This is a genomic window from Saccharopolyspora sp. NPDC049357 (genome assembly GCF_040677225.1).
In the GTDB taxonomy this organism is placed as follows: Bacteria; Actinomycetota; Actinomycetes; order Mycobacteriales; family Pseudonocardiaceae; genus Saccharopolyspora.
This window is the reverse complement of sequence record NZ_JBFAQJ010000045.1, coordinates 1-52,169: the sequence shown is the minus strand read 5'-3', so window position 1 is coordinate 52,169 and position 52,169 is coordinate 1. Positions and strand designations below refer to the sequence as shown.

General features: G+C 67.7%; 54 protein-coding genes. 48 read left to right on the top strand and 6 right to left on the bottom strand.

All coding sequences use genetic code 11. The features are described 5' to 3' along the window. Nucleotides 1–206 precede the first annotated feature (206 nt). Complete coding sequence (locus AB0J91_RS28040) at nucleotides 207–4,118, top strand: DNA-directed RNA polymerase subunit beta' (protein WP_363786208.1); 3,912 nt, start codon at nucleotides 207–209, stop codon at nucleotides 4,116–4,118. Between the two features lie 100 nt (nucleotides 4,119–4,218). On the opposite strand, the gene AB0J91_RS28035 is transcribed toward AB0J91_RS28040, so the two are convergent. From AB0J91_RS28035 to AB0J91_RS28025, 3 genes are all read right to left on the bottom strand, one after another. Then, nucleotides 4,219–4,341 (bottom strand): hypothetical protein, encoded by a 123-nt coding sequence (locus tag AB0J91_RS28035; protein ID WP_363874652.1) that lies wholly within the window; start codon nucleotides 4,339–4,341, stop codon nucleotides 4,219–4,221. Nucleotides 4,342–4,496: 155 nt separating this feature from the next. Beyond that, nucleotides 4,497–4,943, bottom strand: a complete 447-nt coding sequence (locus tag AB0J91_RS28030; protein ID WP_363786212.1) for a DUF6319 family protein — start codon at nucleotides 4,941–4,943, stop codon at nucleotides 4,497–4,499. A 103-nt stretch (nucleotides 4,944–5,046) separates the two neighbouring features. Further along, nucleotides 5,047–6,411 carry a PLP-dependent aminotransferase family protein gene (locus AB0J91_RS28025; protein WP_363874650.1) on the bottom strand — a complete coding sequence of 455 codons (1,365 nt, stop codon included), beginning with the start codon at nucleotides 6,409–6,411 and terminating at the stop codon, nucleotides 5,047–5,049. A gap of 167 nt (nucleotides 6,412–6,578) precedes the next feature. Between AB0J91_RS28025 and AB0J91_RS28020 the strand changes: the two genes are divergently transcribed. The 39 genes from AB0J91_RS28020 (at nucleotide 6,579) to map (ending at nucleotide 44,583) form a co-directional block, all read left to right on the top strand. After that, the gene (locus AB0J91_RS28020) at nucleotides 6,579–7,112 is read left to right on the top strand and encodes a YbaB/EbfC family nucleoid-associated protein (protein WP_363874648.1); all 534 of its coding nucleotides are present in this window, start codon (nucleotides 6,579–6,581) and stop codon (nucleotides 7,110–7,112) included. Between the two features lie 14 nt (nucleotides 7,113–7,126). Continuing rightward, on the top strand, nucleotides 7,127–7,435 hold the full coding sequence (locus AB0J91_RS28015) for an ESX-1 secretion-associated protein (protein WP_363874645.1): 309 nt from the start codon (nucleotides 7,127–7,129) through the stop codon (nucleotides 7,433–7,435). Further along, the gene (locus AB0J91_RS28010; protein WP_363874643.1) at nucleotides 7,432–12,600 is read left to right on the top strand and encodes a hypothetical protein; all 5,169 of its coding nucleotides are present in this window, start codon (nucleotides 7,432–7,434) and stop codon (nucleotides 12,598–12,600) included. Before AB0J91_RS28015 ends, AB0J91_RS28010 begins: the two co-directional genes overlap by 4 nt. Further along, on the top strand, nucleotides 12,564–13,841 hold the full coding sequence (locus AB0J91_RS28005) for an ADP-ribosylglycohydrolase family protein (RefSeq protein WP_363874640.1): 1,278 nt from the start codon (nucleotides 12,564–12,566) through the stop codon (nucleotides 13,839–13,841). Before AB0J91_RS28010 ends, AB0J91_RS28005 begins: the two co-directional genes overlap by 37 nt. Further along, nucleotides 13,814–16,018: an ADP-ribosylglycohydrolase family protein gene (locus tag AB0J91_RS28000; protein WP_363874637.1), complete on the top strand. Its 2,205-nt coding sequence runs from the start codon at nucleotides 13,814–13,816 to the stop codon at nucleotides 16,016–16,018. The genes AB0J91_RS28005 and AB0J91_RS28000 overlap by 28 nt, the downstream gene beginning before the upstream one ends. A gap of 30 nt (nucleotides 16,019–16,048) precedes the next feature. After that, on the top strand, nucleotides 16,049–18,274 hold the full coding sequence (locus AB0J91_RS27995; RefSeq protein WP_363874655.1) for an ADP-ribosylglycohydrolase family protein: 2,226 nt from the start codon (nucleotides 16,049–16,051) through the stop codon (nucleotides 18,272–18,274). A 17-nt stretch (nucleotides 18,275–18,291) separates the two neighbouring features. After that, the gene (locus AB0J91_RS27990) at nucleotides 18,292–22,221 is read left to right on the top strand and encodes an ADP-ribosylglycohydrolase family protein (RefSeq protein WP_363874634.1); all 3,930 of its coding nucleotides are present in this window, start codon (nucleotides 18,292–18,294) and stop codon (nucleotides 22,219–22,221) included. After that, nucleotides 22,218–23,654: a TNT domain-containing protein gene (locus AB0J91_RS27985; protein WP_363874632.1), complete on the top strand. Its 1,437-nt coding sequence runs from the start codon at nucleotides 22,218–22,220 to the stop codon at nucleotides 23,652–23,654. Before AB0J91_RS27990 ends, AB0J91_RS27985 begins: the two co-directional genes overlap by 4 nt. A 505-nt stretch (nucleotides 23,655–24,159) precedes the next feature. Then, entirely contained in the window at nucleotides 24,160–24,534 is a 375-nt protein-coding gene (rpsL, locus tag AB0J91_RS27980; RefSeq protein WP_009948619.1) for a 30S ribosomal protein S12, read from the top strand. Then, on the top strand, nucleotides 24,534–25,004 hold the full coding sequence (gene rpsG, locus AB0J91_RS27975; protein ID WP_132673935.1) for a 30S ribosomal protein S7: 471 nt from the start codon (nucleotides 24,534–24,536) through the stop codon (nucleotides 25,002–25,004). The genes rpsL and rpsG overlap by 1 nt, the downstream gene beginning before the upstream one ends. A gap of 96 nt (nucleotides 25,005–25,100) precedes the next feature. Next, on the top strand, nucleotides 25,101–27,203 hold the full coding sequence (gene fusA / locus AB0J91_RS27970; protein ID WP_363786233.1) for an elongation factor G: 2,103 nt from the start codon (nucleotides 25,101–25,103) through the stop codon (nucleotides 27,201–27,203). A gap of 200 nt (nucleotides 27,204–27,403) precedes the next feature. Continuing rightward, nucleotides 27,404–28,597 carry an elongation factor Tu gene (tuf, locus tag AB0J91_RS27965; RefSeq protein WP_210968391.1) on the top strand — a complete coding sequence of 398 codons (1,194 nt, stop codon included), beginning with the start codon at nucleotides 27,404–27,406 and terminating at the stop codon, nucleotides 28,595–28,597. Between the two features lie 545 nt (nucleotides 28,598–29,142). Continuing rightward, nucleotides 29,143–29,448 carry a 30S ribosomal protein S10 gene (rpsJ, locus tag AB0J91_RS27960; protein ID WP_009948626.1) on the top strand — a complete coding sequence of 102 codons (306 nt, stop codon included), beginning with the start codon at nucleotides 29,143–29,145 and terminating at the stop codon, nucleotides 29,446–29,448. Between the two features lie 35 nt (nucleotides 29,449–29,483). Next, complete coding sequence (rplC, locus tag AB0J91_RS27955; protein ID WP_210968392.1) at nucleotides 29,484–30,134, top strand: 50S ribosomal protein L3; 651 nt, start codon at nucleotides 29,484–29,486, stop codon at nucleotides 30,132–30,134. Then, entirely contained in the window at nucleotides 30,134–30,817 is a 684-nt protein-coding gene (rplD, locus tag AB0J91_RS27950) for a 50S ribosomal protein L4 (protein WP_132624358.1), read from the top strand. The genes rplC and rplD overlap by 1 nt, the downstream gene beginning before the upstream one ends. Further along, entirely contained in the window at nucleotides 30,814–31,113 is a 300-nt protein-coding gene (rplW, locus tag AB0J91_RS27945) for a 50S ribosomal protein L23 (protein WP_093414194.1), read from the top strand. The genes rplD and rplW overlap by 4 nt, the downstream gene beginning before the upstream one ends. A 31-nt stretch (nucleotides 31,114–31,144) precedes the next feature. After that, nucleotides 31,145–31,978: a 50S ribosomal protein L2 gene (rplB, locus tag AB0J91_RS27940; protein WP_132673939.1), complete on the top strand. Its 834-nt coding sequence runs from the start codon at nucleotides 31,145–31,147 to the stop codon at nucleotides 31,976–31,978. 18 nt (nucleotides 31,979–31,996) lie between these two features. Further along, nucleotides 31,997–32,278: a 30S ribosomal protein S19 gene (rpsS, locus tag AB0J91_RS27935; RefSeq protein WP_093414191.1), complete on the top strand. Its 282-nt coding sequence runs from the start codon at nucleotides 31,997–31,999 to the stop codon at nucleotides 32,276–32,278. A 42-nt stretch (nucleotides 32,279–32,320) separates the two neighbouring features. After that, a complete protein-coding gene (rplV, locus tag AB0J91_RS27930) occupies nucleotides 32,321–32,734 on the top strand; it encodes a 50S ribosomal protein L22 (RefSeq protein WP_132624362.1) in 414 nt (137 codons plus the stop codon). Continuing rightward, nucleotides 32,734–33,582 carry a 30S ribosomal protein S3 gene (rpsC, locus tag AB0J91_RS27925; protein WP_132624364.1) on the top strand — a complete coding sequence of 283 codons (849 nt, stop codon included), beginning with the start codon at nucleotides 32,734–32,736 and terminating at the stop codon, nucleotides 33,580–33,582. The genes rplV and rpsC overlap by 1 nt, the downstream gene beginning before the upstream one ends. A 3-nt stretch (nucleotides 33,583–33,585) precedes the next feature. After that, nucleotides 33,586–34,005 (top strand): 50S ribosomal protein L16, encoded by a 420-nt coding sequence (gene rplP / locus AB0J91_RS27920; RefSeq protein WP_132624366.1) that lies wholly within the window; start codon nucleotides 33,586–33,588, stop codon nucleotides 34,003–34,005. Next, nucleotides 34,005–34,247 (top strand): 50S ribosomal protein L29, encoded by a 243-nt coding sequence (rpmC, locus tag AB0J91_RS27915; RefSeq protein ID WP_363786240.1) that lies wholly within the window; start codon nucleotides 34,005–34,007, stop codon nucleotides 34,245–34,247. The genes rplP and rpmC overlap by 1 nt, the downstream gene beginning before the upstream one ends. Beyond that, complete coding sequence (rpsQ, locus tag AB0J91_RS27910) at nucleotides 34,244–34,519, top strand: 30S ribosomal protein S17 (protein ID WP_132624370.1); 276 nt, start codon at nucleotides 34,244–34,246, stop codon at nucleotides 34,517–34,519. The genes rpmC and rpsQ overlap by 4 nt, the downstream gene beginning before the upstream one ends. Before the next feature lie 196 nt (nucleotides 34,520–34,715). Then, a complete protein-coding gene (rplN, locus tag AB0J91_RS27905) occupies nucleotides 34,716–35,084 on the top strand; it encodes a 50S ribosomal protein L14 (RefSeq protein ID WP_010315405.1) in 369 nt (122 codons plus the stop codon). Nucleotides 35,085–35,086: 2 nt separating this feature from the next. Continuing rightward, nucleotides 35,087–35,401, top strand: a complete 315-nt coding sequence (rplX, locus tag AB0J91_RS27900; RefSeq protein WP_132673941.1) for a 50S ribosomal protein L24 — start codon at nucleotides 35,087–35,089, stop codon at nucleotides 35,399–35,401. A 2-nt stretch (nucleotides 35,402–35,403) separates the two neighbouring features. After that, a complete protein-coding gene (gene rplE / locus AB0J91_RS27895; RefSeq protein WP_132673942.1) occupies nucleotides 35,404–35,967 on the top strand; it encodes a 50S ribosomal protein L5 in 564 nt (187 codons plus the stop codon). Between the two features lie 3 nt (nucleotides 35,968–35,970). Continuing rightward, nucleotides 35,971–36,156, top strand: coding sequence for a type Z 30S ribosomal protein S14 (locus AB0J91_RS27890; protein WP_132624378.1), 186 nt, complete (start codon nucleotides 35,971–35,973; stop codon nucleotides 36,154–36,156). Between the two features lie 245 nt (nucleotides 36,157–36,401). Further along, nucleotides 36,402–36,800, top strand: coding sequence for a 30S ribosomal protein S8 (gene rpsH / locus AB0J91_RS27885; protein ID WP_132682570.1), 399 nt, complete (start codon nucleotides 36,402–36,404; stop codon nucleotides 36,798–36,800). 16 nt (nucleotides 36,801–36,816) lie between these two features. After that, nucleotides 36,817–37,356: a 50S ribosomal protein L6 gene (rplF, locus tag AB0J91_RS27880; protein ID WP_363786246.1), complete on the top strand. Its 540-nt coding sequence runs from the start codon at nucleotides 36,817–36,819 to the stop codon at nucleotides 37,354–37,356. A 2-nt stretch (nucleotides 37,357–37,358) separates the two neighbouring features. Continuing rightward, nucleotides 37,359–37,757 (top strand): 50S ribosomal protein L18, encoded by a 399-nt coding sequence (gene rplR / locus AB0J91_RS27875; protein ID WP_165943816.1) that lies wholly within the window; start codon nucleotides 37,359–37,361, stop codon nucleotides 37,755–37,757. Between the two features lie 35 nt (nucleotides 37,758–37,792). Continuing rightward, entirely contained in the window at nucleotides 37,793–38,407 is a 615-nt protein-coding gene (gene rpsE / locus AB0J91_RS27870; RefSeq protein WP_132673945.1) for a 30S ribosomal protein S5, read from the top strand. Between the two features lie 5 nt (nucleotides 38,408–38,412). Beyond that, nucleotides 38,413–38,595: a 50S ribosomal protein L30 gene (gene rpmD / locus AB0J91_RS27865; protein ID WP_132624388.1), complete on the top strand. Its 183-nt coding sequence runs from the start codon at nucleotides 38,413–38,415 to the stop codon at nucleotides 38,593–38,595. Nucleotide 38,596: 1 nt separating this feature from the next. Beyond that, complete coding sequence (gene rplO / locus AB0J91_RS27860; RefSeq protein WP_132624390.1) at nucleotides 38,597–39,046, top strand: 50S ribosomal protein L15; 450 nt, start codon at nucleotides 38,597–38,599, stop codon at nucleotides 39,044–39,046. A 349-nt stretch (nucleotides 39,047–39,395) separates the two neighbouring features. Further along, nucleotides 39,396–39,887: a hypothetical protein gene (locus AB0J91_RS27855; RefSeq protein WP_363786249.1), complete on the top strand. Its 492-nt coding sequence runs from the start codon at nucleotides 39,396–39,398 to the stop codon at nucleotides 39,885–39,887. A gap of 12 nt (nucleotides 39,888–39,899) precedes the next feature. Continuing rightward, nucleotides 39,900–40,553 carry a hypothetical protein gene (locus AB0J91_RS27850; RefSeq protein ID WP_363874627.1) on the top strand — a complete coding sequence of 218 codons (654 nt, stop codon included), beginning with the start codon at nucleotides 39,900–39,902 and terminating at the stop codon, nucleotides 40,551–40,553. 192 nt (nucleotides 40,554–40,745) lie between these two features. Next, the gene (locus AB0J91_RS27845; protein ID WP_363786253.1) at nucleotides 40,746–41,342 is read left to right on the top strand and encodes a hypothetical protein; all 597 of its coding nucleotides are present in this window, start codon (nucleotides 40,746–40,748) and stop codon (nucleotides 41,340–41,342) included. A 286-nt stretch (nucleotides 41,343–41,628) separates the two neighbouring features. Further along, nucleotides 41,629–42,942, top strand: coding sequence for a preprotein translocase subunit SecY (gene secY / locus AB0J91_RS27840; protein ID WP_210968398.1), 1,314 nt, complete (start codon nucleotides 41,629–41,631; stop codon nucleotides 42,940–42,942). Between the two features lie 194 nt (nucleotides 42,943–43,136). Beyond that, nucleotides 43,137–43,691 carry an adenylate kinase gene (locus tag AB0J91_RS27835; RefSeq protein WP_363786257.1) on the top strand — a complete coding sequence of 185 codons (555 nt, stop codon included), beginning with the start codon at nucleotides 43,137–43,139 and terminating at the stop codon, nucleotides 43,689–43,691. A gap of 97 nt (nucleotides 43,692–43,788) precedes the next feature. Next, entirely contained in the window at nucleotides 43,789–44,583 is a 795-nt protein-coding gene (gene map, locus AB0J91_RS27830; protein ID WP_363874625.1) for a type I methionyl aminopeptidase, read from the top strand. Between the two features lie 4 nt (nucleotides 44,584–44,587). Here map and AB0J91_RS27825 read toward each other — a convergent pair whose 3' ends face one another. Both AB0J91_RS27825 and AB0J91_RS27820 read right to left on the bottom strand, forming a co-directional pair. Then, nucleotides 44,588–45,184: a methyltransferase domain-containing protein gene (locus AB0J91_RS27825; protein ID WP_363786261.1), complete on the bottom strand. Its 597-nt coding sequence runs from the start codon at nucleotides 45,182–45,184 to the stop codon at nucleotides 44,588–44,590. A 115-nt stretch (nucleotides 45,185–45,299) separates the two neighbouring features. Then, nucleotides 45,300–45,938: a methyltransferase domain-containing protein gene (locus AB0J91_RS27820; RefSeq protein ID WP_363874623.1), complete on the bottom strand. Its 639-nt coding sequence runs from the start codon at nucleotides 45,936–45,938 to the stop codon at nucleotides 45,300–45,302. A 370-nt stretch (nucleotides 45,939–46,308) separates the two neighbouring features. Here AB0J91_RS27820 and infA point away from each other — a divergent pair, with 370 nt between their 5' ends. From infA to truA, 8 genes are all read left to right on the top strand, one after another. Beyond that, nucleotides 46,309–46,530: a translation initiation factor IF-1 gene (gene infA, locus AB0J91_RS27815; RefSeq protein ID WP_009948665.1), complete on the top strand. Its 222-nt coding sequence runs from the start codon at nucleotides 46,309–46,311 to the stop codon at nucleotides 46,528–46,530. Nucleotides 46,531–46,583: 53 nt separating this feature from the next. Next, nucleotides 46,584–46,697 (top strand): 50S ribosomal protein L36, encoded by a 114-nt coding sequence (gene rpmJ / locus AB0J91_RS27810; RefSeq protein WP_010315372.1) that lies wholly within the window; start codon nucleotides 46,584–46,586, stop codon nucleotides 46,695–46,697. Nucleotides 46,698–46,862: 165 nt separating this feature from the next. Beyond that, nucleotides 46,863–47,243, top strand: coding sequence for a 30S ribosomal protein S13 (gene rpsM / locus AB0J91_RS27805; RefSeq protein ID WP_093414155.1), 381 nt, complete (start codon nucleotides 46,863–46,865; stop codon nucleotides 47,241–47,243). Nucleotides 47,244–47,268: 25 nt separating this feature from the next. Next, nucleotides 47,269–47,673 (top strand): 30S ribosomal protein S11, encoded by a 405-nt coding sequence (gene rpsK / locus AB0J91_RS27800; RefSeq protein ID WP_093414154.1) that lies wholly within the window; start codon nucleotides 47,269–47,271, stop codon nucleotides 47,671–47,673. Between the two features lie 27 nt (nucleotides 47,674–47,700). After that, on the top strand, nucleotides 47,701–48,306 hold the full coding sequence (gene rpsD / locus AB0J91_RS27795) for a 30S ribosomal protein S4 (protein ID WP_132624414.1): 606 nt from the start codon (nucleotides 47,701–47,703) through the stop codon (nucleotides 48,304–48,306). Between the two features lie 151 nt (nucleotides 48,307–48,457). Continuing rightward, nucleotides 48,458–49,540: a DNA-directed RNA polymerase subunit alpha gene (locus tag AB0J91_RS27790; RefSeq protein WP_132624416.1), complete on the top strand. Its 1,083-nt coding sequence runs from the start codon at nucleotides 48,458–48,460 to the stop codon at nucleotides 49,538–49,540. A gap of 50 nt (nucleotides 49,541–49,590) precedes the next feature. Beyond that, the gene (gene rplQ / locus AB0J91_RS27785; RefSeq protein ID WP_210968401.1) at nucleotides 49,591–50,112 is read left to right on the top strand and encodes a 50S ribosomal protein L17; all 522 of its coding nucleotides are present in this window, start codon (nucleotides 49,591–49,593) and stop codon (nucleotides 50,110–50,112) included. 17 nt (nucleotides 50,113–50,129) lie between these two features. Beyond that, nucleotides 50,130–51,011, top strand: a complete 882-nt coding sequence (truA, locus tag AB0J91_RS27780; protein ID WP_363874620.1) for a tRNA pseudouridine(38-40) synthase TruA — start codon at nucleotides 50,130–50,132, stop codon at nucleotides 51,009–51,011. A gap of 82 nt (nucleotides 51,012–51,093) precedes the next feature. On the opposite strand, the gene AB0J91_RS27775 is transcribed toward truA, so the two are convergent. Further along, on the bottom strand, nucleotides 51,094–51,975 hold the full coding sequence (locus tag AB0J91_RS27775) for a DUF559 domain-containing protein (protein ID WP_363874617.1): 882 nt from the start codon (nucleotides 51,973–51,975) through the stop codon (nucleotides 51,094–51,096). Nucleotides 51,976–52,169 lie beyond the last annotated feature (194 nt).

The following is a 52,169-nucleotide window of genomic DNA, read 5'->3' as shown; positions in this document are numbered from 1 at the left end:
CACAAATAAACCTGCCCTATACCTCTTTTACCCCCATCTTCGAGATTACTTTCTTCCTATACGCGTTGGCCTCCAACAGCCCCCCCGCCCCCCCGGCGGCGGGCCCGCGGGCCTAGTCCCGCGGGCCGGCGACCGACCCAACCTGGCACTTGCTTCAACCGGTGGCACCGCGAGAAGCACCATTCGACCAAGGGAGAAGACCCGACGTGCTTGACGTCAACTTCTTCGATGAACTCCGCATCGGCCTCGCCACGGCCGACGACATCCGCCAGTGGTCGTACGGCGAGGTCAAGAAGCCCGAGACCATCAACTACCGAACCCTGAAGCCGGAGAAGGACGGACTCTTCTGCGAGAAGATCTTCGGTCCGACCCGGGACTGGGAGTGCTACTGCGGTAAGTACAAGCGGGTCCGCTTCAAGGGCATCATCTGCGAGCGCTGCGGCGTCGAGGTCACCCGCGCCAAGGTGCGTCGTGAGCGGATGGGCCACATCGAGCTGGCTGCCGCGGTCACCCACATCTGGTACTTCAAGGGCGTTCCCTCGCGGCTGGGCTACCTGCTGGACCTGGCCCCGAAGGATCTCGAGAAGATCATCTACTTCGCGGCCTACGTGATCACCGGTGTGAACACCGAGCTGCGGCACAACGACCTGTCGACGCTGGAGAGCGAGATCAGCGTCGAGCGCAAGCGGACCGCTGACCAGCGCGACGCCGACCTGGAGGCCCGGGCCCAGAAGCTCGAGACCGACCTGGCCGCGCTCGAGGCGGAGGGCGCCAAGAGCGACCAGCGCCGCAAGGTCAAGGAAGGCGCCGAGCGCGAGATGAAGCAGCTGCGCGACCGCGCGCAGCGCGAGCTCGACAAGCTCGACGAGATCTGGGACACCTTCACCAAGCTGGAGCCCCGTCAGCTCATCGCCGACGAGGTCCTCTACCGCGAGCTCTACGACCGGTACGGCGAGTACTTCACCGGTGGCATGGGCGCGGAGGCGATCCAGACCCTGCTGTCGAACTTCGACATCGGCGCCGAGGCCGAGTCGCTGCGCGAGACCATCCGCAGCGGCAAGGGCCAGAAGAAGCTGCGCGCGCTCAAGCGGCTCAAGGTCGTGGCGGCCTTCCAGGCCACCGGCAACGACCCGAGCGGCATGGTGCTCAACTGCGTGCCGGTCATCCCGCCGGACCTGCGTCCGATGGTGCAGCTCGACGGTGGTCGCTTCGCGACCTCCGACCTCAACGACCTGTACCGCCGCGTGATCAACCGCAACAACCGCCTCAAGCGACTGATCGACCTCGGCGCCCCCGAGATCATCGTCAACAACGAGAAGCGGATGCTGCAGGAGTCCGTGGACGCGCTGTTCGACAACGGCCGTCGCGGACGTCCGGTCACCGGCCCGGGCAACCGGCCGCTGAAGTCGCTGTCCGACCTGCTCAAGGGCAAGCAGGGTCGTTTCCGCCAGAACCTGCTGGGCAAGCGAGTCGACTACTCGGGCCGTTCGGTCATCGTCGTCGGCCCGCAGCTGAAGCTGCACCAGTGCGGTCTGCCGAAGGAAATGGCCGTCGAGCTGTTCAAGCCCTTCGTCATGAAGCGGCTGGTCGACCTCAACCACGCGCAGAACATCAAGTCCGCCAAGCGGATGGTGGAGCGCCAGCGCCCGCAGGTGTGGGACGTGCTGGAAGAGGTCATCGCCGAGCACCCCGTGCTGCTCAACCGCGCTCCCACGCTGCACCGCCTGGGCATCCAGGCGTTCGAGCCGCAGCTGGTGGAGGGCAAGGCCATCCAGCTGCACCCGCTGGTCTGCGAGGCGTTCAACGCGGACTTCGACGGTGACCAGATGGCGGTCCACCTGCCGCTGTCGGCCGAGGCTCAGGCCGAGGCCCGGGTCCTGATGCTGTCCAGCAACAACATCCTGTCGCCGGCCTCCGGTCGGCCGCTGGCGATGCCGCGTCTGGACATGGTCACGGGCCTGTACCACCTGACCCGCCTGGTCGAGGGCGCCAAGGGTGAAGGTCTGGCGTTCTCGTCGGTCGGCGAGGCGATCATGTCCTTCGACCGCGGTGTGCTGGACCTGCAGGCCAAGGTCAAGATCCGCCTGCGGGACCTGGTCCCGAACGCGCAGCAGATGCCGGAGGGCTGGGAGCCGGGTCAGGCGTGGATCGCCGAGACCACGCTGGGCCGCGTCTGGTTCAACGAGCTGCTGCCGGAGGACTACCCGTTCGTCGACGACCTGCTGCCGAAGAAGAAGCAGGCCGCGATCGTCAACGACCTCGCCGAGCGGTACCCGATGGTCACCGTCGCCCAGACGCTGGACAAGCTGAAGGACGCCGGTTTCCACTGGGCCACCCGTTCCGGTGTGACCGTGTCGATCACCGACGTGGTCGTGCCGCCGAACAAGACCGAGATCCTCGACGGCTACGAGGCCAAGGCCGACCAGGTCGAGAAGCGGTACCGCCGTGGTGCGCTGTCCTACCAGGAGCGCAACGCGGAGCTGGTCAAGGTCTGGACCGCGGCCAAGGACGAGGTCGCCGAGGCCATGGAGACCAACTTCCCCGAGGACAACTCGATCAGCACGATCGTGAAGTCCGGGGCGGCCGGTAACATGACCCAGGTCGTTCAGCTGGCCGGTATGCGTGGTCTGGTGTCGAACCCGAAGGGTGAGTACATCCCGCGCCCGATCAAGGCGAACTTCCGCGAAGGCCTGTCCGTGCTGGAGTACTTCATCTCCAACCACGGTGCTCGAAAGGGTCTGGCCGACACGGCGCTGCGTACGGCCGACTCGGGTTACCTGACCCGTCGTCTGGTCGACGTCTCGCAGGACGTCATCGTTCGCGAGACCGACTGCAGCACCGAGCGCGGCGTCAAGATGCCGATCGCGGAGCTGCTGCCGGACGGCAAGCTGCTGCGCGACCAGCACGTCGAGACCAGCGTCTACGCCCGCACGACCGCCGAGGACGTCACCGACGCCGACGGCAACATCGTGCTGGCTCGCGGGTCCGACCTGGGCGACCCGGCGATCGAGAAGCTGCTCGCCGCGAAGATCACGAAGGTCAAGGTCCGCAGCGTCCTGACCTGTGAGTCCGCGGTCGGCGTCTGCTCGGTCTGCTACGGCCGCTCGATGGCCACCGGCAAGCTGGTCGACGTCGGCGAGGCCGTCGGCATCGTCGCCGCCCAGTCCATCGGTGAGCCCGGCACGCAGCTGACGATGCGCACCTTCCACCAGGGCGGTGTCGCCGGTGACGACATCACCACCGGTCTGCCGCGTGTGCAGGAGCTGTTCGAGGCCCGAGTCCCGAAGGGCAAGGCCCCGATCGCCGACACCTCCGGCCGCATCCGGCTGGAGGACAACGACCGCTACTGGAAGATCACGATCATTCCGGACGACGGCGGCGAGGAGATCGTCTACGACAAGCTGTCCAAGCGTCAGCGGCTCGCGGCGATCTCGGTGGACGGCACCGAGCGGCAGGTCTCCGACGGCGACCACGTCGAGGTCGGTCAGCAGCTGCTCGAAGGTGCGGTCGACCCGCACGAGGTGCTGCGCGTGATGGGCCCGCGCGAGGCCCAGCTGCACCTGGTGAACGAGGTGCAGGAGGTGTACCGGTCGCAGGGTGTGGGCATCCACGACAAGCACGTCGAGGTCATCGTCCGCCAGATGCTGCGCCGGGTCATCATCATCGACTCGGGTGCCACCGAGTTCCTGCCCGGTTCGCCGGTCGAGCGCTCGCAGTTCGAGGCGGAGAACCGCCGCGTCGTCGCCGAAGGCGGGGACCCGGCTTCCGGCCGTCCGGTGCTGATGGGCATCACCAAGGCGTCGCTGGCCACCGAGTCGTGGCTGTCGGCGGCTTCCTTCCAGGAGACGACCCGCATCCTCACCAACGCCGCTATCGAGGGCGCGAGTGACAAGCTGGTCGGCCTGAAGGAGAACGTGATCATCGGTAAGTTGATCCCGGCTGGTACGGGCATCAACCGGTACCGCAACATCCAGGTGCAGCCGACCGAGGAGGCACGGGCCGCGGCCTACGCGATCCCGTCCTACGACGACAGCTACTACACCCCGGATGTGTTCGGCGCCGGCACCGGTGCGGCCGTCCCGCTGGACGACTACGACTTCGGCCGCGACTACCGCTGAAGTCCGAAGTAACCAGGCGCCCCCTGCCCGACTCCTCCGGGCAGGGGGCGCTTTCTTCGCTTCAACCGATGTTCGTCGTGGGTGTTGTTGTGCGCTATTACTAGCGCTGGGATTCGTCGGCGGTGGCGTCCGCGGACGAGGGCTGCGCGTCGTAGTGGTCGGCGAGGGCTTCCGCCTCGATCTTGGGCATGGGGAGCGTCTGCTCAGCGGGGGCTGGACTCATGCGACGGAAGTTAGTGCAGATCCATGGTCAGGCGGAACCGCTGTTGATCATTTCGTTGACTTTCGAGCATGAAAAAGCCCCTGCTGGGCAGGGGCTTTTTCATGTCCAGGGGGCCATGCCTGGGAGGGGACCACGGCGCCCCGGGAGTCCTCGGGTCAGCCTTCGAGCTCGGCGAGGGCCTTGCGGACTCGCTCGACCTCGGCTTCGAGCTCGGCGAGCTTGGCCTCGTGCTGCTGGCGGGCTTCGTTGATGACGCCTTCGATTGTCTCGGAGATCTCCGAGTTGAGCTCGGCGGCGGCCTTGGACACGGCGGCTGCTGCGACCGGCAGGGCCTGCACGACGCGCTTGCCCTGGTGCATCAGGTCGGCCTGCCACTCGCCGTCGGCGGTGCCGGTGACGGTGAGCGTGAGCTCGACGGTGCGGGTCTTCTTCGCGGTGCTCTTGCGGGTCTGGCGCTTCTTGGGCGCCTCAGCCTGAGCCTCGGAGGACTCGGTGGCCGCCGGAGCCGGGGTTTCGGACGAGGGGGCCTCGGTCGCGACAGCGGAGGGCGCCGTGCTGTCCGCGCCGGTGGTCTCGGCCGGAGTGGTCTGCTCTTCGGTCAACTCTGTGCTCCTGTGTATCGCGGGAGGGGACACCAGAATAGAACAGGTGTTCCCCATCTGTTGCAGTGGACACGCCGACGACGCGCAGTGTCGCCTGAACGGGTCACCGTTCGAGGACGGTGACCAGGGCTTGCAGTGCGGGACGGAACGCGCGGTCGGAGGGCGCCGCGTACCCGACGATCACGCCGGGCGGGTGCGAGCCGGGGCTGAGCCAGTGCGGCCCCAGCACCTGGAGCTCCACCGACCGCCGCCGCGCCCTGTCGAGGACTTCGAGTTCCGTGGGTCCTTCCGGATCCAGCTGCAAGGTCACGTGCAGTCCCGCCGAGATCCCGGCCGGGTGGGGCCGGTGGTTCGCACGCATCCCGCGCAGCGCTTCACCGAGCTGGGCGCGGCGCTGACGGTAGGCGGCGCGCGATCGGCGGACGTGCTGATCGTAGGCCCCCGACAAGATCAACTCAGCCATGGCCAGCTGTTCGAACAGCGGAGCGTGCAGTCCGCTGTGCCGCTTGAGCTCCCGGACCGGTTCCACCAGCCGCGAGGGCAGCGCCAACCAGGCCAAACGCAGCGCGGGCGCCAGCGTCTTGCTCGCCGTGCCGGCGTAGACGACGTTGTCCGGCGCCATTCCCTGGAGCGAGCCCATCGGCTGCCGGTCGAAGCGGAACTCGCCGTCGTAGTCGTCGTCGATGACGAGCATGTCCTCGTCCTTGGCGCGCCGCGCCAGCTCCGCCCGTCGCGCGGAGCTCATGCTGACGCCGAGCGGGAACTGGTGCGCCGGGGTGACCACCACTGCTCGGCTGCGCAGCAGCGACACGTCGATGCCCTCGTCGTCGACCGGGATGCCGTGCACCGACATCCCGAACCCGGTGGGGATGTCCCACAGGTGCGGCGCCGACGGGTCCTCGAAGTCGACGGAGGACTCGCCTCGATCGGCAAGGGCATTGCTGAGCAGCGACAACGCCTGCGTGTAGCCGTTGCAGACGATGATGTTGGCCGGTGTGGTCGCCACCGCCCGCTCGCGCGCGAGGTAGCCGGCGAGCGCCTCGCGCAGCCGCGGATGCCCCTGCGGATCGCCGTAGTCGAGGTCGTCGGTGGGCACGTCGCGCAGCGCGCGGCGGCTCGCCGCCAGCCAGTCCCGGCGCGGGAAGGAGCTCAGGTTCGGCCGACCCGAGCGGAAGTCCCAGCGCGCGACGTCCGGCTGCGCGGGCTCGGGCGCGTCGGGCTGCGCGGGGGTCGCGAGCAGTTCGGCGACGACGGTGGGGGCGCCCTGCCGGGCGACCAGGAACCCCTCGGCGACGAGCTGGTCGTAGGCGCGGGTGACGGTGCCGCGCGCGATCCCGAGCTCCTGGGCGAGCGAGCGCGTCGAGGGAACCCGGCTTCCGGCCGGCAGCGACCCGTCCCGGACGGCGGACCTGAGGGCCTCGGTCAGCTGCCTGCTGTCCGGGTGAACCAGCCCAGCGAACCATCCCACCGTCACGGTCCAGACCTTAATACCTGGAGCGGTGCCCGGTCCGCGCAGCGGTACCTCCCGGGACACCGTGATTCTCGCCTCGGTGGGAAAAATCCGATCCGGCCTGCCGGCGCACGATCGGTTGATAACGTGCTCAGCCGCTGGACAGTTGATCGACGGGGAGTGTCGTGGCGGAGGATTTCGGCAGGGACATCGGTGCCGCCGAGCGGATGGTTCGCGAGTGGCAGGACCGGGCGGCGGAGAAGGCCGAGAAGTTCAACCGCCTGCAGCAGCAGGTCGAGCGGATCTCGGTGACCGAATCCTCCCGCGATGGCGCGATCCGGGTGACCGTGGCGTCCACCGGGATGCTGCAGGACCTGCAGCTCGCCGACAACGCCAACAACCGGCCGATGCCCAGGCTCGGCGCGGAGATCATGCGGCTCGTGCAGCAGGCGCAGGCCAAGATCCCCGGGCAGATGCAGCAGGCCGTCGAGGGCACCGTCGGGCTCGCCGACTCGGCCGCCCAGCACGTGCTCGACCAGGCCCGCAAGCACTTCCCGGAGCCCCCGCCCGAGGAGGAGCCGCCGCGCGGCGCCCGGCCGAACGAGATCCGCCCGGCCGCCGAGGACGACTACCAGCCGCCGCAACGTCGGCAGTCGCCCGGCCGCCGCAGGCCCGACGACTTCGACGACGACTTCGGCAACGGCTCCTTCCTGCGCTGACCCGGGGACTGCACATGCCTGACGAGATGAACGTCGCGATCGAGAACCTGCGCACCCACGCGTCCAAAGTAGACGGTGTGGTGGACCAGCTGAGCACGGCCGTCGACGCCTCGCAGCAGGTTTCGCTGAACAACGACGCCTACGGCATCCTGTGCCGGCCCTTCGCGTGGATGATCGACCCGGTCGAGCAGAACGGCGTCGATGCGCTGCGGGAGGCCGTGACGTCGATGCGGCAGATCGCCGACGACGTGCGCGCCACCGCCGAGGACTACCAGCAGGTCGACGACTCCAACAGCGCCCTCATCCGAGGGGTCCAGCCGTGACGAACCCGCTCGTCGAGAAGCAGCCGGAGAGCAACGACGGCTTCATCACCCAGGGCAGCGGTGACGCGGGCTGGGCGAGCGGCATCGGCATCGCCGAATCCGTCAACGACGTCTCCAGCCTGAACGAAGGTTCGAGCTGGGTCGAGTCCGGGCTCGCCTACGGCGGGCTCGCGATGGAGGGCATCAGCCTCGCCGTCGACCCCATCGGCACCCTGCTCTCCTACGGGTTGTCCTGGCTGATCGAGCACGTCCAGCCGCTCAAGGAAGCTCTCGACTGGTTCGCAGGAGACCCCGACGGCGTCGCCGCCTACGGCAAGACCTGGGAGAACGTCTCCAAGGCTGTCGAGGAGGCCGCCCAGCAGTACGAGGACGCCGTCAAGGCCGACACCGCGAGCTGGACCGGTGCCGCGGGCGACGCCTACCGCAAGACCGCCGCCGAGAAGGGCGAAGCGCTCGCCGGAGCGGCGAAGCTCGCGGGGACCATCAGCTCGGTCGTGACGATCATGGGCGAGGTCGTCTCGTTCGTCCGCGAGTTCGTCCGGGACCTGGTCGCCGACTGCATCTCGCGGCTGATCACCTACGCGCTGGAAGCCGTGCTGCCGCCGATCGCATCGCTGGCCTGGGTGATTCCGCAGGCGGTCGCGTTCATCTCCAAGACGGTCACCAAGATCGCCGACATCGTCGGCAAGCTGACCAGGACGATCAGCAACGTCTCCCCGAAGCTCGCCAAGCTCGCCGAGGTCTTCGGCGACGTCATGAAAACCCTCGGCGACAAGGGCAAGGCCGGTGCCGGGGCGATCCGGAAGGTCGCCGAGAAGCTCGACGTCGCCGAGCGGATCGCGGAGAAGACGTGGAAGAAGGTCGACGACACCTTCGGCACCGACGTCGTCGGCAAGCACAACGCCAAGTTCGGCGGCGGCCCGGACGCGCCGAGCTCGGGGGCCGGCGAGTCGTCCTCGGGTGATTCGGCTTCCGGTGGTGGGGAGTCAGGTCCTCGGTCGTCGGGCGGTGCTTCGGGGCAGGGGGATTCGCCGTCTTCGGCCCGCTCGGAATCCACCGGGGAGAGCGGCTCTCCGCGTTCCGAGTCCACTTCGGACGATTCGTCCACTGGGAATTCCGCTGGCGGGCGCGGCGACGTGGGCGCGGATTCGCGGTCGAGCGCTGATTCGGGTGGATCGACGCGCACCGATTCCGGTGCCGGGTCGCAGGACGGTTCGAACTCCGGCGGTTCGGCTCGGTCCGACACCCAGTCGCAGGACGCGTCGGGCTCGACGCGATCCGACTCCGGTTCGGGATCGCAGTCGCAGGCGGATTCCAATCCGAGCTCGGGCTCTCAGCCGCACGCGGACTCCGGAGGACCGCAGGCTCGCCCCGATTCGGGGACCCAGTCGCACGCGGACCCGGGTGGAGCGACTCGCGCCGACACGGGGTCGAGCAACACCGGCTCGGGCGGTGCGACGTCCGGTGCGAACACCTCCGATGTCCCGCGAGCCCCCTCCAACACCTCGGCGGCCGCCGTCGACGCCCCGGCCAGGCCGGACGCGGCCGCTCCGCAGTCGGCCCCCGCGGCTCCGCGCCCGGACCAGCCGTCGGGCAACGCCCCTGCCGGCGCAGCGGGCTCTCCGGCGAGCCCGTCGGCTCCCGGCGGCGCAACGCCGTCGCCGCGCGGTGGACGTCAGGGGCAGGGCGGCTGGACTGGCACCTCGGGACATCCGGGCGCCGTCCGCGACCTGCTCACCAACGCGCCTCGGACGCCGCGTTCCCCGAGCCACCCCGCGGGCCCGCGCCCGGACGCCCCGGCCCCCGCGCACGCCCCCAGGGGCGGGATGCCACCTCGCCAGGCCCCGCACGCGCCCGGGCCGATGCGGCCCGTCCGGTCCGGCGCGCCCCACGCTCCGGTCCGTCAGGGAACGCCGGTGCAGCGACCGCAGAGCGCCCCGCCTCGGGCGCCCCACCTGCGCACCGCGGATTCGCCCCGCACGCCGATCCCGGCCCAGCGCGCTCCGGAAACGCCGAACAGCCTTGCTGAACAGCCAAAACTCGATGAGCCGAAGGTTTCGACGGCGGAGTCGATGGCGGCCGAGACCCCGCCGAAGGACCAGTGGCAGGCCGGTCATCACATGGTCGACCACACCCCTCGCCTCAACATCTCGCCCGAGCTCCGGGAGAAGCTCGGGCCGTTCCGACGCGACATCGAAGCCACCGGCGCGGGCCTGTCGTTCACCAAGCCCCCGGTGACGAACTACTTCGGCCGAGCCGAATGGGCGCACAAGCGGCCGAGGTGCTCGGTCGACCCGAACCGCTTCACGGTCGAGATGCACGGCGGCCCGAACGGCGTGAAGTTCAAGCACATCGATCTCGACGCCAAGGAACTCGCCGAGATCATCAGGGGCTCCTCGGGCTACAAGGAAGGCACGCCGATCCGCCTGGTCTCCTGCGAGACCGGCGCCGACGCGCCCGACGGCTCCAAGAACTTCGCCCAGCAGCTCTCCGAAGAACTGGGCGTGGAGGTGCTGGCCCCGAACACCAACGCGTGGGTCGACAACCACGGCAACATCTACGCCAGCGAATCCAGCGCCAAGTTCGACAAGGACGAGTCAGGCACCCCGAAACCCCGCCTCGACTCCCCCGGCGAGTGGACCGCCTTCCGCCCCGACGGCACCAAAGCCGTCCACAGCAGCCCCTACCCCCCAGGCCACCAACCGGAATGGGTCCGTCACGGCGTCCAAGCCGAGAGCGCCCAGATCCGAGGCATCTTCGGCCGACGCAAGGACGAAGACTTCTCCGTCGACCCGGTCACCGGCCACAACTACAGCAACGCACCCCCACAGGGGCACTACGGCCCGCCGCAGGGCCACGGCTACCACCCGCAGCAGCAGGGCTTCCAGCAAGCACCCAACCAGGGGTTCGCTCAGCAACCCCAGCATCAGGGCTACCCGCAGCAGGGCTACCAGCCGCAGGCGTACCCGCATCAGGGCTACCCGCAGCCCGGACCGGCACAGCCACACTCGCAACCGAGCGCGCCCCCGCACTACTCGAACCAGCCGTACCAGGGCTACCAGCAGCCGAATTCGCCGCAGGGGTATCCGCAGCACAGCGCTCCGCAAAATCACCCGCAGCAGCAGACGAGCGGTGGCTACCCGCAACAGCCGCAGCACGTCTCGCAGCAGGGCGGGTACTCGCCATACCCGCAACACCAGGCTGCGAACCCGCAACCTCCGCAACAAGGCGCCTACCCGCCCCCGCAGCATCCTCAGGGCGGGTACGCACCTCCGCAGCAGCCCGCGCACGCGCAGCCTCGGCAGAGCCCACCGCAGCAGCAGGGTTTCCCGCCACAAGGAGGGCGACCAAACGCCTTCCCGCCCAGCAATCCGGCACAGCCGTGGCACGGGGCGCAGAACACCCCCGCCTCTGCTCAGGGCGGGCACGGGCCGGGGGCACAACCCCAACAGCCGTACGGGCATGCGCCGAACGCCGCTGCGCCGAATTCGAACCCGGCCACGCCGGGCTCGCCCGGTCAACCGCAACAACCGCGGAACAACGCGACTCCGCAGCGCCCGTCGGCACCGCAGCAACCTGCCGCGCCAAAGGGTTCCGGGCCGCACCGCGTGCAACCGGACACCGGACGCCCCGTGTCCGAGTCGCCACGGAGTGCTCTGCCGCAACAAGGCCCGGTCGCTCAGCCGGGGCCTCGTCAACCGCAGGGACCACAGCCGCAGGCCGACCCGCGGGCGTCCCAGCCGAGCGTTCCTGCACAACCTCCGATGGGGCCGCCCCGAACACAGGACGCCCCAGCTCCGCAACCAGCACCCCGGCCGGAGGTCACACCCCCTCACGCTCAGACGCCAGCGGCCGCGCAGGAACCAAAGTCCGTTCAGCCAGCGAGCCCCGGTGTTTCGCACCAGGAACCATCGACGCCCACGGCCGAGACCGCGGGTGTGCCACGGAGCTTGGACGACTTCGATCCGGTAAGCCCTCAGACGACCCCACCCGCACGCGAAACGCCCTCGTCGGACGGTGGCCACCGGCAAGCGGTTTTCGACGACTTCGCTCCCTCAGGCCCGGACCCGACCCCCACGCTGGACAAGCCGTCGGACACCTCATGGCGGTCGGACTTCGACCCAGAGCCCCCGAAGGAGAACTCGCCAGAGCCGACGGACTCGAGCAAGGGCACGGACTCGCCGGCTTCAAACGATTTCGATCAGTCGCAGTCCCCGACACTCAGCGTTCGCGAGTCCTGGGAAAGTCTGGGCGTCACCCCGACGCACACGGAGCGCTATCACTCAGGTGATGACGCCGCACCCGACAGTCCTCCCAAGAGCCTCGCCGACTTCGACGAGCCGGGTGACGTGAATGAGTCTGTGAACTCGTCCAGGATCCAGGGCGCAATGGATGGTGGTTCCCTCGAACCGCTGAACGGTCCCGAGACCAATACGCCGGACTTGGGCACGCACGTTCCGGATCTGCCCGCACAGTACCCGCACGACTCCCCGTTAGCGCACGAGGCGATTCCAGAGCGACCTGATCGACTCGAAGTCGTCGGCGAGCAGAGTCCTTCGTTCCGGGCTACGGATGCAGATCGGCAGGTATACCAAGAACGCATCGAGCAGAGCCGGTTGCGCGGCAGGACGTTCGCGGACGCTGTCGCCGAATTGCGCGTCAAGTTCCCGGAGATGGCCCACCTGCCCGACGTCGAAGCTGTGGGGCTTCGCCGTTATGTGGGTGAGGACGCGGTCACGCTGAACCGAGCCCTGCGCACCCAGGAGGATTTGCCCTATCTAGCGGAAGAGATCAAGGTGCTGCGCAGCGCGCTCAACCAGATGCCGGACTACTCTGGGCCGACCGCGTACCGCAACATCGGCGTTGACCCCGATGAGTTGGACGCTCTGCTGGAGCGGTACAAGCCGGGGGCGAATGTTGTTGAGAACGGCTTCACCAGTGCCAGCAAGGACGCTCCGCTCGATCAATTCGGCAAGGCCGACGGCAAGCAGAGAGTTCAGTTCATCATCGACAACCCGCGCTCGGCCAAGGACCTGGAGTTCATGAACCCCGTCGAGCGGGAAATCGTCTGGCCGGACGGCAACCGCTTCGAGGTTTCGAAGCAGTACTTCGATCCTGATTCAGGCGAGTGGAAGATTCACCTGATCGACCATGGGCGGGAGTGAGTGTGGAAGAGCATCAGCGGACAAGCGCAGCGCTGACCGCGAAGTTCGCCGAACTGCTCACTCTTGATGAGCGAGCCGTGGTGGAAACGCGTGGTCGGTCGAAAGCGACGACGGACGATGAGTGGCGCAACGGTGAGCGTGTCACGCGCTACTGGGACGCGCAGCGCGTGCGGAGGGTCTTCGGGCGCAGCAGCGACGAGTTCTGCAAGGCGGTGCGCTACGACAAGACCATCAAGGACGCGTCCGCGTTCTACGGCATCGGCATGCACTTTCCGGCCGCTGCTTTGGAGTCCGTGCTGGCGGACATGGTGGTGCACGGTCGGCTGAGTTCGTCGGCTCAGATGACGCTGTTCACGCTGGACGCGGTGGTTCGTACGGAGACCGCGCGGCGTCAGACCAAGAGGCTGACACCACGCATGATCGGACTGCTGGGGCTGCTGCGGTGGCTGCACACGCAGGGTGCTCCGTGGGAGCGGGTCGTCACCGCGGAGCTTCGCGAGGAACTTCCCAAACCGACCGGGTGGCTGATCCAGGTTCCAGAGCTGTTCGATCGTCGCGACCCCGACCCGGTGTGCGTCGAGGCGCTGTCCGCGTTCGGGGAGCGGAACGCGTCGGGATGGTTCTCCAAGCGGATCAACAGCGCGAGGACGCCGTCCGTTCTACCCAGGGCGATCGCTCTTGCTGCGTGGTCGGACATACCGGAACGCGTCTTCGAGCAGGCCGTTGCGAACGCGCTGCTCACGCACGGGCACCCCGACGGATTTCTTAGTGCTGGCGCGTACGCGGTCCTGGTCAACACCTTGTTGGTCGGAGGCACGTTGGCAGATGGCATCGACGTGGTCGTCGACGAACTGGGCACGTGGCCGGATGAGAACGTCCAACGCGTGCTTCGTTCCTGTGAGCTGAGCGGACCGCCGCCCTCGCGGAACGAGCTCTCGGCCTTGGTCGAGGACGGTGCCGCCCCGAACGCCCTCGCCGTCGCCTTGACGGCCGCGGCGCGCGATGGTGACTTCGAGTCCGCGGTGCGGCGTGCGGCTGAGGTCATGCCGGAGGCGGCGCCGCTGGTCGGCGGATTCCACGGGGCTCGAAACGGTCGGCAGGAATTGCCGAGGGAGTGGCTCGACCGGTTGGAACTCCGTGATGTGGTCGACCGATTGGCCTTCGATGTCGCGGCTGTTCAGGTTGGGTTGCCTGAACGGTTCTGGACTCCTGAGTGGGCGGGACCCTACCCGGGGTTCTGAGTGGGGATGGGGACATGAACGAGAACCTTGCCGACCAGGGTGAGTTGACCCCGAACGAGTTGAGGACTCTTCAGGCGTGGCGAGAAATCAAGACTCGGCCGAGCTTGCTACCGATGTCGTGGTTCGAGGAGGTCGACACCCAGGTCGGCCTGGTGTACGGGGGAGACCGGAACAACCCGTTGGCCTGGCCGCGGCAGCAGTACCAGGTCTTGGGGCGAGTCCTGGGCATGCTCGTGGGCAGTGCTCTGGGGGACGTGCTCGGCGCCACGGCTGAAGCCGAAGGCATCACGAACGGCGGTGCACTGCTGGCCGCGATGCGGGAGCAGCCGTGGCGGGCACCCAACTCTGCGACTTCGGTGGCCGGCGTCCGGATCGCCATCGCCGCCTGCTCGGATCATCGGGCGGGTGCGGACCTCGACGCTGCTCTGATGGAGCGCGCCAACGAAGCGGAGTTCGGCGGGACGCTCGGTAGCTTTGCCGTGTCTGTTCCGGCAGCGCTGGTGAGCATCACCGCGTCGGACGAGGAGACCTTCCGGCGAGCGGTCGGACTGGCCGGGCTGCTCAGTGATGAGCCGGACGAACGGGCCAGTGCCGGTGTGTTCGCCGTGGCGCTCGTCCACGCGCTCAACGGGCACAAGCTCGGCTTGGAGCAACTCTCGGGACTGCTGATCGAGCAGACAGACAGCCCTGAGCTGCGTCGCCGGCTTCAGCGGCTCGCGACGGCGGGCGAAGACTTCAACGCGTCGGCGGTGCTCGCCGACCTCGGCAGTGGGCCCTCCGGCCCGGAATTGGTCACTCGCGCTCTCTGGCTCGGAGCACACAACACCGGTGGCTGGGCCGAGATGCTCCACGCCGTTGCGGGAGGGGACCGCTCCCGCAACGCGCAGGTGTCCGGCCTGCTCAGCGGCGCTCGGCGTGGTGCGGAGGCCTTCCCGTTGCTGTGGCGTCGAAAGCTCGAACCTGCTCGTCAGCTCGAATCCATCGCGGAGGCGTTCATGTCCGAGTTCGGTCCCGACGATGTGAGGCTGACCAAGGGAACGGAAGCACGTGCCGAGCCCACCCCGGTGCAGCCCGAGGGACAGGAACGGCCGGATGCCCACGAGCGGTTCCTCGGTTCCATGCTCGCTGGTGCGATGGGGGACGCGCTGGGGTATGCGATCGAGTTCGACGACATCGACATGATCCGGCGGCATCACGGGGCTGATGGGGTGACCGGGCCGGTGTCGCGGGACGGGGTCGCTCAGATCTCCGATGACACCCAGATGATGCTGTTCACGTTGGAGGGTCTGGTTCGCGCGCATGTCGCGCGGCGGGTGGAGCCGCGGGACAACGATCCGGTTCCCGAGGTGCAGCACGCGTATCAGCGCTGGTACCACACGCAGGGGCCGGAGTGGCGTACCGCGGGTGGGCCTTACGCGCAGCACCTGCAGCGGCCTGACGGCTGGTTGATCACCAACTGGGAGCTGTTCGCCTCGCGGGCTCCGGGGAGCACGTGCATGTCGGCTCTGGCGAACTTCGCGCAGACCGGGGTCTTCGCTACGCCGCAGCATCGGATCAACGATTCCAAGGGCTGTGGCGGTGTGATGCGGGCTGCGCCGGTCGCGGCGTGGTCGAACGATCCGAGCGAGGTCTTCCTCGTTGCGGTGCGGACTGCTGCGCTGACGCACAGTCATCCGAGCGGGTTCCTGTCGGCAGGAGTGTTGGCGGTGATCGTGCATCAATTGCTGCGCGAGGTTCCGCTGCACGATGCCGTGCGGATGGCGCGGGATCTGCTGACGCGGTGGCCGGAACACGAGGAGCAGCTGCAGGTCCTCGACCGTGCGGTGGCGTTGGCTGACCGTGGCCGTGTGTCGCCGGAGGAGTTGAAGGCAGAGCTCGGCGAGGGCTGGGTGGGCGAAGAAGCGCTCGCCATCGGCCTTTACGCCGTGCTGGCCACGGACAACCTGCGTGATGCGCTGTTGCTCTCGGTGAACCACTCCGGTGATTCGGACTCGACGGGGATCGTGTGCGGCAACATCGGCGGCGCGCTGTACGGAACTCGCGCCATTCCGGCGGAGTGGCTGCAGACCTTGGAGCTGCGCCAGATCATCGAGACCCTCACCAACGACGCCCTGGCGGAGTTCAGCCCCGGCCCTCCGACCGACCCGTCGTGGACCCAGCGCTACCCCGCCTGGTGACTCTCTTTCGAGCAGGCTCCTGAGGTGCGGATGGTAGTGATGGGTAGTACTGGGGATGAGACTGCGCGCAGGCCTATCAGGTGGACTCTGCTGGGAGGCGAGGGGCTCGTTGCGGAGCGTGCGCAGCGGTTCCTCGGTGCGGTTGTCGGGGCGTTGATCGGTGACTCGCTGGGCCACCGGGTGGCTTCTTTGGGCTGGCCGGAGATCCGGGAGCGGTTCGGCGAGTCCGGTGCGACCTCGCTGGAGGCGCGCACCGAGGATGAGCGGATGTCGGACGGTCTGGTGATGCTGGCGTTGTCGCTGGACGGCCGGATCAGGCTCGATCGTGCGCTGGTTCGCGGTGCGGATCCCGTGGCTGAGCTGCGCGCTACCTATGAACTGTGGACGTCGGGTTCTGCGGAGGCATCGCAACGGGCAGGCTGGTTGGGAAAGCATCTTCCGCAACGGATTCGCGGTTCTGGTGCGGTTGACGCCGTCGCGGCAGGTCTGTCCGGGCGACCGCTGAACCTGCCGGAATTCCTGTACGCGGCCATTCCCGCCAGTTCGTGGTCGCAGAGCCGTCGAGAGGTCATCGCGCACGCAGAGCAGGTGCGCGGCGTGCTCGGGAAATCCGGTGAGTCCGTAGCCGCGGTGCAAGCTCTGGCGGTGATCCTGCAGCAGGCCGTGATGACCAGGAACTACGTCCGCGGTTTCGGTCAGGTCATCGAGGTCGACGCCGATGAGTTCGGTTCCGGGCGCGAGGAGCTGCTGCACCTCATGCGGGCCGCTGATGCCTTGGCCCGCCCGGGCATCACGCCTGAGCAGGTCGAGACCCTCGGTGAGGGTTCTACACCTGCTTCTGCGCTGGCGATCGCCGCGTGCGCGGTGCAATCCGCGGCGACGGACTTCGATGAAGCGATGCGAATCGCGGTCAACCACTCCGGCAACAGCGTGGTGACCGGAGCGCTGGCTGGGGCGATCATGGGTGCCGGCTTCGAAGGTCTCGACGTGATCCCCTCGCACTGGGCTGAAGGACTGTCGACGTCGGCCAAGCTGGTCTACCGGCTCGCCCAGGACGTTCCTGCGCAGCTTGGTGACGTTCCCCGCGAGGACGAGGAATGGAATCAGCGGTACCCGTTCCTGAGCGAAACCCGATCGGACACAGCAATGTCATCTGCTGCTTCACCCATCCATGCGCACGAGCGGTTCTTGGGGTCGATGCTCGGTGGGGCGATGGGAGATGGGCTCGGGTATGCGATCGAGTTCAAGGACATCGAGGTGCTTCGGCGGGATTACGGGCCTGCCGGGGTTACCGGGCCTGTGCTTCGGCAGGGGGTTGCCCGGGTTTCTGATGACACGCAGATGATGCTGTTCACGCTCGAAGGGCTGATTCGGGCGCATGTGGCTCGGCGGATGAAGCCGACCGACAACGATCCGGTTCCTGAGGTGCAGCACGCGTATCAGCGCTGGTACCACACGCAGGGGCGGGACTGGTTGACCGCAGGTGGTCCCTATGCGCAGCACCTGCGCCGGCCCGACGGCTGGTTGATCACCAACCCGGGGTTGTTCGATACCCGGGCTCCGGGGAACACCTGCATGACGGCTTTGTCGAACTTCGCGCAGACGGGGGTTTCGGCTACTCCGCAGCATCGGATCAACGATTCCAAGGGTTGCGGCGGTGTCATGCGGGCTGCGCCGGTGGCCGTGTGGTCGAACGATCCTGCGGAGGTGTTCTACGCGGCTGTCGGGACTGCTGCGTTGACGCACGGCCATCCCAGCGGGTTCTTGTCGGCCGGGGTGTTGGCGGTGATCGTGCACCAGCTGATCCGCGCGGTTCCGCTGCGCGAGTCGGTGCGGTTGGCGCGGGAGTTGCTGACGCGGTGGCGGGAGCACGAGGAACAGCTTCAGATCCTCGACAGGGCGGTCGCGCTGGCCGAGCGCGGAGTCGTTTCGCCCGAGGAGATCGCGCAGGGGCTGGGTGGTGGCTGGGTCGGCGAGGAGGCTCTCGCGATCGGGCTCTACGCCGTTCTGGCCACCGACAACCTGCGCGATGCACTGCTTCTTTCGGTGAACCACTCGGGGGACTCGGACTCCACCGGGATGGTGTGCGGCAACATTGGCGGGGCGCTCCACGGGGCCCGGGCCGTTCCAGCGGACTGGTTGGGGACCCTCGAACTGCGCGGACTGGTCGAAACCGTGGCCAAGGATGCGCTGGCGGAGTTCAGCCCGGGACCGCCGACGGACCCGGGGTGGGCGCAGCGCTACCCCGCCTGGTGAGCAACGAGGAGAAGGCGATGACCGACCCGCAACGACAGCTGAGCTGGGCCGATCGTTTCCGAGGTGCGCTGCTCGGCGGTGCCGTGGGCGATGCCCTCGGTGCCGGGGTCCGGCACACCTCGACCGCCGAGATACAGCAGTGGTTCGGCCCGCGCGGCGTCGTCGACTACCTCCCCGTCTACGGGAGGCGCGGCGCCGTCACCGACCTGACGCAGCTCACCGTGTTCACCCTCGAAGGCCTGCTGCGCGCCAAGGCCGAGGGCTGCACCGGCTTACCGACCGAGTTCGTCTTCGCCAACCACCTGCGCTGGCTGCACACCCAGGGCGTGCCGTGGGAGTTCGCGATGTCGGCGTTCGCGGCGACCGAACCCGCGCCCACCAGCTGGCTGCTGGAACGCCGCGAGCTGTACTCGACCCGCAACCCGGCCGGCAACGCCCTCGGACTGCTCGGACGCATGGCGGCGCGGTCGCCGCTGGGACCCGACGGTCGCCTGCACCCGCCGGTCGACGCCGACGGTTCCGCCGACTACCCGGTGCTGGCAGCCCCGGCGATGGTGTGGTCCAACGTGCCCGAAGGCGTGTACGCGGCGGGCGCGGGCATCGCGAACCTCTACACCTCCGGCGCCAACTCCGTCGCCGCAGCCGGTGTGCACGCCGACGTGCTGGCGCAGCTCATCCGCGGCATCCCGCTGTGGGACGCCGTCACCAGCTCCGACCAGCGCAGGCTCAACGCCGCCTACCGGGTGGCCGGGGTGCCCGCCGACGTGCGGCGAACCGTGCACGCGGCCATGTTCACCGGTCAGCGCGGCGGCACCCCCGGCCCGCTGGACATCGACATCGAGTTCGACGTCGCCGACAAACCCGGTGAGCTCGGCATCGCGCTCGCCGCGGTCGGCAGCACCCGCACCTTCGCCGACGCCGTGCAGGTCGCGGTGAACAACTCCGCCGACAGCGCCGTCACGGGTGCCCTCGCCGGTCAGCTCGCGGGTGCGCTGCACGGCCCCGCCGCGATTCCCGCGCAGTGGCTGGACGAACTCGAACTCCGCCAGGTCATCGAGACCTTGTGCGGTGATGCGACCGAGGCGTTCGCGCCGCCGCCACCGCCGCAGTGGGCGCAGCGCTACACGCGCGGAGCCCAGCAGACCGGACCTCGCCAGATCCCCGCCGGACCAGCGAAGACCGTCGAGGGCTCCGCCGAGCAGACGATGGTGATGCCGGCGATCACGGCCGACACCCCGCCGCCCGCCGCCCAGCCCGCCTCGCCGCGGCCGACCGCGCCGGAGCCGCCGGTCGCTCAACGGCCCGTCGCCCCGCAGCCCCCAGTCGCGCCGCAGCCCCCAGTCACGCCGCAGCCTCCGGAGCCGCCGGTCGCGCAGGCCCCCGCGCCGGAACCCGTCGTCAAGCCGGAACCGCCTGCGCGTGAGGAGATTCCGCGATTCGAGGTGCGGAACACCGGCCAGATCGGCGCTCCGACGTTCCCGGCCTCCGCGCCCGCTGCCGAACCCGAGCGGGAAACCGAGACCACCGCGGTCTTCGCGGCCATCGGCTCCGAGCCCGAACCGGAACCCGATCGGACCCCCGTCGACCTCGAACCGCGTCCCCGCGCGCCCATCGACCTCCACCCGGGCGAAGCCGACGAGCCCGAACCGGAGATCGCCGAACCCGCGCCGATCCCCGAAACACCCGTGGTCGACCTCGAACCCGAGCCGGAACCCGAGTCGGAGACCGAAACGACGCAGGTCGTCGAGGCCGTGTCCGACTCCGGTGAGCCCGCGGGCTCCACCGTCGTGGACGTGAGCGGCATCGGTTCGCCCTTCGACCTGATCGCCGTCCCCACGCGCGACGACAACGAGCCCGAGCCGGACGCCCGCTTCACCCGCGACTCCGATCCCGAACTCCGCTTCGCCGACGCCGAGCCGGAGCCGACGCCGATCGACCTGAGACCGGACTCCGACGTGGTTCCCAACGTCGTTCCGGCTCTCGCGAAGCTCTCATCGATCGAGCCGGAACCCGAACCGGTCGACGAGGAAGTCGAAGTGGTCGCGGAGGAGGCGGAGGAAGTCACCGCCGAGCCGGAGGACTCCGAAGCCGAGGTCACCGAGGCGGAAGTCGCCGAGACCGAAGACACCGAGCCGGAGCACACCGAAGCCGAGTTCGCCGCACCGGAAGACAACGAGCCGGAAGACGTTCAGGCTGAAGACACCGAGCCGGAAGACACCAGCGCCGAAGTCGTCGAAGAGGTTGAGGACGAGGCGACGGAAGAACCGCAGGAAGTCGAACCGGGCGAAACCGAGCCGGGCGACGTCGAGCGGGACGAACTCGGGCGAGGCGACGCCGAGCAGGGCGAGCCCGAGCTGCACGAACCCGCGCGGGATGAAACCGAGTCGGACGAGACCGAGCCTGACGAGCCAGAGCCTGACGAGGTCGCCTTCACCGAGGAGCCGGAGGAAGCCGAGTCGGCCACCTTCGCCGAGGAGCCGGCGGAGGACGTCGCTCCCGACCTCGACGAACCAGAAGACGACGTCACCACCGAGGACGCCGCGCCGGACACCGAGGACGGCGCCGCGGCTGAACCCGAGGACACCGCGGTCGACGTCGGCGAGGACATCCCCGCCGAGCCGGAACCGCAGGTGGTCGAGGCCCTTCCGATCTCGGTCGGCCGCCGAGTGCACGGCAAGAGCGAGGGGCCGGGCGACGCCGCGCCGTCGCTGACCGAGCGGGTCCTGGGCTGCTTCCTCGGAGGCGCACTCGGCGACGCGCTGGGCGCGGACCTGGAGTTCATCACCGCCGCGCAGATCACCGAGCGCTTCGGCGCGACCGGTCCCAGCGGCCTGCGCGAGGCGTACGGCGTGCACGGGGCGATCACCGATGACACGCAGATGACGCTGTTCACCGCGGAGGGCCTGATCCGGGGAAGCGTCGCCGCGCGCACCCTCGGTGCCGTGGACCCGCTGCCCGAGGTGCAGCTGGCCTACCAGCGCTGGCTGCACACCCAGGGGATCGAGTGGGACGCGGCGGCCGGCGAGTTCTTCGCCGACCACCCCGTGCCGGACGGCTGGTTGATCGAGGTCGCGGGCCTGTTCCACACCCGCGCCCCGGGCAAGACCATCTTCCGGGCGCTGACCGCCTTCGGCGACGGGCACCGGGCCGGTTCGCTGACCGAGAAGATCAACGACTCCAAGGGCTGCGGCGGGGCGATGCGCGCGGCACCGGTCGCGCTGACCTCCACCGATCCGGCCGAGGTGTTCGAGCTCGCGGCGCGCACCGCCGCGCTCACCCACAGCCACCCGGCCGGCTACCACTCCGCGGGCGCGCTGGCGGTGATCGTGCAGCAGGCGCTGCTGGGCCGCAGCCTCGACGACGGCGTGTGGCTGGCCCTGCAGGTGCTGGAGACCTGGGACGACCACGAGGAGACCACCGCGGCGATCAAGGCCGCCGTGGACCTGGCGGCCGAGGGCGTGCCGACGCCGGAGCGCGTCGCCGAGGTCCTCGGTGGTGGCTGGGTCGGCGAGCAGGCCGTGGCGATCGCGGTGTGCGCGGCGCTGGTGGCCGGTGAGGACGTGGAACTGGCGCTGAAGATCGCCGTGCATCACGACGGCGACAGCGACTCCACCGGCGCGATCTGCGGCAACATCGTCGGCGCGCTGCAGGGTGTGAGCGCGCTGCCGCTGGACTGGCTGGCCGAGCTGGAGCTGCGCGACGTCATCGAGCAGATGGCGCTGGACTGCGTCGCCGAGTTCGGCCGCGGAGGCTTCCAGCCGGGCCGCGCCGCCATCGACCCGCCGTCCGACCAGGACTGGAACGAGCGCTACCCGGTTCGGCCGCAGTGGTCGTCCGAACCGGCGACCGTCGGTGCCGACGCCGGGGGGTTCCCGTCGCCGAAGCCGGCACCTCGCCGCCGCCTCGACGGGGTGGCGAGCACCGAAACCGTTGAGGGGGACAGTTGATCAACGTCAGGCAGGGTGACCCGTTCCCGGTGCACCCGCCGTTCCCGGCGCCGGCCGCGTTCGGCGCGTTCCCGGACCGCACCGCGCAGCTGGCGGAGCTGCTGCAGGTGCTGCGAGCGGCGGTGGGCTCCGGCGAGGTCCGCTGCACCGCGCTGGGGACCCGCTTCGAGACCGACGGGAGCGATGAAGTCTTCGAACTGCTGCGCCGGATCCGCGACGTCGGCTACCGCCCGGACACCGGGGCCTGGACGTCCGCGGTGTTCTCCGGAGGTGAGCTGCACACCTCCCACGCCGAGCCGCAGTGGCGGAACGCGCCCGAGGACGGCCGCGCGCACCTCGACGAACTGCGGTTCTACCCGCGCCGCGACCCCGAGCAGTGGCTGCTCGCCCCGGCCTGGGACTACTTCGTCGACGCCGTCACCTACCCGGACGGGGCGACCGGCCCGCTGCGGATGCTGCCCGTGTTCGACGGCCGCGACGCCCAGGGCAGGCCGCAGGTGTTCCGGCCGGCGGTGCCGTGGATCGAGAAGCGCGAGGTGTTCAGCTACCTCAACGGTGGCGAGATCGTGCTGTCGGCGATGTCCACCGACGCCGACGAGCTCGACCCGGCGCGCGGCTCCGAGGTGCCCAAGCAGTTCCACACCGACGGCGTGTGGGTGTGGCCGCAGGCGATGGCCTACTACCTCGAAGAGCACGACGTCGCGCCGCCGCCGGAGTTCCTCGACCAGATCCGCCGCGCCCGCTACCAGGCGCCGACGACGGTCGCCGACGTCAAGTCGGCCGAGGCCAAGTCGCTGATCCTGGCCACCGACCCCGCCTCGATGCTGGCCCACCGGCCGGAGGACGCGTTCGCGGCTGTCGGCGCGCACCTGGCGGCGCAGGGCGTGAGCAGCCGGTTCTACAGCTTCGACGAGCCGGTCGGTGGCGGCTGGAGCATGCGGCCCGAGCCGGACGGCTGGTGGGCGGTGGAGGCCCACGACGACCGGCCGAACCCCAAGCACCGCTTCCCGGACCCGTGGACGGCGGGTTTCTTCCTGATCGGCGCGATGACCGTCGAGCGCGACCGCTACCTCCGGGAGCCGGACGAGCCGCTGCTGGACTTCGAGTGCCCGTGGCCGGAGATGGCCGACGAGCCGCCGCTGTCTTCCTACGACCAGAAGTTCGTGGTCCAGCTGCAGCCCGGTGACGAGCTCGACCGCTTCGGCGAACCGGTCGGCAACACCGCGTTCGTCGCGGGCACCACGATCCCGCAGCGCAGCATGCCGCCGAGTGGACAGCCGGGGCAGTACCGCCGCTACCGGGTGGTGAAGGCGTTCGACGCCATCACGGGCGTCGCCAGGCCCGAGCACGGCCAGGTCGGTGGCGGGACCGCCTACGTCCTGCCCAACTCCCTGAAAGTCCTGACCGAAGAGGGCTGGCTGACCGAAGCCTGAGCCGTCGCCGAGAACGGGGTGTCCGCGCGGACACCCCGTTCTCGGATGGCGGGAGGGGCTTGTCACACGGGGTAGAATCCTGTGAGAAGTCGATGAGAGCTCGCACCTCATCTGTGGCGCGGAGCCCGCGCCGGGTGATCGAGCAGGTCAAGGGGACCCCCGTTTTGACCCTCTGAGAACGGGGCGGGTATCTTTGTTTATCGGACCCGACGCCAATCGGGTCGATCCGCATGCCCGTGCATGACGTGGCCGCCCGAGTGGAGGGCCGCGGCAGCGCCGAGGATGTGTGGAACTCTTCCGAAAACCCTCTGGGGTCTACCTCGGTTTCGGCCGGAACAGGCGCTGTGAGGGCCGAGGAGCGGGCGACACGCCCGACCTCGTGTGCGGGGGAGTCCCGAAACACAGTGCCTGACAGGTGCTCGACGCCCAGGGCACGCCGAAGCTCGAACGAGCGGCTGCTTGGTCGAGTACCTAAAAGACGCGAACGCTGACAGAAAGCCGGTCCATGCCCACCATCCAGCAGCTGGTCCGTAAGGGCCGCCAGGACAAGGTCGCCAAGACCAAGACCGCGGCGCTCAAGGGGAGCCCGCAGCGGCGTGGCGTGTGCACCCGCGTGTACACGACCACCCCGAAGAAGCCCAACTCGGCCCTGCGCAAGGTCGCTCGTGTCAAGCTGACCAGCGGCATCGAGGTCACGGCCTACATCCCGGGTGAGGGCCACAACCTGCAGGAGCACTCGATCGTGCTCGTTCGTGGCGGCCGTGTGAAGGACCTGCCCGGCGTGCGCTACAAGATCATCCGTGGTTCCGCTGACACCCAGGGTGTGAAGAACCGCAAGCAGGCTCGCAGCCGCTACGGCGCGAAGAAGGAGAAGAGCTGATGCCCCGCAAGGGTCCGGCCCCGAAGCGGCCGCTGCACGCTGATCCCGTGTACGGCTCGCCGCTGGTCACGCAGCTGGTGAACAAGATCCTCGTGGACGGCAAGCGTTCGCTGGCCGAGAAGATCGTCTACGCGGCCCTGGAAGGCTGCCGGGAGAAGACCGGCACCGACCCGGTCGTCACGCTGAAGCGTGCCCTGGACAACGTCAAGCCGACCCTGGAGGTCCGCAGCCGCCGTGTCGGTGGCGCGACCTACCAGGTGCCGATCGAGGTGCGGGCCGGCCGGTCCACCACTCTCGCGCTGCGCTGGCTGACCACCTACTCGCGGCAGCGTCGTGAGAAGACCATGGTCGAGCGCCTCATGAACGAGCTGCTGGACGCGAGCAACGGCCTCGGCGCGAGCGTCAAGAAGCGCGAAGACACGCACAAGATGGCGGAGTCCAACAAGGCCTTCGCGCACTACCGCTGGTGAAATCTGGTGGGTCTTGCCCGCCAGCCGAACCGATTCGACAGCTTTGCACCTGTCACCGCGACTTGCACCTGCTGTTAGGGAACGGGGAAGAATCTCGTGGCACGCGACGTGCTGACTGACCTGACCAAGGTCCGCAACATCGGCATCATGGCCCACATCGATGCGGGCAAGACCACCACGACCGAGCGGATCCTGTACTACACCGGGATCACGTACAAGATCGGCGAGGTGCACGACGGCGCCGCGACGATGGACTGGATGGAGGAGGAGCAGAAGCGGGGTATCACCATCACCTCGGCTGCTACCACCACCTTCTGGGGCGACACCCAGATCAACATCATCGACACCCCCGGCCACGTCGACTTCACCGTCGAGGTGGAGCGGTCGCTGCGCGTCCTCGACGGCGCGGTCGCGGTGTTCGACGGCAAGGAAGGTGTCGAGCCCCAGTCCGAGCAGGTCTGGCGCCAGGCGGACAAGTACGACGTCCCGCGCATCTGCTTCGTCAACAAGATGGACAAGCTGGGTGCGGACTTCTACTACACCGTCGGCACCATCGAGGACCGGCTGCACGCCAAGCCGCTGGTCCTGCAGCTGCCGATCGGTGCGGAGTCCGACTTCCAGGGCGTCATCGACCTGGTCCAGATGAAGGCTCTGACCTGGCGTGGTGAGGTGTCCAAGGGCACCGACTACGCGGTCGAGGAGATCCCGGCGGAGCTGGCCGACAAGGCCGCCGAGTACCGGGAGAAGCTGGTCGAGGCCGTCGCCGAGACCGATGAGGACCTCATGGAGGCCTACTTCGGTGGCGAGGAGCTGACCCTGGAGCAGATCAAGGAAGGCATCCGCAAGATCACCGTCGAGCGCAGCGCGTTCCCGGTTCTGTGCGGTACCGCGTTCAAGAACAAGGGCGTTCAGCCCATGCTCGACGCGGTCGTCGACTACCTGCCCTCGCCGCTGGACGTCCCCGCCGTGCAGGGAACCCTGCCGGACGGTGAGACCCCGGCGGAGCGCAAGCCGCGCACCGACGAGCCGTTCGCCGCGCTGGTCTCCAAGATCGCGGTGCACCCGTTCTTCGGCAAGCTGACCTACATCCGGGTCTACTCCGGCAAGGTCGCCTCCGGTGCCCAGGTCATCAACTCGACCAAGGGCCGCAAGGAGCGCATCGGGAAGATGTTCCAGATGCACTCCAACAAGGAGAACCCGGTCGAGGAGATCCAGGCCGGTCACATCTACGCGGTGATCGGTCTCAAGGAGACCACCACCGGTGACACCTTGTGCGACTCCGCGAACCCCATCGTCCTCGAGTCGATGACGTTCCCGGCGCCGGTCATCGAGGTGGCCATCGAGCCCAAGACGAAGGCTGACCAGGAGAAGCTCTCCACGGCGATCCAGAAGCTCGCCGAGGAGGACCCGACGTTCCAGGTGAAGCTGGACGACGAGACCGGTCAGACGATCATCAAGGGCATGGGTGAGCTGCACCTCGAGGTGCTGGTCAACCGCATGAAGACCGACTTCAAGGTCGAGGCGAACATCGGTAAGCCGCAGGTGGCCTACCGCGAGACGATTCGCAAGTCGATCGAGAAGTACGAGTACACGCACAAGAAGCAGACCGGTGGTTCCGGTCAGTTCGCGCGCGTGATCATCAAGCTCGACCCGATCGAGCAGACGTCCGACAGCGCGACCTACGAGTTCGACAACAAGGTCACCGGTGGTCGGATCCCGCGGGAGTACATCCCGTCGGTTGACCAGGGTGCGCAGGACGCCATGCAGTACGGCGTGCTGGCCGGCTACCCGCTGGTCGGCGTGAAGGTGACCTTGCTCGATGGTCAGTACCACGAGGTCGACTCGTCGGAAATGGCCTTCAAGGTCGCCGGTTCGATGGCGCTCAAGGAGGCATCCGCCAAGGCTTCTCCGGCGCTGCTCGAACCGATGATGGCGGTCGAGGTGACCACGCCCGAGGACTACATGGGCGAGGTCATCGGAGACCTGAACTCCCGCCGTGGCCACATCCAGGCCATGGAGGAGCGCAGCGGTACCCGCGTCGTCAAGGCTCTCGTGCCGCTGTCCGAGATGTTCGGGTACGTCGGCGACCTGCGGTCCAAGACCCAGGGTCGTGCCAACTACTCGATGGTGTTCGACTCCTACGCCGAGGTTCCGGCCGGTGTGGCTAAGGAGATCATCGCCAAGGCAACGGGCGAGTGACCCGCTGGTCGGCCTCGGGTGACCGGGGCCGGCCAAGAGGCGACGCCTCGCGAAGGCGACCGGGGAGCAATCCCCTCCAGACGGCGGCGAGCGGCCCGCGACCACTTCGGAAGCGATCCGCTCGTCACCTACCCGACAGGACTCCGCCTGGCACAACAAGTCGTACGGCGGAAAGTTAACAAGTCCAGGAGGACAATCCAGTGGCGAAGGCGAAGTTCGAGAGGGACAAGCCGCACGTCAACATCGGGACCATCGGTCACGTTGACCACGGCAAGACCACGCTCACCGCAGCCATCACCAAGGTTCTGCACGACAAGTACCCGGAGCTGAACCCCTTCACGCCGTTCGACGAGATCGACAAGGCGCCGGAGGAAAAAGAGCGCGGCATCACGATTCAGATCGCGCACGTGGAGTACCAGACGGAGAAGCGTCACTACGCTCACGTCGACGCTCCGGGTCACGCTGACTACGTGAAGAACATGATCACCGGTGCCGCCCAGATGGACGGCGCGATCCTGGTGGTCGCCGCGACCGACGGCCCGATGCCGCAGACCCGCGAGCACGTGCTGCTGGCTCGCCAGGTCGGCGTGCCCTACATCCTGGTCGCGCTGAACAAGTCCGACATGGTCGACGACGAGGAGATCCTCGAGCTCGTCGAGATGGAGGTCCGCGAGCTGCTGTCGTCCCAGGAGTTCCCGGGCGACGACGTGCCGGTGGTCCGCGTTTCCGCGCTGAAGGCGCTGGAGGGCGACGCCGAGTGGGCCGACAAGATCGTCGAGCTGATGACCGCCGTCGACGAGAACGTTCCGGACCCGGTGCGTGACACCGACAAGGCGTTCCTGATGCCGGTCGAGGACGTCTTCTCGATCACCGGCCGCGGCACCGTCATCACCGGCCGCATCGAGCGCGGCATCATCAAGGTGAACGAGGAGGTGGAACTGGTCGGCATCAAGGAGAAGCCGCTCAAGACCACCGTCACCGGTGTCGAGATGTTCCGCAAGCTCCTCGACGAGGGCCAGGCGGGCGACAACGTCGGTCTGCTGATTCGCGGTATCAAGCGCGAAGAGGTCGAGCGCGGCATGGTCGTCGTGAAGCCGGGCACCACCACCCCGCACACCGAGTTCGAGGCGCAGGTCTACATCCTGTCCAAGGACGAGGGTGGCCGTCACACGCCGTTCTTCAACAACTACCGTCCGCAGTTCTACTTCCGGACTACGGACGTCACCGGCGTTGTGACCCTGCCCGAGGGCACCGAGATGGTCATGCCGGGCGACAACACCGAGATGTCGGTCCAGCTGATCCAGCCCATCGCGATGGACGAGGGTCTGCGCTTCGCGATCCGCGAGGGTGGCCGCACCGTCGGCGCCGGTCGCGTCACCAAGATCACCAAGTGACGTGACGAGGGCCCGCTTTCCTCACGGGGAGCGGGTCCTCTCTTGTTTTGCGGTGACTTCGGTCCCGTAAAACGACCCCCGATTTTGGGTGGTGCAGGCGATGTGCCATCCTGTATGGGTTGCTCGTTCAGGGCGGCCGGAATTTCAGACTCGCGGATCGACGTGATCGGTCCTGGCAGTCGCGATGAAGCTCCGGCCGCCTTGGTGCGAGGGCCTCGCGCCCTTGTTCGGTGTTCGGCTCCGTTCTCTTTCGGAATCCGATCCCCCGGCCGCTTTTGGTCGGCCGAGCAGGGCACAAGAAGGTGTACGGGCTTTCGGGCCCACCCCATCGGCGACGTTCGTGGGGACCGGTATGCGACAGCTGGGCGACACGCCCGACCGCGTGTACCGGGCACCTACACACTTGAACAGGGGCGGACTGAGAGCTGTGACGGCTCCCGGTATCGGGGACGACACCACGCTGAGGGCCGTGAGGGGCACCGATGGGTGCGCCCTGCACCCATGTACCTGACCGCGGCACGAGACTAGAGGAACGGCAAGCCACCATGGCGGGACAGAAGATCCGCATCCGGCTCAAGGCCTACGACCACGAGGCGATCGACGCGTCCGCACGCAAGATCGTCGAGACCGTGACGCGCACCGGCGCTCGGGTCGTGGGGCCAGTGCCGCTGCCCACTGAGAAGAACGTCTACTGCGTCATCCGCTCCCCGCACAAGTACAAGGACTCGCGGGAGCACTTCGAGATGCGTACGCACAAGCGGCTCATCGACATCCTCGAACCGACGCCGAAGACGGTCGACGCGTTGATGCGCATCGACCTGCCGGCCAGCGTCGACGTGAACATCCAGTAAGGCACGGCGACGAGGTAGCGGAGAGAACGAGACCAATGTCTGACAGGCAGATCAAGGGGATTCTGGGCACGAAGCTCGGCATGACCCAGGTCTTCGACGACCAGAACCGGGTCATCCCGGTGACCGTCGTGCAGGCCGGGCCGAACGTGATCACCCAGATCCGGACCCCCGAGAAGGACGGCTACTCGGCCGTGCAGCTGGCGTTCGGCGCCATCGACCCCCGCCGGGTGAACAAGCCGCGTGGCGGCCACTTCACCAAGGCCGGTGTCACCCCGCGCCGCCACGTCGTGGAGCTGCGCACCGCGGATGCCGGCGAGTACGAGCTCGGCCAGGAGATCAGCGCGGACCTCTTCGAGGCAGGCGCGGTGGTCGACGTGGTCGGCACCAGCAAGGGCAAGGGCTTCGCGGGCACCATCAAGCGGCACGGTTTCCACCGTCAGCCGATGAGCCACGGTGCTCAGGCGGTGCACCGCAAGCCGGGTTCCATCGGCGGCTGCGCGACCCCCGGTCGCGTCTTCAAGGGCATGCGCATGGCGGGGCGGATGGGTACCAACCGCGTCACCACGCAGAACCTGAAGGTGCACAAGGTCGAGGGCGACAACGGCCTGCTGCTGATCAAGGGCGCCGTGCCCGGCCCCAAGGGCGGCCTGGTGCTGGTTAAGAGCCCCGCGAAGGGTGGTGCGTGATGAGCTTGACGCTCGACGTCCGTACCCCGGACGGCAAGACCGACGGCACCGTCGAGCTGCCGGCCGAGATTTTCGACGCGCAGGCCAACGTGGCGCTGATGCACCAGGTCGTCGTGGCCCAGCTGGCCGCGGCTCGCCAGGGCACGCACGCCACGAAGACCCGCGGTCAGGTCTCCGGCGGCGGCAAGAAGCCGTACCGGCAGAAGGGCACCGGTAACGCCCGTCAGGGCTCCATCCGCGCCCCTCAGTTCGCCGGCGGTGGCACCGTCCACGGCCCGCAGCCGCGGGACTACACCCAGCGGACCCCGAAGAAGATGGTGAAGGCCGCCCTGCGCGGTGCCCTCTCCGACCGGGTTCGCGCCGGCCAGCTGCACGTGGTCACCGGCGTTGTCGGCGGCGAGCAGCCGTCCACCAAGTCGGCCAAGACCGCGCTGCGGAACTGGACCGAAGCCAAGAAGGTTCTGGTCGTGCTCGACCGCCACGAAGAGCAGAACTCGTGGCTGAGCCTGCGGAACCTGCAGAACGTGCACCTGATCGACCCGGGTCAGCTGAACACCTACGACGTGCTCAACAGCGACGACGTTGTGTTCACCAAGGCCGCCTACGACCGTTTCGTCGCAGGTCCGGCCAAGGGCCGGTCGGTCAAGGCCGCCGCTTCTTCCGCTGAGGAGGCAGAGCAGTGAGCGCCGACCCCCGGGACATCATCCTCAAGCCGGTGATCTCCGAGAAGAGCTACGGACTGCTGGAGCAGTCGCAGTACACCTTCTTGGTGGACCCGCGCTCGAACAAGACCGAAATCAAGATCGCCATTGAGCAGATCTTCGACGTCAAGGTCGCCAGCGTCAACACGATCAACCGCAACGGCAAGCGCAAGCGCACCCGCACCGGGTTCGGCAAGCGCAAGGACACCAAGCGGGCCATCGTGACCCTGACGCCGGAGAGTAAGGCGATCGAGATCTTCGGCGGTCCGGCCGCCTGACGGTGCTGATTAGGACGAGGTTGCTTTAGAAATGGGCATTCGCAAGTACAAGCCGACGACGCCTGGCCGTCGTGGCTCGAGCGTGTCCGACTTCGCCGAGATCACCCGGACGGAGCCGGAGAAGTCGTTGATCGTCCCGCTGAATCGCAAGGCGGGTCGCAACGCTCAGGGCAAGATCACCACGCGGCACAAGGGTGGCGGTCACAAGCGGGCCTACCGCCTGATCGACTTCCGCCGCAACGACAAGGACGGTGTGCCGGCCAAGGTCGCGCACATCGAGTACGACCCGAACCGCAGCGCTCGGATCGCGCTCCTGCACTACGCCGACGGCGAGAAGCGGTACATCATCGCGCCGAACGGTGTGAAGCAGGGCGACCCGATCGAGAGCGGTGCTCGGGCCGACATCAAGCCGGGTAACAACCTGCCGCTGCGCAACATCCCCACCGGTACCGTGATCCACGCGATCGAGCTCCGCCCCGGTCAGGGCGCGAAGATCGCTCGCTCGGCCGGTGCCCGGGTGCAGCTGGTGGCCAAGGACGGCCCGTACGCCCAGCTGCGGATGCCTTCGGGCGAGATCCGCAACGTGGACGCGCGCTGCCGTGCCACCGTCGGCGAGGTCGGCAACTCGGAGCACGCCAACATCAACTGGGGCAAGGCCGGCCGCATGCGGTGGAAGGGCAAGCGCCCGACCGTCCGCGGTGTCGTCATGAACCCGGTGGACCACCCGCACGGTGGTGGTGAGGGCAAGACCTCCGGTGGTCGCCACCCGGTCAACCCGAACGGTAAGCCGGAGGGACGTACCCGTCTCCGCAAGCCGAGTGACAAGCTCATCGTCCGCCGCCGGCGTACCGGCAAGAAGCGCTGAGCAGGGAGGTAAGCAAACATGCCACGCAGCCTGAAGAAGGGCCCGTTCGTGGACGACCACCTGCTCAAGAAGGTGGACGCGCTTAACGAGTCGGGCAAGAAGACCGTGATCAAGACCTGGTCCCGTCGGTCGACGATCATCCCGGACATGCTGGGCCACACCTTCGCGGTGCACGACGGTCGCAAGCACGTCCCGGTGTTCGTCACCGAGGCGATGGTGGGGCACAAGCTGGGCGAATTCGCCCCGACCCGCACCTTCAAGGGCCACGTCAAGGACGACCGGAAGTCGCGCCGCCGCTGAGCGGGTCTGTGACACGAACGAGTAAGAGCAAGGGGTAGCAGGATGACAGCCCGTTCCGACTCCACTGCCGCGGAAGCCCCGCGGGCAGTGGCGCGGGCCCGGTTCGTCCGCGTGTCGCCGATGAAGGCGCGGCGCGTGGTCGAGCTCATCAAGGGCCGGAGCGCCAGCGATGCCCTGGCTGTGCTTCAGTTCGCGCCGCAGACCGCCAGCGGTCCGGTGTCGAAGGTGCTCGCCAGTGCGATCGCCAACGCGGAGAACAACCTTTCCCTCGATCCCGAGACGCTGGTCGTGAACCACGCGTACGTGGATGAGGGTCCGACGTTGAAGCGGTTCCGGCCGCGCGCGCAGGGTCGTGCGTACCGGATCCGGAAGCGGACCAGCCACATCACGGTCGAGGTCGAATCTCGGCCCGCGGTGACCAAGTCCCGAAAGAGCCAGAAGGGGAGTGCCCGGTAGTGGGTCAGAAGATCAACCCGCACGGCTTCCGACTCGGCATCACCACGGACTGGAAGTCTCGCTGGTACGCCGACAAGCAGTACTCGGAGTACGTCGCGGAAGACGTCAAGATCCGCCGGCAGCTGTCTCGCGGGATGGAGCGCGCTGGGATCTCGAAGGTGGAGATCGAGCGCACCCGTGAGCGCGTCCGCGTGGACATTCACACCGCCCGGCCGGGCATCGTCATCGGCCGCCGCGGTGCCGAGGCGGACCGCATCCGCGGTGCGCTGGAGAAGCTGACCGGCAAGCAGGTTCAGCTCAACATCCTCGAGGTCAAGAACCCCGAGGCGGACGCCCAGCTGGTCGCACAGGGTGTGGCCGAGCAGCTGTCCAACCGCGTGTCCTTCCGGCGCGCGATGCGCAAGGCCATTCAGTCGGCCATGCGCTCGTCGCAGGTCAAGGGCATCCGGGTGCAGTGCGGCGGACGTCTGGGTGGCGCGGAGATGTCGCGCTCGGAGTTCTACCGCGAGGGTCGCGTCCCGCTGCACACGCTGCGCGCGGACATCGACTACGGCTTCTTCGAGGCCCGCACCACCTTCGGGCGCATCGGCGTCAAGGTGTGGATCTACAAGGGCGAGCTGGTCGGTGGCCTGAAGCAGAAGCAGCAGGAGTCCGAGGTCCGTCCGCCGCGCGGCGGCGGCAACGACCGCAACGAGCGTGGTGGCCGCGGTGACCGCGGTGGCCGTCGTCGTGGCGGTGCGGACCGCGGTGAGCGCGGTGCAGCTGACAAGTCCGCCAAGGCCGAGACCAAGGCCGCGGAGGGCGAGCAGCCGCAGGCTGCGCCGGCTGAAGAGAAGACGGAGGGCTGAGACGTGCTCGTCCCACGCAGGGTGAAGTGGCGCAAGAGCCACGCGCCGAAGCGTAAGGGCTTCGCCAAGGGTGGCACCCGGATCAGTTTCGGCGAGTACGGCATTCAGGCGATCGAGCACGGCTACGTGACCAACCGGCAGATCGAGTCGGCGCGTATCGCGATCACCCGGCACGTCAAGCGTGGCGGCAAGGTGTGGATCAACATCTTCCCGGACCGCCCGCTGACCAAGAAGCCGGCCGAAACCCGTCAGGGTTCCGGTAAGGGTTCGCCGGAGTCCTGGGTCGCCAACGTCAAGCCCGGACGCATCATGTTCGAGCTGACCTTCCCGAACGAGAAGACGGCGGTCGAGGCGTTGACTCGTGCGGCGCACAAGCTCCCGATGAAGTGCAAGATCGTGTCCCGCGAGGGTGGTGACTTCTGATGGCAGCGGGTGTCACCGCATCCGAGCTCCGCGAGCTGGACAACGAGGAGCTCGTGCAGCGGCTGAAGGAATCGAAGGAAGAGCTGTTCAACCTCCGGTTCCAGATGGCCACTGGTCAGCTGCAGAACAACCGGCGGCTGCGCGTCGTCCGACAGGACATCGCCCGGATCTACACCATCATGCGCGAGCGCGAACTGGGCCTGACGGTTAACACCGAAGGCGCTGAGGAGGGCGCGGCATGAGTGAGAAAGGACAGGGCGTGGAGCGCAACAGCCGCAAGGTGCGCGAGGGCTACGTCGTCTCGGACAAGATGGACAAGACGATCGTGGTCTCCCTGGAAGACCGCAAGAAGCACGCCCTCTACGGCAAGGTCATGCGGCAGACCACCAAGGTCAAGGCGCACGACGAGGCCAACTCGGCCGGCGTCGGTGACCGGGTGCTGCTGATGGAGACCCGGCCGCTGTCGGCCAGCAAGCGCTGGCGACTGGTCGAGGTCGTCGAGAAGGCCAAGTAATCAACACAGTTCTGGGTCGTCCTGCGTCCCGCGCAGGTGGTCTCTCAGAACGACACGGCGAACCGGCCGGTCGCCGGCAAGATCAGCGGCCGGCCGTTTCGCTTGTGGTAGTTGACCGCGCGTGTCAGGTCGGCAATTTGGCACGCCAGAGTGTGTCCGGGCACAAGGTTCGGGCACTTAGGGTCAGGAGTCATACGTGATCCAGCAGGAGTCGCGACTTCGCGTCGCCGACAACACCGGGGCCAAGGAGATCCTTACGATCCGTGTCCTCGGTGGGTCGGGCCGGCGCTACGCGGGCCTCGGGGACATCATCGTGGCGACCGTCAAGGAAGCCATCCCCGGTGCCGGAGTCAAGAAGGGCGATGTGGTCAAGGCCGTCATCGTCCGCCAGAAGAAGGAAAAGCGTCGCGCGGATGGTTCCTACATCCGGTTCGACGAGAACGCCGCCGTCCTGGTGAAGCCGGGTGGCGAGCCGCGAGGCACCCGCATCTTCGGGCCGGTGGCCCGAGAACTGCGCGACAAGAAGTTCATGAAGATCATCTCGCTCGCGCCGGAGGTGTTGTGATCATGAAGATCAAGAAGGGCGACACGGTCGTCGTCATCTCCGGTAAGGACAAGGGCGCCAAGGGCAAGGTCATCCAGGCCATGCCGGCGGAGCAGCGGGTCCTGGTCGAGGGTGTCAACCGGATCAAGAAGCACACCAAGGTCTCCCGGACCGAGCGTGGCGCGCAGTCCGGCGGCATCGTCACCCAGGAAGCCCCGATCCACGTGAGCAACGTGATGGTCGTGGACTCGGACGGCAAGCCGACCCGCGTCGGTCACCGCATCGACGAGGACGGCAAGAAGGTTCGCGTCTCGCGCCGCAACGGTAAGGACATCTGATCATGACTACTGCTGAGAAGATCGTCCCCCGGCTCAAGACCCGGTACCGCGAGGAGATCCGCCAGGCCCTGAACGAGGAGTTCAACTACTCCAACGTGATGCAGGTGCCGGGCGCGGTCAAGGTCGTGGTCAACATGGGTGTTGGCGACGCCGCGCGGGACAGCAAGCTGATCGAGGGCGCGGTTCGCGACCTCACCTCCATCACCGGCCAGAAGCCCGAGATCCGTCGGGCCCGCAAGTCCATCGCGCAGTTCAAGCTGCGCGAGGGCCAGCCGATCGGCGCGCGGGTGACCCTGCGCGGCGACCGCATGTGGGAGTTCCTGGACCGCCTGGTCACCATCGCGCTGCCGCGAATCCGTGACTTCCGCGGTCTCTCGCCGAAGCAGTTCGACGGCAGGGGCAACTACACGTTCGGCCTCAACGAGCAGTCGATGTTCCACGAGATCAACCCGGACAACATCGACCGCCCGCGGGGTATGGACATCACCGTCGTTACCACTGCCACCAACGATGACGAGGGCCGGGCGCTGCTGAAGCACCTGGGCTTCCCGTTCAAGGAGAACTGAGCGATGGCGAAGAAGGCGCTGGTTATCAAGGCGGCCCAGAAGCCGAAGTTCAAGGTTCGCGGCTACACCCGCTGCCAGAAGTGCGGGCGTCCGCGCTCGGTGTTCCGCAAGTTCGGCCTCTGCCGCGTTTGCTTCCGCGAGATGGCGCACGCGGGCGAGCTGCCCGGCGTGAGCAAGTCTTCCTGGTGAGCACTCGCCTGCTTCGGGGTCCCGGTTGCCCGGTCTGATCCGGCGACCCTTACCCTGAAGCAGGCGCTACCAGGGCTGATGCCCACGCTCCGCACGCGAGCCGTGCTTGCGCACGACTGAACAGGGCCCCGTCACCGTGGCGGGAGACCCCGAACTTCGTCCAGGCCAGAGTCCAGACGCCCACCCTCTCCGGGTGGGTCGTGGTCCGGGCTCATCGGAACCAGACGAGAAAGGTTGAGCAGGTCATGACGATGACCGATCCGATCGCAGACATGCTGACGCGTCTGCGCAACGGAAACTCGGCATACCACGACGAGGTCGTGATGCCGCACTCCAAGCTGAAGGCGAACATCGCCGAGATCCTCAAGCGGGAGGGCTACGTCGCCGGCTCCCGCGTCGAGGACGGGGAGACTCACCAGAACCTCGTCGTCGAGCTGAAGTACGGCCCGAACCGCGAGCGGAGCATCGCGGGCCTGCGCCGGGTCTCCAAGCCCGGTCTGCGGGTCTACGCCAAGTCCACGAACCTGCCCAAGGTTCTCGGTGGTCTGGGCGTCGCCATCATCTCGACCTCCGGCGGTCTCGTGACCGACCGGCAGGCCATGAAGAAGGGCGTGGGCGGGGAAGTCCTCGCCTACGTCTGGTAAGGGAGGAGGAGCGGCTATGTCGCGCATCGGAAAGCTGCCGATCACCGTCCCCTCCGGCGTCGAGGTGAACATCGACGGCCAGGCGGTGACCGTGAAGGGCCCCAAGGGCGAGCTTGCTCACCAGGTCCGCGAGCCGATCGTCGTCGAGAAGGACGAGGACGGCGCGGTGCTGGTCAAGCGCCCCGACGACGAGCGGGAGAGCCGGTCGCTGCACGGGCTGACCCGGACTCTCGTCAACAACATGGTGATCGGCGTCAGCCAGGGATACCAGAAGGATCTGGAGATCCAGGGCGTCGGTTACCGAGTGCTGCAGAAGGGATCGAACCTCGAGTTCTCCCTCGGCTACAGCCACCCCATCGTGATCGAGCCGCCGGACGGCATTCAGTTCGCGGTCGACGGCCCGACCAAGCTTTCGGTCAAGGGCATCGACAAGCAGCTGGTCGGCGAGATCGCGGCTCGTATCCGCAAGCTGCGCAAGCCCGACCCGTACAAGGGCAAGGGTGTCCGGTACGCGGGTGAGACCATCCGCCGCAAGGTCGGAAAGACGGGTAAGTGACCATGAGCGAGACAGCTACCAAGCGCAAGCCGGTTGGCAAGGACATCTCGACCAAGCGTCGGCTCGCCCGCGCCAAGCGTCACACGCGCCTCCGGAAGAAGATCCTGGGCACCGCCGAGCGCCCGCGTCTGGTCGTCACTCGGTCGCTGCGCAACATCACCGCGCAGGTCATCGACGACACCAAGGGCCACACCGTTGCGTCGGCCACGAGCCTGGAGTCCGAGCTCCGCGGCTTCGAGGGTGACAAGAAGGCCGTGGCCACCAAGGTCGGCGAGCTCGTCGCCGCCCGTGCCAAGGACGCCGGTGTCGAGAAGGTCGTGTTCGACCGCGGCGGCAACGCCTACCACGGTCGCGTGGCCGCTCTGGCCGACGCCGCCCGTGACGGCGGACTGGAGTTCTGACAAGTGCGTAAGAACGAGACTGGAAGGGACGCCTGATGCCTGGACGCACTCGGCGTGAAGGCGGCGGGGAGTCCGGCGGCAAGGACCGCCGGGACCGCCGCGACGGCGGCCGTGGCGGGGCGGCCCAAGAGAAGACCCCGCAGTTCGAACGTGTCGTGACCATCAACCGCGTCGCGAAGGTCGTCAAGGGTGGTCGGCGCTTCAGCTTCACCGCGCTGGTCGTCGTCGGCGACGGCGACGGCATGGTCGGTGTCGGCTACGGCAAGGCCAAGGAAGTTCCCGCGGCCATCGCCAAGGGCGTCGAGGAGGCGAAGAAGAACTTCTTCCGCGTCCCGCGCCTGGGCGGCACCATCACGCACCCGGTGCAGGGCGAGGACGCCGCCGGCGTCGTGCTGCTGCGTCCGGCCAGCGCCGGTACCGGTGTCATCGCCGGTGGTCCGGTGCGCGCGGTGCTGGAGTGCGCCGGTGTCCACGACGTGCTGAGCAAGTCGCTGGGCTCGGACAACCCGATCAACATCGTGCACGCCACGGTGGACGCCCTCAAGCAGCTGCAGCGTCCGGAGGAGGTCGCGGCTCGCCGTGGCCTGCCGCTGGAAGATGTCGCTCCGGCGTTCATCATGCGTGCGCGTGCCGCCGGGACGGGGGTCTGATCGTCATGGCACAGCTCAAGATCACTCAGGTGCGCGGGCTGGTCGGCTCGAAGCAGAACCAGCGCGACACCATGCGCAGCCTCGGCTTGCGCAAGATCCGTCAGTCCGTGGTTCGCCCGGACGACTCGAACGTGCGCGGCATGGTCAACGCCGTCCGTCACCTGGTGACGGTCGAGGAGGTCGACTGACATGGTCATCAAACTGCACGACCTGCGTCCGGCCCCTGGCGCCAAGCGCGACAAGATCCGCGTCGGCCGCGGTGAGGGCTCCAAGGGCAAGACCGCCGGCCGCGGTACCAAGGGCACCAAGGCCCGCAAGACCGTCTCCCCTCGTTTCGAGGGTGGGCAGATGCCGATCCACATGCGGCTCCCGAAGCTCAAGGGCTTCAAGAACCGCTTCCGCACCGAGTACCAGGGTGTGAACCTCGGCAAGCTGGCCCAGGCGTTCCCCGAGGGTGGCACCGTCGGTTTCGACGAGCTCGTCGCCAAGGGCCTGGTCAAGAAGAACGAGCTGGTGAAGATCCTCGGCGACGGGGACCTGGAGGGCGTCAAGCTGGACGTCACCGCTCACGCCTTCACCGGCAGCGCTCAGGAGAAGATCACCGCCGCCGGCGGTTCGGTCACCAAGCTCGAGCGCTGATCGAGTTCAGCAGAAGACCCGCCATCCAACCGGGATGGCGGGTCTTCTGTTTTTCCCATTCGGGACCCATCTTTTTCCTGGTTCCCACAACTTCCCAGTCGCGATACGGTGCGCACTCGGGAAATCACCCTTGGCAGTTCACTTAGCCGGTTCGCGAGTTCTCCGGCCGCGATATGCGCGAACGCCAGGACCCCTCTTCAGTCCAAGGCGATCCACCGAAGAGTTTCAAGCGAAGGTGGGCCCGTCCGGCTACTTTTCGTCGGTGTTGGCCCCGTCACACGACTCCTTAGCTTTGTCGACGCCGTTTCACCCGGACGGCGCTGGTAAATCGAGGGAGGAGCGACGGCATATGCGACCACGACAGGTGGGACGGCGTGCCGTCCTGGTGATCGTCGCGGTGTTGGCCGCGGTTGTCCCGGGAGCAGCGGTGGCCCAACCCGGCGGGCAGGTGGCCCCGAAACCGGATTCGCACTGCAGCTATCACTTCAGCACCGGGGAGACCCTGTGCTTCAACACGCTGGCCGAGGCCACCGCGCAGTCGAGGGACGCGCGTGGCGACGTCATCCAGGCGACGTTGTTCGCCGACCCCAACTACGGCGGGGCCAGCTTCACCGTCTACGGCTCCGAGATGTGCGAGAAGGACGGTGTCGTCAACTTCCAGATCAACCTGCCCGATGACTGGAAGAACATCGTCTCCTCGGTTCAGCCGTGGGGCGGCTGCTGGATCTGGCTGTACCCGGAGCCCGACCTGGGCGGCGAGCGCGACGGGCCGTTCAAGGAGAACACGCCCGACGTCGGTTCGATGCTGAACGACCGCACCCAGTCCGTCGGTCTGAGCTGAGGGGAATTCGCCATGCGAGCAGGAACGATTCGCACCCTGGTGGCGTCGGCGAGCGCGTTCGGCGCGCTGGTCGTGCCCGTCACCGCCAACGCGACCGCTGAGAGCGCCGGTGTCATCAACGCCCGGGGCGTCAACGCCGCCGAGGACCCGACGGTCCGCGAGCTGCTGGAGAAGTGCGACAACGGCACCGACAGCTGCGTGTTCCACCCGGCCGGCGAGCCGGAGTACTTCACCGCGGACACCAAGCAGGTCGGCGACCCGGTCTACAACTGCACCCCGGACGACCAGCGCCACAGCGTCGCCTGGTCGGACACCACGTCGCAGAGCAACAGCGTCGGCTTGTCGATGACCACCGAGGCGGGCTTCGGCAAGGTCTTCGCCGTCACCTACGAGCAGACCTTCCAGCACACCTGGGAGGAGTCGCACACCGAGTCGCAGACGACGTTCGTCGACACCGGCTCGCACCAGGTGGGCTGGGTCGAGCGGGCCGCCCAGATGCAGAAGGTGCGCGGCACGTACGAGCTGCACTTCGAGGACAAGTTCCACGACCACTACATCTGGTACGTCAACGACTTCGAGGCGACCGGCCCCGCCCAGGACTCATCGACCGCGGTCAGCCAGCACTCCCGCGACATGACCCAGGAAGAAGTCGACGCCTGCCCGTAATCACCCACAGCCCTTGACCCCGATTACCCCGGTAATCAGGACCCCGATTACCGCCGTATTCCGGGACCCGATTACGGCGGTAATCCGGGTCCGGAGAGCGGCGGTGGTCCGGTGGCCGAAAGCGTGGTGGTCCGGTTCTCGGATGCGGGTGTTGTCCGGTTGGTCTTCAAGTTGATCGAGAGGAACTCGATGATGAAGCGCATCGCGGTGAGCTGCGTGTCGGCGATCGGGGCGGCTCTGCTGCTGGCCCCGCCTGCCACCGCGGCCGAAGAGCCCACGGTTCGCGAGCTGCTGGAGAAGTGCGACAACGGCACCGACAGCTGCGTGTTTCACCCCGAGGGCGAGGTGGAGTACTACCAGAACAGTTCAGAGGCGGTCGGCTCTCCGGTGTTCAACTGCACCGACAAGGAGCAGATGATGAACGTCGCCTGGTCCGACAGCACCGCGGAGAGCAACAGCGTGGGTCTGTCGATGAGCACCAGCTTCGGCGAGGTGTTCAAGGTGACCTTCAAGGCGACCTACGGTCACGAGTGGCGGTCCGAGCACACCGAGTCGCAGACCACCTTCATCACCGTGCGTCCCGGTGAGGTCGGGCAGGTGTACCACGGACCGAAGATGCAGAAGGCCAAGGGAACCTACGAGCTGCACTTCGAGGACAAGTTCTACGATCACTACATCTGGTACGTCAACGACTTCGAGGCCAGCGGCCCGGCCGACGACCAGGGCGGGACGGTCACCCAGTCCACCCGCGCGATGACCGAGGAAGAAAAGCAGGCCAACTGCGGTTGATCCCGATGTGATCGTCGATCTTCGACAACACCGCAGGTCAAGCTGGGAATAACGGCAACCGCGCCTGGGAGGGCGCGGTTGCCGCTGCTTGGTGGCGATGTTGCGAAACGTTGATCGTCGTGAGGGTTCGGTCGCTGTCCGTATCCACCTCGCGGCCTGCTAAAGTCGCGCGGTAGTGCCGTGGGTGACCACGGCCTTGTCCATGGAGTTTCCCGCCGTGCCGGCTGGCGAAGCCGGCCGCTTGTTTTCCGGCCGGTTCCGACCGGTTCGCGTACAGGAGGTTCGCGTGCTCGGCGCCTTCCGCTCGGCTCTGGCAACGCCGGACCTGCGCCGCAAGATCCTGTTCACGCTGGGAATGGTGGTGCTGTACCGCCTCGGTGCGACGATTCCGTCGCCCGGTGTGTCGTACCCCAACATCCAGCAGTGCATCGAGCAGATTCAGGGCAGCGGCGCTCAGAGTGTCTACTCTCTTCTCACCCTCTTCAGCGGCGGTGCGCTGCTGCAGCTGTCGGTGCTGTCGCTGGGCATCATGCCCTACATCACGGCGAGCATCATCATCCAGCTGCTGCAGGTGGTCATCCCTCGCTTCGAGCAGCTGAAGAAGGAAGGCCAGTCCGGCCAGGCCAAGCTCACCCAGTACACCCGGTACCTCACGATCGCCCTGGCGGTCCTGCAGGGCACCGGCATCGTCGCGCTCGCGGTGCGCGGGCAGCTGTTCCAGGGCTGCTCGGTCTCGCCGATCCCGGACGACTCGGTCCTGAACCTGATCACCATCGTGGTCGTCATGACCGCCGGTGCGGCCGTCCTGATGTGGATGGGCGAGCTGATCACCGAGCGCGGCATCGGCAACGGCATGTCGCTGCTGATCTTCGTCTCGATCGCCTCGCGGATCCCCGCCGAGGGCGGCAACATCCTGAACTCGCACGGCGGCCTGGTCTTCGCCATGGTCTGCCTGTTCGCGGTCGCGATCATCGCTACCGTGGTGTTCATCGAGCAGGCGCAGCGCCGGATCCCGGTGCAGTACGCCAAGCGCATGATCGGCCGCAGGATGTACGGCGGCACGTCCACGTACCTGCCGCTGAAGGTGAACCAGGCGGGTGTCATCCCGGTCATCTTCGGTTCGTCGCTGCTGTACCTGCCGCAGCTGATCGGTCAGCTGGCGGGCAACCAGGACAGCTGGTGGGCGCGCTTCCTGCAGACCTACATCGTCGATCCGGCCAGCTGGGTGCACATCCTGCTGTACATGCTGCTGATCATCTTCTTCGCCTACTTCTACGTGTCGATCACGTTCAACCCGGAAGAGCGGGCGGACGACATGAAGAAGTTCGGCGGGTTCATCCCCGGTATCCGCCCCGGTCGCCCGACCGCGGAGTACCTGAGCTTCGTGCTCTCCCGCATCACCCTGCCCGGCTCGCTGTACCTGGGCATCGTGGCCATCCTGCCGATGTTCTTCCTGGGCTTGACCGGTGGTCAGGGCCAGAACCAGAACTTCCCGTTCGGCGGCACAGCGGTGCTGATCATGGTGAACGTGGGTCTGGACACCGTGAAGCAGATCGAGAGCCAGCTCACGCAGCGGAAGTACGAGGGTTTCCTCAGGTAAGGTGGAGCGCCCGGGCGTGTGCTGCACACGCCCGGACCAGCGTGCTTGCCCATGCGCGGACTTTCGCATGGGCATGTTCGCTCGCCCCTCGTCCATGCGTAGGGTGGTTGGGATCGCAGCGCCGTCGGTACGGGGCGGTGCCGCGCAGCTCGTCAGCAGTTGGCGCGCGACGGTGAGGATTCGGAGGCAGACCCTTGGTGCGATTGGTTCTCGTCGGCCCGCCTGGTGCCGGTAAGGGTACCCAGGCGGCTGTGCTCAGCGAGAAGCTCGGTGTGCCGCACATCTCCACCGGAGATCTGTTCCGCGCGAACATCGGCAACTCCACGCCGCTCGGCCAGAAGGCCAAGAGCTACATGGACGCCGGTGAACTGGTGCCGGACGAGGTCACCAACGAGATGGTGCGCGACCGCCTCGGTGACGAGGACGCAGCCCAGGGCTTCCTGCTCGACGGCTACCCGCGCAACACCGCTCAGGCCGAGGTGCTCGGTGGCATCCTCGGCGAGAAGGGCCTCGCCCTGACCGCGGTCGTGCAGTTCGACGTCCCGGAGGAGGAGCTGGTCAAGCGCATGCTGGCGCGCGGCCGCTCGGACGACACCGAGGACGTCATCCGCCGCCGTCTCGCGGTGTACCACGAGGAGACCGAACCGATCCTGGGCTACTACCAGGACAAGGTCATCAAGATCGACGCCATGGGCTCGATCGAGGAGATCACCGGCCGCGCGCTGGAAGCGCTGCGCAGCCACCAGTGAACGTTCGCGCGGCCGGTCACCGATGGTGGCCGGCCGTCGCATTTCCCTCGCCGGGCGCGAACCGGCGTCGTCCAGCAATACTTCGAAGGTGAGTGCCTTGTTGCGTCGGGGTAAGGGCATCGAGCTCAAGTCGCGCGGTGAGATCGAGGCGATGCGAGCCGCCGGACTGGTCGTCGCGCGTGCGCTGGCGGCCGTCCGGGAGAAGGCCGTGCCGGGTGCGAGCACGGGTGAGCTGGACGCCATCGCCGAGCAGGTCATCCGCGACGCCGGTGCGGTGCCCTCGTTCAAGGGCTACCACGGCTTCCCCGGTTCGATCTGCGCTTCGCTGAACGAGAAGGTCGTGCACGGCATCCCGTCGGTGCGCGAGGTCGTCTCCGAGGGAGATCTGCTGTCGGTCGACTGCGGCGCGATCCTCGACGGCTGGCACGGTGATTCCGCCGTCACGCTGGCCATCGGCGAGATCAGCGACGCCGACCGCGCGCTGTCGGCCGCGACCGAGGCGTCCATGTGGGCGGGCATCGAGAAGGTGCGCGCAGGCAACCGCCTCACCGACATCTCGCACGCCGTGGAGACCGCCGCTCTGTCGGCGGCTGCGACCGACGGCCGCGACTACGGCATCATCGCCGAGTACGGCGGCCACGGCATCGGCACCCAGATGCACATGGAGCCGTTCCTGCCGAACCTCGGCAAGCCGGGCCGCGGCCCGAAGCTGCGGGTGGGCATGGCGCTGGCGGTCGAGCCGATGCTGACCGGCGGCACCGCCGAGACCGAGGAGCTCGACGACGCCTGGACCGTCGTCACCGCCGACGGCTCCCGTGCCGCCCACTGGGAGCACACGGTCGCCATCACCGAAGACGGTCCCTGGGTCCTCACGGCCCCGGAAGAGGCCTGAGTCCTCAGCCCTTGGGTCGGCGGCAGGCGTAGACGCGCGCCGGCGGCACGTTGCGCCAGACGGCGCTGCGGGGGAACACCTCGTCGAAGGTCTCGTCGAGCGCTCCGATGAACTCCTTGGTCTGCGCGCGCCACAGCGTCGTCAGGTAGGTGACGGTGGTGAACACCCCGCCCGGGGTCATCACCGCGGCGGCCTCGTGCAGCAGCTCGCGCTGCTTGTCGCCGGGCAGCAGCGTCCACGGGATCGAGCTGATCACCGCATCGACCCTGTCCACGCCCGCGTCGGCGAGGAGTTTGCGCAGGTCGGAAGCATCCCCGTGGATCACCTCCAACCACGGCTTGGTGCGGTTGAGGTAGCGGACCAGCTCCGGATCGATCTCCACCGCCAGATGTCGCGACCCGGGTGCGACGCGCTCCCGGATGGGATCGCTGAGCGCACCGGTGCCGGGGCCGAGCTCCAGCACCGTGCTGGGGCCGTGGCTGGGCACGACGTCGGCGACCGCGCGGGCCACGTGCTCCGAGGTCGGCAGCACCGCGCCGACCTTCGACGGGTTCTGGACGGCGCGGCCCACGAACATCAGGTACTCGCGTGACTTGCTCACGGCTCTCCTGCCCTCCCCGGGTTTGATGCCGCCCGACCGTAACCGGTCCGCAATCAGACATCCACGTCGACCGAAACTCGGCCTTTTGCCTGGAAGTACCCGGTTGTCGGAATGCTCAGACCAGGGGACGGCGACAGATGTAGTGCAGGATGGGTGGGAAGTTGCGCCACGTGGTGTGGGTGAGGACCTCGTCGAAGGTCTCGTGCAGCCGCTCGCGGAACCGGCGCGCGTTGCGGGTGCGCTCGGCGGGGAGGTAGGTCAGGGCCGTGAACGCGCCGTTGGGCGTGAGTGCCTTGGCCGCCTGGCCGAGGATGTGGCCCTGGGCGCCGTCGTCCAGCAGCGACCACGGGATGCTGCTGACGACCGCGTCGACCCTGTCGATCCGGTGTTCGGCCAGCACCGACACCAGGTCGCCGGCGTCGCCGTGCACGACCTCCAGCCACGGCTTGTGCTCGCGCAGGTGCGCGACCATGTCGGCGCCGAGCTCGATGCCCAGGTGGCGGGCACCCTCGGGCAGGCGGGCGTGGATGCCGTCGGACAGCGATCCGGTCCCGGGGCCCAGCTCGACCACGACCGGGCTGCCGGTGCTGGGCACGACCTGCGCGACGGTGGCCGCCACGGCGGCCGAGGTGGGTGTGGCGGCGCCCACCATGTGCGGGTTCCGGACCGCGGTGCTGAGGAAGGTCCGGTATTCGGCGAGCTTGCCGGTCAACGCCTGCACCGGACTGCCGGTGGGCTGCTGCTGCGCTGTCACGCTGCTCCTCGGGTGTTTCCGGGGTGGGCGCGCCTCGACACCGGTGTCGAGGTTTCGAGTGTGTGGTCGAAAGTAGTGAGGGCCCGAAGATCGGCGCAAGTCGCCGGTGGCGGCGGATGCGGTGTGAGCAGCCCCGATGTGTGGTGCTCATCGGGCTGCGCGTACGATGGACTATCGGCGCACGAGTGGCGCCGGTTCGTTGTGCCCGGAGTGTCCGTCCGCGCGACTCTGCTCAAGAGTATCCGGATCGGGTGGTCATCGGTATTTCGAATCGGATCCCGCGTGTGTCGGTCATGCGTGCCGGGGCCTCCGGTTCGTGTGGCAGGGGCTTTCGCCCCGCAAACCGTCACCGTCACGAAACGCGGAGGACATGGGCAAGAAGGACGGGGCCATTGAGGTCGAGGGTCGGGTGATCGAGCCGCTTCCCAACGCGATGTTCCGTGTCGAGTTGGAAAACGGCCACAAGGTCCTCGCACACATCAGTGGCAAGATGCGCCAGCACTACATTCGAATCCTCCCCGAGGACCGGGTTGTGGTGGAGCTCTCGCCGTACGACCTCTCCCGTGGGCGCATCGTCTACCGCTACAAGTGACCTCCACGGTGTCCGGGGAGACCTGGACACGCGTCCAACAGGAGAGCACGACCGTGAAGGTCCAGCCGAGTGTGAAGCGCATCTGCGACAAGTGCCAGGTCATCCGTCGTCACGGACGAGTCCTGGTGATCTGCGACAACGCCCGACACAAGCAGCGTCAGGGCTGACCGCAGACCGCTGAGGTCGCAGCAAGCGGAAACAGAGAAGAACTCCCACGACCTGTCGGCTCGCGAGTTGAGCCGACTGACCTCCGGACCAGGCCGGGGCTCCGCACATCCGTGCGGGGGCGGCGTGGGAGCAGACCTGGACCGATCTAAGGAGAAGGAGCCGACATGGCACGGCTCGTTGGCGTCGACCTCCCGCGCGAAAAGCGCATGGAGATCGCGCTTACCTACATCTTCGGGATCGGCAAGACCCGGGCCAAGGAGATTCTCTCCGGCACCGGTGTCTCCGCCGACGCGAAGCCGCGTGACCTCGACGACGAGCAGCTGACCAAGCTGCGCGACTTCATCGAGGAGAACTACCGGGTCGAGGGTGACCTCCGCCGCGAGGTCCAGGCCGACATCCGCCGGAAGATCGAGATCGGCTGCTACGAGGGTGTGCGCCACCGTCGTCACCTGCCCCTCAACGGGCAGCGGACGAAGACCAACGCGCGTACCCGCAAGGGGCCGAAGAAGACGGTCGCCGGCAAGAAGAAGGCCGGGAAGAAGTAAGCCTCGCTAGGAGAAAGCTAAAGCTATGCCACCCAAGGCTCGCGCTGGCGCCGTCAAGAAGGTGCGGCGCAAGGAAAAGAAGAACGTTGCCCACGGGCAGGCTCACATCAAGAGCACGTTCAACAACACGATCGTTTCGATCACCGACCCCACCGGTGCGGTGATCAGCTGGGCATCGGCCGGCCACGTCGGGTTCAAGGGCTCTCGCAAGTCCACCCCGTTCGCCGCGCAGATGGCCGCCGAGAACGCGGCCCGCAAGGCCGCCGAGCACGGCATGAAGAAGGTCGACGTCTTCGTCAAGGGTCCGGGTTCGGGCCGGGAGACGGCGATCCGCTCGCTGCAGGCCGCAGGCCTCGAGGTGGGCACCATCCAGGACGTGACCCCGCAGCCGCACAACGGCTGCCGCCCGCCGAAGCGTCGTCGGGTCTGAGCCGCGGGAAAGGAGTAAGGATCACCAATGGCTCGTTACACCGGTCCCGCGACCCGCAAGTCCCGTCGTCTCAAGGTTGACCTTGTCGGCGGAGACCAGGCATTCGAGCGTCGCCCGTACCCGCCGGGGCAGCACGGTCGCGCGCGCATCAAGGAAACCGAGTACCTGCTGCAGCTCCAGGAGAAGCAGAAGGCCCGGTTCACCTACGGCGTGCTCGAGCGTCAGTTCCGCGCGTACTACGAGGAAGCCAACCGCCGCCCGGGCAAGACGGGTGAGAACCTCCTGCAGCTGCTGGAGAGCCGGCTGGACAACGTCGTGTACCGCGCTGGTCTGGCTCGCACCCGCCGCATGGCGCGTCAGCTCGTCAGCCACGGTCACTTCCTGGTCAACGGCAAGAAGGTGAACGTCCCCAGCTTCCAGGTCTCGAAGTGGGACATCATCGACGTCAAGCCGAAGGCCCTGGGCACCACGCCGTTCCTGATCGCCAAGGAAACCCTCGGCGAGCGCCCGGTTCCGGCCTGGCTCCAGGTCGTGCCCTCGAACCTGCGCATCCTGGTGCACCAGCGCCCGGAGCGCGCGCAGATCGACACCCCGGTCACCGAGCAGCTCATCGTCGAGCTCTACTCGAAGTGACGCGTCCCGCCGGCGGCCTTCCACGAGGCGGCCGCCGGCGGTCCGCAACCAGCGGTGGCGGTGCAGGAATCCGTCGCCGGCCCGCGATCCGTCGCGGGCATGCCGTTCCATCGGCGTCAAATAGCGGGCGCCGTGAGGAAAGGAATACGAAGTGCTCATCTCCCAGCGACCCACACTGTCCGAAGAGGCCGTGTCGGAGACCCGTTCCCGGTTCGTCATCGAGCCGCTGGAGCCGGGCTTCGGTTACACCCTGGGCAACTCGCTGCGTCGTACGCTGCTCTCCTCCATCCCGGGGGCGGCGGTCACCAGCCTGCGCATCGACGGTGTGCTGCACGAGTTCACCACGATTCCGGGTGTGAAGGAGGACGTCACCGACGTCATCCTGAACATCAAGGAGCTCGTCGTCTCCTCCGAGGAGGACGAGCCGGTCACCATGTACCTGCGCAAGCAGGGACCGGGTGAGGTCACCGCCGCGGACATCGTCCCGCCGGCCGGTGTCACCGTGCACAACCCCGAGCTGCACATCGCCACGCTGAACGCGAAGGGCAAGCTGGAGATCGAGCTCGTCGTCGAGCGCGGTCGTGGCTACGTCCCCGCGATGCAGAACAAGCAGACCGGTGCTGAGATCGGCCGGATCCCGGTCGACTCGATCTACTCGCCGGTTCTGAAGGTGACCTACAAGGTCGAGGCCACTCGTGTCGAGCAGCGCACCGACTTCGACAAGCTGATCCTCGACGTCGAGAGCAAGCCGTCCATCACGCCCCGCGATGCGGTGGCGTCGGCCGGACGCACTCTCGTCGAGCTGTTCGGGCTCGCCCGCGAGCTCAACGTCGATGCCGAGGGCATCGAGATCGGCCCGTCGCCGGCGGAGGCCGACACCATCGCGGCCTACGCGATGCCGATCGAGGACCTGGACCTGACGGTTCGCTCTTACAACTGCCTCAAGCGGGAGGGCATCCACACCGTCGGCGAGCTGGTTTCTCGCAGCGAGGCCGACCTGCTGGACATTCGCAACTTCGGTGCGAAGTCCATCGATGAGGTCAAGATGAAGCTGGCCGGTCTGGGCTTGGCCCTCAAGGACAGCCCGCCCGGGTTCGACCCGTCCGCCGCTGCGGCCGAGTACCCCGCGGAGAGCTGGACCGCCGAGGACGAGGTCATCGTCGGCTCGGCGGGTCCCGTCGAGGACAACGGCTACGACGACGGTCAGGACTACGCGGAGACAGAGCAGCTGTAGCTGTGTTGCGCGTCCGGGGTTCACCGGCGCGCCCTCGAGAGGAGCAACCGATGCCCACCCCGACCAAGGGTCCGCGTCTCGGCGGGTCCCCGTCGCACGAGCGGCTCATCCTGGCCAACCTGGCCACCTCGCTGTTCGAGCACGGTCGGATCACCACCACCGAGGCGAAGGCGAAGCGGCTGCGGCCGATCGCCGAGCGGCTCATCACCAAGGCCAAGAAGGGCGACCTGCACAACCGTCGCGAGGTCATGAAGACCATCCGCGACAAGGACGTCGTGCACAAGCTCTTCGCCGAGATCGGCCCGTTCTTCGCCGACCGCAACGGCGGTTACACCCGCATCATCAAGACGATGCCGCGCAAGGGTGACAACGCGAAGATGGCCGTGATCGCGCTGGTGGCGGAGAAGACCGCCACCGCCGAAGCCGAGGCCGCCCGCGGCACCAAGTTCGCCGCTGACGAGCCGAAGGCCGAGGAGCCGAAGGCCGAAGAGACCGTCGAGACCACCGAGTCCGCTGAGGCTCAGGTCGAGACCACTGAGGACACCGCCGCCGAGAAGAAGGACGAGTCCTGATTCTGGCCGGTGATGCTGTGAACGAGCCCGCTGTTCCCGCTGGGGATGGCGGGCTCGTTCGCGTGCGCCTCGACCTGTCCTACGACGGGACGGACTTCAAGGGCTGGGCCAAGCAGCCGGGCCTGCGCACCGTGCAGGGGCTGGTGGAGGACGCGCTCGCCAAGCAGCCCCCCGGCCGCGAGGTGCCCAAGTCCGTCGTGGTCGCCGGCCGCACGGACACCGGTGTGCACGCGACCGGTCAGGTGCTGCACTTCGACGTCGTCCCGCTGGATCCCGAGGCGCCCGGTCGCCTGGCGGTCGATTCGAGCGGGATCCCGGACCTGACGCGCATGGTCCACCGGTGGAACCGGATTCTGCCGCCGGACGTGCGGGTTCTCGGCGCCCAGGTGGTTCCTCCGGAGTTCGACGCCCGCTTCTCGGCGCTGCGCCGCCACTACCGCTACCAGGTCTCAGACGCCCCGTGGGGCGCCGATCCGCTGCGGCGCAAGGACACGCTGGCCTGGAACCGCCCGCTGGACGTGGACGCGCTGAACGAGGCGTCCCGGGAACTCCTGGGCCTCAACGATTTCGCGGCGTACTGCAAGCCCCGGGAAGGGGCGACGACGATCCGCGAGCTCCAGCGCTTCACCTGGAACCGCGTGGAGGACAACCTCATCGTCGCCGACGTCTCGGCCGACGCCTTCTGCCACTCCATGGTCCGCAGCCTCGTCGGCACCCTCCTGATGACCGGCGATGGCCGACGCGCGGAGTCCCACCCGGCGGACCTCCTGGCGGCGCAGACCCGCACCACGGCGGTGGCCCCGCCGCACGGCCTCACCCTCCGCGCGATCGACTACCCCCCGAACGAGGACCTGGCGGCCAGGAAGAACCAGACCCGGGCCACCCGCACCCTCTCCTGACGCGGCGACCCGTTCGAATTTCGCGCGAAGTTCGAGTGTCGCGCGTGGCGTTCGAATTTCGCGCGAAATTTGAATCGCCGCCTCACGGTCCCAGGCCGAGGGCGCTCTTGACCGCGGTGACCACCGCACGCGCGTCCCCGTAGAGGTCGTCTCGGGTGACGACGATGACGGTCCAGCCGCAGTCGCGGAGTCGTTGCCGCCGCGCTTCGTCCTTCGCCCGCTGCTCGGGCTTGGCGTGCCAGTTCCCGTCGTACTCGACAGCGACCTTCTCCTCCTCGAAGGCGAGGTCGAGGCGTGCGACGAAGCTGCCCAACAGGTCGAACACCTCCACCTGCGGCACTGGTCTCAGCCCTGCCTGGACCAGCTCAACCCGGAGCATTGATTCGGGGATCGACTCGGCGCGCGAGTCCACCAGCGCCAACGCGCGAAGGGCTTTGCGGTAGCCGTAGTAGTGCCGCTTGGCGAGGAAGTTGTGCAATGACGTCTCGTCGATGAGGCCGGCGCGCAGCATGGCGTCGCAGTTGGCGACGGCGAAGCGGACCGTGTTCCTGGCGAGCACGTCGAAGGCGGCCCGGGTCATCCGGGCGAGGTTGATGCCCTGCCAGGGAACGTATTCGTCCTCGTTGCTCTTGCGCGCCCACGCGCGGATCCCGAATCGGCGGTTCATGTACTTGTGGTCGCTGACCAGTACTTCGACGTCGTCCTTCGGACCTGCGAGGTCCGCGCCGAGCAGGGTTGCCGCGGACCGCCCGGTGATCACCGCGTCAGGCGGCAGCGTCATCGCTGCGGCGAGGCATCGGAGTGCGTGGGTGATGGGGGCGTCGCGGACGGTGTAGATCCCTTGCAGCACGCGGACGCAGTACGTGGCCAGCTTGTAGTCGGAAACTCCCTGTTCCTGCGCCTGGGCGCGAGTGAACAGCGGTGGGTAACGGCGGCGGTCGAAACCAGAAGCAGCGAGGTCCATGAAGCACAGAGTGACCACGAAACCCGGGCTCTAGCACTAAGAAGACCAACATCCGTGGACAGCATCGCGACCTGTGGATAACTCAAAGCAGCCGTCTGGGTGGCCGTTTCGAATTTCGCGCCGATGATCAGTTCGAGCTCGGCAGGAGACCGTCGTTCTCGCTGGTCGACGGCTCGCTCGTGCCCGGCTCCGGT

Excerpts from the sequence above, each read along its gene's own strand:
- rpmC (WP_363786240.1), top strand. The coding sequence starts at position 34,005 with ATGGCAGCGGGTGTCACCGCATCCGAGCTCCGCGAGCTGGACAACGAG.
- rpsE (WP_132673945.1), top strand. The coding sequence starts at position 37,793 with ATGCCTGGACGCACTCGGCGTGAAGGCGGCGGGGAGTCCGGCGGCAAG.
- rplX (WP_132673941.1), top strand. The coding sequence starts at position 35,087 with ATGAAGATCAAGAAGGGCGACACGGTCGTCGTCATCTCCGGTAAGGAC.
- rplB (WP_132673939.1), top strand. The coding sequence starts at position 31,145 with ATGGGCATTCGCAAGTACAAGCCGACGACGCCTGGCCGTCGTGGCTCG.
- rpsD (WP_132624414.1), top strand. The coding sequence starts at position 47,701 with ATGGCTCGTTACACCGGTCCCGCGACCCGCAAGTCCCGTCGTCTCAAG.
- AB0J91_RS27855 (WP_363786249.1), top strand. The coding sequence starts at position 39,396 with ATGCGACCACGACAGGTGGGACGGCGTGCCGTCCTGGTGATCGTCGCG.
- rpsQ (WP_132624370.1), top strand. The coding sequence starts at position 34,244 with ATGAGTGAGAAAGGACAGGGCGTGGAGCGCAACAGCCGCAAGGTGCGC.
- AB0J91_RS27995 (WP_363874655.1), top strand. The coding sequence starts at position 16,049 with ATGGTAGTGATGGGTAGTACTGGGGATGAGACTGCGCGCAGGCCTATC.
- rpsM (WP_093414155.1), top strand. The coding sequence starts at position 46,863 with ATGGCACGGCTCGTTGGCGTCGACCTCCCGCGCGAAAAGCGCATGGAG.
- rpsG (WP_132673935.1), top strand. The coding sequence starts at position 24,534 with ATGCCCCGCAAGGGTCCGGCCCCGAAGCGGCCGCTGCACGCTGATCCC.
- AB0J91_RS28035 (WP_363874652.1), bottom strand. The coding sequence starts at position 4,341 with ATGAGTCCAGCCCCCGCTGAGCAGACGCTCCCCATGCCCAAGATCGAG.
- AB0J91_RS27775 (WP_363874617.1), bottom strand. The coding sequence starts at position 51,975 with ATGGACCTCGCTGCTTCTGGTTTCGACCGCCGCCGTTACCCACCGCTG.
- rplE (WP_132673942.1), top strand. The coding sequence starts at position 35,404 with ATGACTACTGCTGAGAAGATCGTCCCCCGGCTCAAGACCCGGTACCGC.
- AB0J91_RS27890 (WP_132624378.1), top strand. The coding sequence starts at position 35,971 with ATGGCGAAGAAGGCGCTGGTTATCAAGGCGGCCCAGAAGCCGAAGTTC.
- rplV (WP_132624362.1), top strand. The coding sequence starts at position 32,321 with ATGACAGCCCGTTCCGACTCCACTGCCGCGGAAGCCCCGCGGGCAGTG.
- rplO (WP_132624390.1), top strand. The coding sequence starts at position 38,597 with ATGGTCATCAAACTGCACGACCTGCGTCCGGCCCCTGGCGCCAAGCGC.
- rpsH (WP_132682570.1), top strand. The coding sequence starts at position 36,402 with ATGACGATGACCGATCCGATCGCAGACATGCTGACGCGTCTGCGCAAC.
- AB0J91_RS27990 (WP_363874634.1), top strand. The coding sequence starts at position 18,292 with ATGACCGACCCGCAACGACAGCTGAGCTGGGCCGATCGTTTCCGAGGT.
- rplD (WP_132624358.1), top strand. The coding sequence starts at position 30,134 with ATGAGCTTGACGCTCGACGTCCGTACCCCGGACGGCAAGACCGACGGC.
- AB0J91_RS28015 (WP_363874645.1), top strand. The coding sequence starts at position 7,127 with ATGCCTGACGAGATGAACGTCGCGATCGAGAACCTGCGCACCCACGCG.
- rpsJ (WP_009948626.1), top strand. The coding sequence starts at position 29,143 with ATGGCGGGACAGAAGATCCGCATCCGGCTCAAGGCCTACGACCACGAG.
- infA (WP_009948665.1), top strand. The coding sequence starts at position 46,309 with ATGGGCAAGAAGGACGGGGCCATTGAGGTCGAGGGTCGGGTGATCGAG.
- rplR (WP_165943816.1), top strand. The coding sequence starts at position 37,359 with ATGAGCGAGACAGCTACCAAGCGCAAGCCGGTTGGCAAGGACATCTCG.
- rpsL (WP_009948619.1), top strand. The coding sequence starts at position 24,160 with ATGCCCACCATCCAGCAGCTGGTCCGTAAGGGCCGCCAGGACAAGGTC.
- AB0J91_RS27845 (WP_363786253.1), top strand. The coding sequence starts at position 40,746 with ATGAAGCGCATCGCGGTGAGCTGCGTGTCGGCGATCGGGGCGGCTCTG.
- rpsK (WP_093414154.1), top strand. The coding sequence starts at position 47,269 with ATGCCACCCAAGGCTCGCGCTGGCGCCGTCAAGAAGGTGCGGCGCAAG.
- rpsS (WP_093414191.1), top strand. The coding sequence starts at position 31,997 with ATGCCACGCAGCCTGAAGAAGGGCCCGTTCGTGGACGACCACCTGCTC.
- rplQ (WP_210968401.1), top strand. The coding sequence starts at position 49,591 with ATGCCCACCCCGACCAAGGGTCCGCGTCTCGGCGGGTCCCCGTCGCAC.
- AB0J91_RS27850 (WP_363874627.1), top strand. The coding sequence starts at position 39,900 with ATGCGAGCAGGAACGATTCGCACCCTGGTGGCGTCGGCGAGCGCGTTC.
- rpmD (WP_132624388.1), top strand. The coding sequence starts at position 38,413 with ATGGCACAGCTCAAGATCACTCAGGTGCGCGGGCTGGTCGGCTCGAAG.
- rplF (WP_363786246.1), top strand. The coding sequence starts at position 36,817 with ATGTCGCGCATCGGAAAGCTGCCGATCACCGTCCCCTCCGGCGTCGAG.
- rplC (WP_210968392.1), top strand. The coding sequence starts at position 29,484 with ATGTCTGACAGGCAGATCAAGGGGATTCTGGGCACGAAGCTCGGCATG.